Origin of the sequence: Siminovitchia fordii DSM 16014 = CIP 108821, from assembly GCF_000374565.1 — a bacterium.
Lineage (GTDB): Bacteria > Bacillota > Bacilli > Bacillales > Bacillaceae_C > Siminovitchia > Siminovitchia fordii.
This window is the reverse complement of the sequence record NZ_KB894685.1, coordinates 230,687-288,357: the sequence shown is the minus strand read 5'-3', so window position 1 is coordinate 288,357 and position 57,671 is coordinate 230,687. Positions and strand designations below refer to the sequence as shown.

At 40.0% G+C, this 57,671-nt stretch carries 50 protein-coding genes and 3 pseudogenes (2 of these 53 running past the window's edge); 42 read left to right on the top strand and 11 right to left on the bottom strand.

Annotation, left to right across the window (positions count from 1 at the left end):
- The 21 genes and pseudogenes from C509_RS0101420 to C509_RS23200 all read left to right on the top strand — a co-directional run.
- On the top strand, positions 1-180 hold the 3' portion of the coding sequence (locus tag C509_RS0101420) for a 1-deoxy-D-xylulose-5-phosphate reductoisomerase (protein WP_018705111.1). It extends 966 nt beyond the left edge of the window; only the last 180 of its 1,146 coding nucleotides appear in the window; its start codon lies off the left edge, out of view; it ends in the stop codon at positions 178-180.
- A gap of 15 nt (positions 181-195) precedes the next feature.
- Positions 196-1,461, top strand: coding sequence for an RIP metalloprotease RseP (gene rseP, locus C509_RS0101415; RefSeq protein WP_018705110.1), 1,266 nt, complete (start codon positions 196-198; stop codon positions 1,459-1,461).
- Between the two features lie 20 nt (positions 1,462-1,481).
- Entirely contained in the window at positions 1,482-3,188 is a 1,707-nt protein-coding gene (locus C509_RS0101410) for a proline--tRNA ligase (protein ID WP_026319624.1), read from the top strand.
- Between the two features lie 75 nt (positions 3,189-3,263).
- Positions 3,264-7,598, top strand: a complete 4,335-nt coding sequence (locus C509_RS0101405; protein WP_018705108.1) for a PolC-type DNA polymerase III — start codon at positions 3,264-3,266, stop codon at positions 7,596-7,598.
- Between the two features lie 188 nt (positions 7,599-7,786).
- Positions 7,787-8,254, top strand: coding sequence for a ribosome maturation factor RimP (rimP, locus tag C509_RS0101400; RefSeq protein ID WP_018705107.1), 468 nt, complete (start codon positions 7,787-7,789; stop codon positions 8,252-8,254).
- Between the two features lie 37 nt (positions 8,255-8,291).
- Positions 8,292-9,416 (top strand): transcription termination factor NusA, encoded by a 1,125-nt coding sequence (nusA, locus tag C509_RS0101395; RefSeq protein ID WP_018705106.1) that lies wholly within the window; start codon positions 8,292-8,294, stop codon positions 9,414-9,416.
- Positions 9,417-9,427: 11 nt separating this feature from the next.
- The gene (rnpM, locus tag C509_RS0101390) at positions 9,428-9,703 is read left to right on the top strand and encodes an RNase P modulator RnpM (RefSeq protein ID WP_018705105.1); all 276 of its coding nucleotides are present in this window, start codon (positions 9,428-9,430) and stop codon (positions 9,701-9,703) included.
- Positions 9,704-10,009, top strand: a complete 306-nt coding sequence (locus C509_RS0101385) for a YlxQ family RNA-binding protein (RefSeq protein ID WP_018705104.1) — start codon at positions 9,704-9,706, stop codon at positions 10,007-10,009.
- Positions 10,010-10,025: 16 nt separating this feature from the next.
- A complete protein-coding gene (gene infB, locus C509_RS0101380; protein WP_026319623.1) occupies positions 10,026-12,245 on the top strand; it encodes a translation initiation factor IF-2 in 2,220 nt (739 codons plus the stop codon).
- Positions 12,242-12,523, top strand: a complete 282-nt coding sequence (locus tag C509_RS0101375; RefSeq protein WP_018705102.1) for a DUF503 domain-containing protein — start codon at positions 12,242-12,244, stop codon at positions 12,521-12,523. Before infB ends, C509_RS0101375 begins: the two co-directional genes overlap by 4 nt.
- Positions 12,524-12,538: 15 nt before the next feature.
- Positions 12,539-12,880: a 30S ribosome-binding factor RbfA gene (rbfA, locus tag C509_RS0101370; RefSeq protein WP_018705101.1), complete on the top strand. Its 342-nt coding sequence runs from the start codon at positions 12,539-12,541 to the stop codon at positions 12,878-12,880.
- Positions 12,881-13,196: 316 nt separating this feature from the next.
- Positions 13,197-14,102 carry a tRNA pseudouridine(55) synthase TruB gene (gene truB, locus C509_RS0101365; protein ID WP_018705100.1) on the top strand — a complete coding sequence of 302 codons (906 nt, stop codon included), beginning with the start codon at positions 13,197-13,199 and terminating at the stop codon, positions 14,100-14,102.
- A gap of 15 nt (positions 14,103-14,117) precedes the next feature.
- Positions 14,118-15,068 carry a bifunctional riboflavin kinase/FAD synthetase gene (ribF, locus tag C509_RS0101360; RefSeq protein ID WP_018705099.1) on the top strand — a complete coding sequence of 317 codons (951 nt, stop codon included), beginning with the start codon at positions 14,118-14,120 and terminating at the stop codon, positions 15,066-15,068.
- Between the two features lie 118 nt (positions 15,069-15,186).
- Entirely contained in the window at positions 15,187-15,456 is a 270-nt protein-coding gene (gene rpsO / locus C509_RS0101355; RefSeq protein ID WP_018705098.1) for a 30S ribosomal protein S15, read from the top strand.
- A gap of 247 nt (positions 15,457-15,703) precedes the next feature.
- A complete protein-coding gene (gene pnp, locus C509_RS0101350) occupies positions 15,704-17,830 on the top strand; it encodes a polyribonucleotide nucleotidyltransferase (RefSeq protein WP_018705097.1) in 2,127 nt (708 codons plus the stop codon).
- A 263-nt stretch (positions 17,831-18,093) separates the two neighbouring features.
- Positions 18,094-19,074 (top strand): polysaccharide deacetylase family protein, encoded by a 981-nt coding sequence (locus tag C509_RS0101345; RefSeq protein ID WP_026319622.1) that lies wholly within the window; start codon positions 18,094-18,096, stop codon positions 19,072-19,074.
- Between the two features lie 259 nt (positions 19,075-19,333).
- Positions 19,334-20,572 (top strand): M16 family metallopeptidase, encoded by a 1,239-nt coding sequence (locus C509_RS0101340; protein ID WP_018705095.1) that lies wholly within the window; start codon positions 19,334-19,336, stop codon positions 20,570-20,572.
- 95 nt (positions 20,573-20,667) lie between these two features.
- Positions 20,668-20,901, top strand: a complete 234-nt coding sequence (locus C509_RS0101335) for a YlmC/YmxH family sporulation protein (protein WP_018705094.1) — start codon at positions 20,668-20,670, stop codon at positions 20,899-20,901.
- A gap of 65 nt (positions 20,902-20,966) precedes the next feature.
- The gene (locus tag C509_RS0101330) at positions 20,967-22,436 is read left to right on the top strand and encodes a hypothetical protein (RefSeq protein WP_245542409.1); all 1,470 of its coding nucleotides are present in this window, start codon (positions 20,967-20,969) and stop codon (positions 22,434-22,436) included.
- Positions 22,437-22,559: 123 nt separating this feature from the next.
- Positions 22,560-23,465, top strand: a complete 906-nt coding sequence (dpaA, locus tag C509_RS0101325; protein ID WP_026319621.1) for a dipicolinic acid synthetase subunit A — start codon at positions 22,560-22,562, stop codon at positions 23,463-23,465.
- Positions 23,462-23,791 (top strand): annotated as a pseudogene (locus C509_RS23200) (dipicolinate synthase subunit B); the annotation flags it as partial. The gene dpaA and the pseudogene C509_RS23200, both read left to right, overlap by 4 nt.
- A 45-nt stretch (positions 23,792-23,836) precedes the next feature.
- Here the strand turns inward: C509_RS23200 and C509_RS0101315 are convergent.
- Complete coding sequence (locus C509_RS0101315) at positions 23,837-25,462, bottom strand: recombinase family protein (RefSeq protein WP_026319620.1); 1,626 nt, start codon at positions 25,460-25,462, stop codon at positions 23,837-23,839.
- Between the two features lie 298 nt (positions 25,463-25,760).
- On the opposite strand from C509_RS0101315, the gene C509_RS0101310 reads away from it, so the two are divergent.
- The 6 genes from C509_RS0101310 to C509_RS0101280 all read left to right on the top strand — a co-directional run bounded on the left by C509_RS0101310 (position 25,761) and on the right by C509_RS0101280 (position 30,792).
- Positions 25,761-26,318 carry a hypothetical protein gene (locus C509_RS0101310; RefSeq protein WP_018705089.1) on the top strand — a complete coding sequence of 186 codons (558 nt, stop codon included), beginning with the start codon at positions 25,761-25,763 and terminating at the stop codon, positions 26,316-26,318.
- Positions 26,319-26,918: 600 nt separating this feature from the next.
- Positions 26,919-27,209 (top strand): hypothetical protein, encoded by a 291-nt coding sequence (locus C509_RS0101305; RefSeq protein WP_154654304.1) that lies wholly within the window; start codon positions 26,919-26,921, stop codon positions 27,207-27,209.
- Positions 27,210-27,450: 241 nt separating this feature from the next.
- Positions 27,451-28,155, top strand: a complete 705-nt coding sequence (locus C509_RS0101295; RefSeq protein WP_018705086.1) for a response regulator transcription factor — start codon at positions 27,451-27,453, stop codon at positions 28,153-28,155.
- Positions 28,152-29,078: a sensor histidine kinase gene (locus C509_RS0101290; RefSeq protein ID WP_018705085.1), complete on the top strand. Its 927-nt coding sequence runs from the start codon at positions 28,152-28,154 to the stop codon at positions 29,076-29,078. The genes C509_RS0101295 and C509_RS0101290 overlap by 4 nt, the downstream gene beginning before the upstream one ends.
- Before the next feature lie 87 nt (positions 29,079-29,165).
- Positions 29,166-30,080, top strand: a complete 915-nt coding sequence (locus C509_RS0101285; protein WP_018705084.1) for an ABC transporter ATP-binding protein — start codon at positions 29,166-29,168, stop codon at positions 30,078-30,080.
- Positions 30,081-30,105: 25 nt separating this feature from the next.
- A complete protein-coding gene (locus tag C509_RS0101280) occupies positions 30,106-30,792 on the top strand; it encodes an ABC transporter permease (RefSeq protein ID WP_033369669.1) in 687 nt (228 codons plus the stop codon).
- A gap of 576 nt (positions 30,793-31,368) precedes the next feature.
- Here the strand turns inward: C509_RS0101280 and C509_RS0101270 are convergent.
- Entirely contained in the window at positions 31,369-32,124 is a 756-nt protein-coding gene (locus tag C509_RS0101270) for a zinc ribbon domain-containing protein (RefSeq protein WP_018705081.1), read from the bottom strand.
- 73 nt (positions 32,125-32,197) lie between these two features.
- The gene (locus C509_RS0101265) at positions 32,198-33,112 is read right to left on the bottom strand and encodes a helix-turn-helix transcriptional regulator (protein ID WP_018705080.1); all 915 of its coding nucleotides are present in this window, start codon (positions 33,110-33,112) and stop codon (positions 32,198-32,200) included.
- Positions 33,113-33,480: 368 nt separating this feature from the next.
- Here C509_RS0101265 and C509_RS0101260 point away from each other — a divergent pair, with 368 nt between their 5' ends.
- The 4 genes from C509_RS0101260 (at position 33,481) to C509_RS0101245 (ending at position 36,656) form a co-directional block, all read left to right on the top strand.
- Positions 33,481-33,801, top strand: coding sequence for an antibiotic biosynthesis monooxygenase (locus C509_RS0101260; protein WP_018705079.1), 321 nt, complete (start codon positions 33,481-33,483; stop codon positions 33,799-33,801).
- Positions 33,802-34,275: 474 nt separating this feature from the next.
- Complete coding sequence (locus C509_RS0101255; RefSeq protein ID WP_018705078.1) at positions 34,276-34,716, top strand: NUDIX domain-containing protein; 441 nt, start codon at positions 34,276-34,278, stop codon at positions 34,714-34,716.
- A gap of 36 nt (positions 34,717-34,752) precedes the next feature.
- The gene (gene pdxR, locus C509_RS0101250; RefSeq protein ID WP_018705077.1) at positions 34,753-36,192 is read left to right on the top strand and encodes a MocR-like pyridoxine biosynthesis transcription factor PdxR; all 1,440 of its coding nucleotides are present in this window, start codon (positions 34,753-34,755) and stop codon (positions 36,190-36,192) included.
- A 203-nt stretch (positions 36,193-36,395) separates the two neighbouring features.
- Entirely contained in the window at positions 36,396-36,656 is a 261-nt protein-coding gene (locus C509_RS0101245) for a hypothetical protein (protein WP_018705076.1), read from the top strand.
- A gap of 654 nt (positions 36,657-37,310) precedes the next feature.
- On the opposite strand, the gene C509_RS0101235 is transcribed toward C509_RS0101245, so the two are convergent.
- Genes C509_RS0101235 through C509_RS0101215 form a run of 5 tightly spaced genes read right to left on the bottom strand, consistent with a single transcriptional unit; the run spans position 37,311 to position 41,742 of the window.
- A complete protein-coding gene (locus C509_RS0101235; RefSeq protein ID WP_018705074.1) occupies positions 37,311-38,756 on the bottom strand; it encodes a sensor histidine kinase in 1,446 nt (481 codons plus the stop codon).
- Positions 38,741-39,421: a response regulator transcription factor gene (locus tag C509_RS0101230; RefSeq protein WP_018705073.1), complete on the bottom strand. Its 681-nt coding sequence runs from the start codon at positions 39,419-39,421 to the stop codon at positions 38,741-38,743. Before C509_RS0101230 ends, C509_RS0101235 begins: the two co-directional genes overlap by 16 nt.
- 7 nt (positions 39,422-39,428) lie before the next feature.
- Positions 39,429-40,193 carry an ABC transporter permease gene (locus C509_RS0101225; RefSeq protein WP_018705072.1) on the bottom strand — a complete coding sequence of 255 codons (765 nt, stop codon included), beginning with the start codon at positions 40,191-40,193 and terminating at the stop codon, positions 39,429-39,431.
- Between the two features lie 11 nt (positions 40,194-40,204).
- On the bottom strand, positions 40,205-41,032 hold the full coding sequence (locus C509_RS0101220) for an ABC transporter permease (RefSeq protein ID WP_018705071.1): 828 nt from the start codon (positions 41,030-41,032) through the stop codon (positions 40,205-40,207).
- Complete coding sequence (locus C509_RS0101215; RefSeq protein ID WP_018705070.1) at positions 41,029-41,742, bottom strand: ABC transporter ATP-binding protein; 714 nt, start codon at positions 41,740-41,742, stop codon at positions 41,029-41,031. Before C509_RS0101215 ends, C509_RS0101220 begins: the two co-directional genes overlap by 4 nt.
- Positions 41,743-42,511: 769 nt before the next feature.
- Here C509_RS0101215 and C509_RS0101210 point away from each other — a divergent pair.
- The 3 genes from C509_RS0101210 to C509_RS0101200 are packed head-to-tail and all read left to right on the top strand — an operon-like array spanning position 42,512 to position 46,170.
- A complete protein-coding gene (locus C509_RS0101210) occupies positions 42,512-43,231 on the top strand; it encodes an ABC transporter ATP-binding protein (RefSeq protein WP_018705069.1) in 720 nt (239 codons plus the stop codon).
- Positions 43,200-45,662 (top strand): ABC transporter permease, encoded by a 2,463-nt coding sequence (locus C509_RS0101205; RefSeq protein ID WP_018705068.1) that lies wholly within the window; start codon positions 43,200-43,202, stop codon positions 45,660-45,662. The genes C509_RS0101210 and C509_RS0101205 overlap by 32 nt, the downstream gene beginning before the upstream one ends.
- 4 nt (positions 45,663-45,666) lie before the next feature.
- Positions 45,667-46,170: a PadR family transcriptional regulator gene (locus C509_RS0101200; RefSeq protein ID WP_026319619.1), complete on the top strand. Its 504-nt coding sequence runs from the start codon at positions 45,667-45,669 to the stop codon at positions 46,168-46,170.
- A gap of 446 nt (positions 46,171-46,616) precedes the next feature.
- On the opposite strand, the gene C509_RS0101195 is transcribed toward C509_RS0101200, so the two are convergent.
- Entirely contained in the window at positions 46,617-47,798 is a 1,182-nt protein-coding gene (locus C509_RS0101195; RefSeq protein WP_018705066.1) for an MFS transporter, read from the bottom strand.
- 490 nt (positions 47,799-48,288) lie between these two features.
- Here C509_RS0101195 and C509_RS23195 point away from each other — a divergent pair.
- From C509_RS23195 to dapA, 4 genes and pseudogenes are all read left to right on the top strand, one after another.
- Positions 48,289-48,576: pseudogene (locus C509_RS23195) on the top strand (flavoprotein); the annotation flags it as partial.
- A gap of 172 nt (positions 48,577-48,748) precedes the next feature.
- Positions 48,749-49,813 (top strand): aspartate-semialdehyde dehydrogenase, encoded by a 1,065-nt coding sequence (gene asd / locus C509_RS0101185; RefSeq protein WP_018705064.1) that lies wholly within the window; start codon positions 48,749-48,751, stop codon positions 49,811-49,813.
- 21 nt (positions 49,814-49,834) lie between these two features.
- Complete coding sequence (gene dapG, locus C509_RS0101180; protein WP_018705063.1) at positions 49,835-51,076, top strand: aspartate kinase; 1,242 nt, start codon at positions 49,835-49,837, stop codon at positions 51,074-51,076.
- Between the two features lie 11 nt (positions 51,077-51,087).
- The gene (gene dapA / locus C509_RS0101175) at positions 51,088-51,978 is read left to right on the top strand and encodes a 4-hydroxy-tetrahydrodipicolinate synthase (protein WP_018705062.1); all 891 of its coding nucleotides are present in this window, start codon (positions 51,088-51,090) and stop codon (positions 51,976-51,978) included.
- A gap of 43 nt (positions 51,979-52,021) precedes the next feature.
- Here the strand turns inward: dapA and C509_RS23190 are convergent, their stop codons facing one another.
- Positions 52,022-53,455 (bottom strand): PAS domain-containing sensor histidine kinase, encoded by a 1,434-nt coding sequence (locus tag C509_RS23190; protein ID WP_018705061.1) that lies wholly within the window; start codon positions 53,453-53,455, stop codon positions 52,022-52,024.
- A gap of 197 nt (positions 53,456-53,652) precedes the next feature.
- On the opposite strand from C509_RS23190, the gene C509_RS0101165 reads away from it, so the two are divergent.
- The 3 genes from C509_RS0101165 to C509_RS25305 all read left to right on the top strand — a co-directional run bounded on the left by C509_RS0101165 (position 53,653) and on the right by C509_RS25305 (position 56,429).
- Complete coding sequence (locus C509_RS0101165; protein ID WP_018705060.1) at positions 53,653-55,323, top strand: ribonuclease J; 1,671 nt, start codon at positions 53,653-53,655, stop codon at positions 55,321-55,323.
- Between the two features lie 114 nt (positions 55,324-55,437).
- The gene (locus C509_RS0101160) at positions 55,438-56,208 is read left to right on the top strand and encodes a ClpP family protease (protein ID WP_018705059.1); all 771 of its coding nucleotides are present in this window, start codon (positions 55,438-55,440) and stop codon (positions 56,206-56,208) included.
- A complete protein-coding gene (locus C509_RS25305) occupies positions 56,205-56,429 on the top strand; it encodes a YlzJ-like family protein (RefSeq protein WP_083934503.1) in 225 nt (74 codons plus the stop codon). The genes C509_RS0101160 and C509_RS25305 overlap by 4 nt, the downstream gene beginning before the upstream one ends.
- Positions 56,430-56,483: 54 nt before the next feature.
- Here C509_RS25305 and C509_RS23185 read toward each other — a convergent pair.
- Positions 56,484-57,296 (bottom strand): annotated as a pseudogene (locus C509_RS23185) (transporter substrate-binding domain-containing protein); the annotation flags it as partial.
- 208 nt (positions 57,297-57,504) lie between these two features.
- Here C509_RS23185 and C509_RS0101150 point away from each other — a divergent pair.
- Positions 57,505-57,671, top strand: partial view of an FtsK/SpoIIIE family DNA translocase gene (locus tag C509_RS0101150; RefSeq protein ID WP_018705057.1) — the start only. The gene runs 2,152 nt beyond the window's last position; 167 of the gene's 2,319 nt are visible here — the first part of the coding sequence; its start codon is at positions 57,505-57,507; the stop codon falls past the right edge of the window.

Genomic DNA, 57,671 nt, shown 5'->3' with positions numbered 1-57,671 from the left:
TTAAATGCTGCAAACGAAGCGGCTGTGAAAGCTTTTCTTGAGCAGAAAATACCTTTTACCCGGATAGAAGAACTGATTGAAAAAGCGTTGGAAAGGCATCATGTGATTGAGCACCCTGATCTTTCCGCCATACGGGAAGTTGACCAAGAGACAAGACAGTATGTTCATACACTCCTTTAAAAGGTGGTTATTTTTTTGAATACAGTCATCGCTTTTATAATTATTTTTGGCGCTTTGGTATTTTTTCATGAGCTCGGACACTTTGTCTTTGCGAAGCGTTCAGGAATACTTGTCAGAGAGTTTGCGATCGGAATGGGACCGAAAGTGTTTTCCCATAAAACGAAAGAAACATTGTACACCATTCGCCTTCTTCCCCTTGGCGGCTACGTAAGAATGGCCGGGGAGGATCCTGAAATGATGGAAATCAAGCCGGGGCATCGGGTCGCTCTCATTTTGAATGATGATGGACTGGTAGAGAAGGTTATATTGAAGGGTAAAGATCGTTTTTCCAACGCACGTGCATTGGAAGTAGAATCGGCCGACCTAGAGCATGACCTCATTATAAAAGGGTATGAAGATGGAGAAGATGAGATATTAAAAACATTTCATCTGTCTCATGAAGCCACAATTGTCGAGGATCAAACTGAAACGCAGATAGCTCCATGGGACCGCCAGTTTGGATCAAAGAAACTTAGCGCAAGGGCAATAACCATTTTTGCCGGGCCAATGATGAATTTTGTACTTGCCATAGTTATTTTCACGATATTGGGATTTATACAGGGAGTACAGGTGAATGATCCGCTTATTGGCAAAATACTTCCGAATGGAACGGCGAACGAGGCTGGTTTTAAAGAAGGCGACGTTGTTTTGAGTATTGACGGTGCTGAAATTTCAAACTTCGAAGATATTACCGAAGTTGTCCGCAAGCATCCTGGTGAAGAACTTGTTTTTACAGTGGAACGCGGTGACAGAACGCTGGATATTCCGGTTACCCCCAAAAGGGAAGTGGCGGAAGGTGAAGAGTTCGGTTTGATCGGGGTTCAGGCGCCGGTCGATAAATCATTCACTAGTGTTGCAGTCAACGGTTTTACCGAAACATACCATTGGACCGTAGAGATTTTCCGGTTACTCGGAAAGCTTGTTACAGGACAGTTCTCCATTGACATGCTTGCCGGGCCGGTCGGAATATATAAAACAACTGAAACTGTGGCTAAATCGGGAGTCCTCCTGTTGATGAAATGGGCTGCGCTCCTAAGCATCAATCTGGGAATCATGAATCTGCTTCCAGTACCTGCATTAGATGGAGGGCGCCTCTTATTCTTTGGTGTGGAAGCTTTGCGAGGAAAACCGATTGATCGTCAAAAAGAAGGTATGGTCCACTTTATTGGCTTCGCCCTTTTGATGGTCTTGATGATTGTTGTTACATGGAATGATATTCAACGATTTTTTATCATTAAATAATGTAGATTGAGGTGCAAGTGATGAGGCAAAGCATGACATTGATTCCAACTCTCCGTGAGCTGCCGTCTGATGCTGAAATCAAAAGCCATCAGCTGCTGCTCCGGGCTGGTTTTATAAAGCAAATCGCAAGTGGTGTGTATTCATACATGCCGCTAGCCAAAAGAGCTCTGGATCATATTGAGCAGATTATTAGGGAAGAAATGGAAAACGCAGGAGCAGCCGAACTGCTCCTGCCAGCCCTTCAGCCAGCCGAGTTATGGCAGGAATCCGGTCGGTGGTATACATACGGCGAAGAATTGATGAGAATAAATGACCGCCATGACCGGAGCTTTTCATTAGGGCCCACTCATGAGGAAGTGATTACAAGTATCGTGAGTGACAGTGTACCATCATACAAACGTCTTCCAATTACACTGTATCAAATCCAGACAAAATTCAGGGATGAGAAGCGTCCACGATTTGGTCTGTTGCGCGGGCGGGAATTCATCATGAAAGATGCGTATTCCTTCCATACATCAGAAGAAAGTCTTGATGAGGTTTATCAAAAGATGCATCAGGCCTATACAAATATTTTTACGAGGTGTGGTTTGGATTTTAGGGCAGTTTTGGCGGATTCCGGCTCTATAGGAGGAAAGGATACACAGGAGTTCATGGTTTTATCTGAAATCGGTGAGGATACGATCGCCTATTCAGATGCCTCTTCCTATGCTGCAAACATTGAGATGGCGGAAGTTCACCAAGTCTATGAAAGGTCGGATGAGCCGGAAAAAGAGCTGTCCAAAGTCGAAACGCCCGGCAAAAAAACGATTTCCGAAGTTTCTGGTTTTTTAAATGTACAACCATCCCATGTCATAAAATCGCTTGTTCTGATAGTGGATGAGGAGCCGATAATGGTACTTGTCAGGGGAGATCATGAAATTAATGACATTAAAGTGAAAAATGCTTTGGATGCCAGCTCTGTTGAATTTGCTGATGAAGAGCGGACGAAAGAGCTTCTGAACTGTTCATTCGGTTCCATTGGCCCGGTAAACCTTCCGGCAACATTAAAAATTGTTGCAGACAACGCTGTTGAAGCAATGGTGAATGCCGTGTGCGGTGCCAATGAAGATGATTTCCATTATATTAATGTCATACCGGGCAGGGACTTTCATGTTGACAAATATGCAGACCTTAGGTTCATTCAAGAAGGGGATCCATCACCAGATGGGAATGGAACAATCCGGTTTGCTCGGGGAATTGAAGTCGGACATATTTTCAAACTTGGGACCACTTACAGCAAAGCGATGTCGGCAACATTTTTGGATGAAAATGGAAAGGCCCACCCTTATATCATGGGGTGCTACGGTATAGGTGTATCCCGTACACTGGCTGCTGTTGCCGAACAGTTCAATGATGAGAACGGGTTGATCTGGCCAACCGCCATTGCACCGTATGATATTCATTTGATTCCAGTAAATATGAAGGACACGGAACAGAAAGATCTTGCCGAAAAATTGTATACTGAGCTGAAGGAACATAGATATAATGTATTGTTCGACGACCGTAATGAGCGGCCAGGAGTTAAATTCAAAGACTCTGATTTGATTGGAATGCCTGTCCGGGTGACAGTTGGAAAAAAAGCGGCCGAAGGCATTGTGGAAGTCAAGATACGGAAATCCGGAGAAATGCAGGAAGTGAAAGCAGGAGATCTGCTTGAAGTCCTTACAAATATTTTCAAAGAATTGTAATGTAGAGTGAAAGGTACCTTCTTGAAAAAGGTGCCTTCCTTTATCTTTAAAGAATGAATTGGGGGAGAAGAACGAATGACGTCCAAGACGCATAATCCCGCCGATAAGAAAGAACGCTTTCTACTGCTGCTTCAGCATATCGGTTTGACAGATGACCAGTATATGGAGTATTTCGGTTCCGGTCTGATCGAGAGACTAGTTGTAGATAAAACAAATAAAAGATGGCACTTTTATTTTTCATTGGAACGCCTGCTCCCATGCCGCATTTATTTAGCTTTTTCCCAAAAACTTCAACAAACCTTTCATCAGATTGCACATGTAGATTTCACATTGTCGTACAGTGATAAAACTTTCACAAAAGATTTGGTCATCGATTATTGGCGTGATTGCCTGAAAGAGATCGAGGGGATGTCACCAATGCTTCTTGCTCTTTTGGACGGACAACTTCCGGATGTCCAAGGCAATAAAGTCATTGTAAAAGTCAGAAATGACACCGAAGCTCGAGCGCTTCAGGAAAAATACGGGAAGGTTCTTTCCGATATATATATGAAATTCGGTTTTCCTTCTTTGATGTTGTCTGCTGAAATTGGTGATGAAGCACAATCCAATGAAGATTATGAGAAGTTTATGGAAGAAAAGCGCAAAGAGGACGAAGAACGTGCACGCCAGGCATTAGCAGAAATGAAGCGGATGGAAGCGGACAAAGAGAGCAGCAACGGTACTGAAGTAAGCGGGCCATTGGTGATCGGATACGCAATAAAAAATGATGAAGAGATCCGAAGGCTTGAGGAAATATATGATGAAGAACGGCGAATTACGGTCGAAGGATATGTTTTTGCAGCCGAAACAAGGGAGCTTCGCAGCGGCAGGACGCTTCTTACTTTCAAAATGACGGATTATACCGATTCCATTTCCGTGAAGAAATTTTCAAAAGATAATGAGGATGCAGCCCTTATGAATATGGTGAAAAAGGGCATGTGGGTAAGAGTTCGCGGCAGCGTACAAAATGATACTTTTGCTCGGGAACTTGTCATAATGGCTCAGGATATCAATGAAGTGAAAGCGAAGGAAAGAAAAGATCTTGCGGAAGGATTGAAGCGGGTCGAACTCCACCTGCATTCACCGATGAGCCAGATGGATGCGGTGACTTCCATAAGTAAGTATATTTCTCAGGCAAAAAAATGGGGACATACTGCCGTTGCACTTACAGACCATGCAGTTGTCCAATCGTTTCCTGAAGCATACGGGGCAGGAAAAAAGAATGATATAAAAATCCTTTATGGCCTGGAGGCCAACCTGGTAGATGACGGTGTCCCAATTGCCTACAACAGTACGCACAGGCTTTTGGAAGAAGAAACATATATTGTCTTTGACGTGGAAACAACAGGCCTTTCGGCAATCTATGATAAAATCATAGAATTGGCTGCTGTCAAAATCCGTGGAGGAGAAGAGGTCGATCGGTTCGAAAGGTTCGCAAACCCTCATCATCCGCTATCAGCCACAACAATCGAGTTGACAGGCATAACAGATGACATGGTTGAAAATGCTCCTGAAATAGAGGAAGTTCTCCATGATTTCCATAGATGGATTGAGGATGGCATACTCGTCGCCCATAATGCTTCATTCGATATAGGCTTTTTGAACGCCGGTAATCAGCGGATCGGTTTGCCGAAGGTGGAAAATCCTGTCATTGATACATTGGAGCTGGCCAGGTTTCTTTATCCCGAATTTAAAAATCACCGCTTGAATACATTGGCCAAAAGGTTCGATATCGAACTCGTCCAGCATCATAGGGCAATATATGATGCGGAGGCAACCGGAAAAGTATTTTGGAAACTGCTGCTTGACGCCAGGCAGAAGGATATTCTATACCACGATCAGTTGAATGATAATATGGGGCAGGGAGATTCATATAAACGTGCAAGACCCTCCCACTGTACATTGCTTGCACAGAATGATGCCGGGTTGAAAAATCTTTATAAACTTGTGTCTTATTCCCATATGAATTACTTTTACAGGGTTCCCCGCATCCCCCGGTCTTTATTGGAGAAACATAGGGAAGGAATTCTTGTCGGGTCAGGCTGTGACAAGGGTGAAGTTTTCGAAGCGATGATGCAAAAGGGAAGAGCAGAAGCTGAAAAGGCAGCCGGGTTTTATGATTACCTTGAAATTCATCCAAAACCTGTCTACGCACCTCTTATTGAAATGGAGCTGGTCAGGGACGAGAAGGATCTTGAGGACATCATCACCAATATCGTAAGCATGGGAGAGGACCTCAACCTGCCTGTTGTCGCTACTGGAAATGTCCACTATATGAACAAAGAGGACAAGATATACAGGGAAATCTTAATAAGATCCCAAGGCGGCGCAAACCCGATGAACAGATATAACCTTCCTGAAGTGCATTTCCGCACGACGGATGAAATGCTTGCCGAATTTTCTTTTCTTGGAGAAGAAAAAGCGTATGAAGTAGTCGTAACGAATTCGAATCTGATAGCTGATAAGATTGAAGATGTTAAACCGATCAAAGATGACCTATATACACCGAAAATTGAAGGCGCAGAAGAAGAAATCAGGTCGATGAGTTATGAAATGGCCAGGTCCATATATGGCGAAGAGCTTCCAGAGATTGTAGAGGCAAGACTTGAAAAGGAACTGGCAAGCATCATCGGCCATGGATTTGCCGTCATCTACCTCATATCTCATAAACTTGTAAAAAAATCATTGATAGACGGTTATTTGGTCGGCTCTAGGGGATCTGTCGGTTCATCCCTGGTTGCCACCATGACAGAAATCACGGAGGTCAACCCGCTGCCCCCACATTACGTATGCCCAGAATGTAAGCACTCCGAATTCTTCGATGACGGTTCGGTCGGTTCCGGATTTGACCTTCCGGATAAAAACTGCGAAAAATGTGGAGCACCCTATAAAAAAGATGGACATGATATCCCGTTTGAAACGTTCCTCGGATTTAAGGGGGACAAGGTGCCGGATATCGACTTAAACTTCTCTGGCGATTACCAGCCGCATGCCCATAACTATACGAAAGAACTGTTCGGGGAGGATTACGTATATCGGGCAGGTACCATCGGAACAGTGGCGGAAAAAACGGCTTACGGATATGTGAGAGGTTATGAGCAGGATAATAATTTAATGCTGCGAAATGCGGAAGTCGATAGGCTTGTTCAAGGGTGTACCGGTGTAAAAAGAACAACGGGGCAGCATCCAGGCGGAATCATCGTTGTACCGTCGGATATGGAAATATTTGATTTCTGCCCGATCCAGTACCCGGCTGATGATACCGGATCCGATTGGAGAACTACTCATTTTGATTTCCATTCCATCGACAGCAATCTGTTAAAATTGGATATTCTTGGGCATGACGATCCCACGGTAATTCGTATGCTTCAAGAGCTTAGCGGAATGGATCCAAAGACAGTACCAATTGACGATCCTGAAGTAATGAAGATTTTCAGCGGTACGGAGTCTCTGGGTGTGACCGAAGAGCAGATCATGTGTAAAACAGGAACGTTGGGAATCCCTGAATTTGGTACCCGCTTTGTCAGGCAAATGCTAGAAGATACGATGCCGACCACTTTTTCCGAGCTTGTCCAGATTTCAGGCCTTTCACATGGAACAGATGTCTGGCTTGGCAACGCACAGGAGCTCATCCGTTCTGGTACATGTACGCTTTCCGAAGTGATCGGGTGCCGGGATGATATTATGGTATACCTTATTTACCAAGGTCTAGAGCCGTCACTCTCTTTTAAAATCATGGAGTCGGTTAGAAAAGGGAGAGGGCTTACACCTGAGTGGGAAGAGGAAATGCTGAAAAACAATGTACCGGGATGGTATATTGAATCATGTAAAAAGATCAAGTATATGTTCCCGAAGGCACACGCGACTGCGTATGTGCTGATGGCTGTGAGAATAGCCTATTTTAAAGTCCATCATCCGCTACTTTATTATGCGGCATACTTTACTGTGAGAGCGGAGGACTTCGACCTTGAAGCAATGGTCCGCGGTTCACAGGCAATCAGATCCAAAATAGAAGAGATCAATGCAAAGGGGCTTGACGCCACAGCTAAAGAAAAGAACCTGTTGACGGTTCTGGAGATTGCTCTTGAAATGTGTGAGCGTAAATTTAAATTCCAACGGGTCGATCTTTATCGGTCAAGTGCCTCGGAATTCATCATTGATGGAGACACACTGATTCCGCCTTTTAATGCAATTCCCGGATTGGGTACAAATGCTGCAATAAATATCGTAAAAGCGCGCGAAGAAGGTGAATTCCTTTCGAAGGAAGATCTTCAGAAACGAGGAAAAGTGTCCAAGACAATCATAGAATATTTGGACCAGCAAGGCTGTTTGGAATCACTTCCTGAACAAAATCAGCTGTCTCTTTTTTAAGGATTCTAGGCATGAACCGCCTTGATTCCGGCAATTATTTGCAAACAACGCATGGTTATGGTATATTTTTATTGGAAATACTATGAATAGACTCTGCGCAAAAAGAGTGGGTGCCCCCCACTCTTTCGTAATTGTTGCAGATAAATATACGCAAAACCAAATAGAAACTCTATATAATGGAGGTTTTTATGAGTAAAGTGACAGACATGGTTGAGGAACTAGCGGCTCCGATTCTTAAAGAAATGCAGCTTGAATTAGTTGATATCGAATATGTCAAAGAAGGGAAGAATTGGTTTCTCCGACTCTTCATTGATAAGGATGACGGTGTGGACATAGAGGAATGCGGCATTGTCAGCGAAAAACTTGGTGAGAAGCTGGATGAATTGGATCCTATTCCGCACAATTACTTCTTGGAAGTATCATCTCCAGGGGCAGAAAGGCCTTTGAAAAAGGCAGAAGATTTTACGAAAGCCGTTGGAAAACTAGTGAATGTCAAAACATATGAACCAATTGATGGCGAGAAAGAATTTGAAGGCAAACTAGTAGAATTTAATGGCGAAGCTTTAAAGATCGACGTTACCATTAAAACCCGGACGAAAACATTCGAAATTCCATTTGAAAAAGTGGCAAAAGCCCGTTTAGCCGTCGTTTTTTAAACAGCCGAACAAAAAGAGAAAAGGGGAGAAAATGTTCATGAGCTCAGAACTAATGGATGCTCTAGTTGTTTTGGAAAAAGAAAAAGGAATTTCCCGGGAAGTCCTGATTGAGGCCATCGAAGCTGCCTTGGTTTCCGCCTATAAAAGAAACTTTAACCAGGCGCAGAATGTACGCGTCGATATGAACTTGGAAACAGGTACAATGAGGGTTTTTGCCAGAAAAGAAGTGGTCGATGAAGTATTTGATTCCAGGCTTGAAATATCTATGGATGAAGCGAGAAATATTAATCCATCCTATGAGCCAGGCGATATGGTGGAGCTTGAAGTGACACCAAAGGAATTTGGCAGAATTGCAGCCCAGACAGCCAAACAGGTTGTTACACAGCGTGTTAGGGAAGCCGAGCGGGGCATCATCTACTCCGAATTTGTGGATCGCGAGGATGATATCATGACAGGTATCGTGCAGCGGCAGGATCCCCGCTTTATATATGTAAGCCTAGGAAAAATCGAAGCGCTGCTTCCGCAAAGCGAGCAAATGTCCAATGAAACTTACAAGCCACACGACCGAATTAAAGTCTATTTGACAAAGGTCGAAAAGACGACGAAAGGTCCGCAAATCTTTGTTTCCAGGACTCACCCAGGGCTTCTTAAGCGTCTGTTTGAAGTAGAAGTCCCGGAAATATACGATGGAACTGTTGAAATAAAGTCGGTTGCAAGGGAAGCGGGGGACCGCTCGAAAATATCGGTCGCAACCGACTATGATGAGGTAGATCCTGTGGGCGCTTGCGTTGGCCCTAAAGGGGCAAGGGTCCAGGCTATTGTTGATGAATTGAAAGGTGAAAAAATAGATATCGTTGAATGGTCTTCGGATCCAGTTGAATTTGTGGGAAATGCATTGAGCCCCTCTAAGGTACTCGATGTCATAGTGAACGAAGAGGACAAAGCGACGACGGTGATTGTTCCGGATTATCAGCTTTCTTTAGCTATTGGAAAACGTGGACAAAATGCCCGTCTTGCTGCAAAGCTGACTGGATGGAAAATAGACATCAAAAGTGAAACGGATGCCCGTGAGGCTGGAATTTATCCAAGAGAAGATGTCTTTGATTTTGAGGAAGAAGAGATGGATGAATCATTCGATTTGGTGGACGAAGAAATCGAATAGGGGTGAGGAAGATGGCAAAGCAAAGAAAGATACCTATGAGAAAGTGTGTCGCAACTGGAGAGATGAAACCGAAAAAAGAAATGATCCGGATTGTCCGTTCCAAGGAAGGGGAAGTCTCCGTAGATTTGACCGGCAAAAAATCCGGACGCGGCGCCTATCTTTCCAAAGATAAAGATATCATCTTGACAGCAAAAAATAAAAAAGTGCTTGCCAGCCATCTGCAGGCAGAGATAAAAGATGAAATATATGATGAGCTGCTGTCCCTTGTCGATGGAGACAATAAATAAATGAAGAAAGAAAAATGGATGTCATTGCTAGGCCTGGCGAATAGAGCTCGTAAGGTGGTTTCCGGTGAGGAACCGGTCATCAAAGAAGTCAGAAGCGGCGGGGCGATGCTGGTCATATTGGCCAAAGATGCCTCCAAAAATACATCCAAAAAAGTTCAGGATAAATGTATGTATTATGATGTGCCTGTCGTTTTTGCAGAAACGAGGGAAATGCTCGGCCAGGCAATCGGTAAAGATGCAAGAGTTGTAGTTGCAATCGTGGAGGCCGGATTTGCAGAAAAGTTGGCAACATTGTTTTATGATTAAACCCGGGGGTGAACATATGAGTAAAATGCGAGTATATGAATATGCAAAAAAACATAATACTTCCAGCAAGGAAGTGATAGAAAAGCTGAAAAGCATGAATATAGAAGTTACTAACCATATGTCGGCCATTGACAGTCAGGCAATTGGAAAACTGGATTCCGCTTTTAACAGAAATAGCGGTGAAAAAGGAGGCTCTCAGAGGAGAGTGCAGCAAAGACAAGGACAACAGCAGGGCCGCCCACAGGCCAGATCAGGACAGAACGGAGAGCAGCGCGGAGACCAACGCAGAGGTGGATCGGAACAGCAACAAAACAGGCCGGGAAATCAAGGGCAAAAGAATGGCCGCAACCATAAGCCAAATCCAAGAGGAAATCAACGGGGTGGAAATAAAGGGCCAGGCCGAAACCGCAAGCAAAATCAAAGCCGTCAGCGCCAAAAGCAGCAGCAACATCATCCTGCACCTCCGAGACAAAAAGAATTGCCCGAAAAAATTACTTTTACAGAGTCTTTAACAGTTGCTGAACTTGCCAAAAAGATTCACAGAGAACCTTCAGAAATTATTAAAAAGCTCTTTATGCTTGGTGTTATTGCAACAATCAACCAGGAATTGGATAAAGACGCAATCGAACTAATCTGTGCGGAATATGGCGTGGAAGTAGAAGAAGAGATTCAAATTGACAAGACCGACCTCGAAGTGTATTTCGAAGAAGAAAATGATGGAAAGGACCTTACGGAAAGACCAGCGGTCGTTACAATCATGGGTCATGTTGACCACGGTAAAACGACTCTCCTCGATTCATTGAGAAATACAAAAGTCACTGCCGGGGAAGCTGGTGGGATTACCCAGCATATCGGTGCTTATCAAATTGAAACTAACGGTAAAAAAATCACATTCCTTGATACTCCGGGACACGCAGCGTTTACTACGATGCGCGCCAGGGGAGCAAAAGTAACGGATATTACAATTTTGGTTGTTGCTGCGGACGACGGTGTCATGCCGCAAACAGTTGAAGCGATCAACCATGCAAAAGCAGCAGAGGTTCCAATCATCGTTGCAGTCAACAAGATCGATAAACCGACAGCAAACCCTGACCGTGTAATGCAGGAATTGACCGAACACGGACTTGTTCCGGAAGATTGGGGCGGAGACACTATTTTTGTGCCGATATCCGCTCTTCAAGGAGAAGGTATAGAGAGCCTGCTGGAAATGGTCCTTCTTGTAAGTGAAGTTGAAGAACTGAAAGCAAATCCAAAGAGGACTGCTTTGGGAACTGTCATTGAGGCTCAGCTTGACAAAGGACGCGGTTCAGTCGCAACATTGCTTGTCCAGGATGGTACATTAAAAGTGGGAGATCCAATTGTAGCCGGTAACACCTACGGTCGTGTCCGTGCCATGGTGAATGATATCGGGCGGCGTGTCAAAGAAGCAGCGCCTTCAACCCCGGTTGAAATTACTGGCCTTAGTGATGTGCCTCAGGCAGGTGATCGCTTTGTCGTATTCCAAGATGAAAAGACAGCCCGACAAGTCGGTGAAGCTCGTGCCCAACAGGCTTTACAGGCCCAAAGAAGCGAAAGCTCACGTGTAAGCCTAGATACGCTTTTTGAACAGATGAAACAGGGTGAAATGAAAGAACTCAATGTGATTATTAAAGCGGATGTCCAAGGCTCCGCGGAGGCGCTTGCAGCATCATTAAGAAAAATCGATGTGGATGGTGTAAACATCAAGATTATCCATGGAGGCGTCGGGGCCATCAATGAATCGGATATCACGTTGGCGGCAGCTTCCAATGCCATTGTCATCGGATTCAATGTTCGTCCGGATGTTAATGCCAAACGCGCTGCAGATTCAGAGGGCGTAGATATTCGTCTTCACCGGATTATATATAAGGCAATTGAAGAGATTGAGGCAGCAATGAAAGGTATGCTGGATCCTGAATACGAAGAAAAAGTGATCGGTCAGGCTGAAGTAAGACAAACATTCAAGGTGTCCAGAATTGGAACGATTGCAGGTTCCTATGTAACGGATGGAAAAATCACCCGTGACAGCGGTGTCCGCCTGATCAGGGACGGAATTGTCATCTATGAAGGTGAAATCGATGATTTAAAACGATTCAAAGATGACGTCAAAGAGGTAAGCCAAGGTTACGAATGTGGCATCACGATAAAAAATTTCAATGACGTAAAAGAAGGGGACGTAATCGAAGCGTTCCTGATGGAAGAGATTGAGCGTGCTTGATTGGATTCGCTGAATGTGAATTCCGGATTTATAACGCCCAATCACTAAAAGATAAACGCTCAGTGGTAAAGCGGATTTTGACAAGAACGAAACAAAAATATAATGTCTCAATTGCTGAGGTTGGTCATCAGGACATATGGCAGCGAGCAGGAATCGCCATCGTCACTGTTGCATCAGCCCGAAGAAGAGCTGAGCGTGAACTTGAAGAGACTATTGATTTTCTAGATTCTTTCCCTGAGTGGGAAAGAATCGGGTCAACCCATTATGAGTGGCTGTAATGTGAGGTGTTATACATGAGTTTACGTGCCAATCGTGTCGGTGAACAAATGAAAAAAGAACTGGGTGAGATCATCTCCCGGAAGATCAAAGATCCAAGAGTCGGCTTTGTCACTGTTACCGATGTGGAAGTAACAGGGGATCTCCAGCAGGCAATAGTCTATATTTCGGTTCTTGGCAGTGATCAGGAGAAAGAAGATACACTGAAAGGCTTGACTAAGGCAACCGGGTTTATCCGCTCGGAGATCGGCCATAGAATCAGGCTGCGAAAAACACCTGAAATCAGCTTTGAATTTGATGAATCAATCGAATATGGAAACAAGATTGAGAAGCTATTGAAGGATATGAATGAAGATTAGGATAGACAAACTTGTCTATCCTTTTTTCAAGAGGAAAAGTCTGCCTTGCCCATCTTCGACGTACAGGAGGACCTAGGCAGCAGAATCCCTACAGGATTGGCGATTTGAGACGGCCGGCTATTACCTTCTGAGAATGTTGTGATGTTTCGGCACACTATTCATGTTTACCTTGTTGCCGAGTTCTAAGGAGTTATCCAAGTGAGTTCTTATGAAGTCAGCGAGTAGCAACTTGGCAGAAGAGTTGCCTCCTTGGGGATCGTCTTGCCTGATCGCACTTATTAAGGTGCTTAAGATTTCTGAAAAGGAGGAGAAGCCCATGGAAGGGATATTGCCGTTGTGGAAGCCCAAAGGATTGACATCCCATGATTGCGTTTATAAGGTCAGGAAGCTTTTGGGAATGAAAAAGGTTGGGCATACAGGGACTCTTGATCCCGATGTGACAGGGGTGTTGCCGATCTGCCTCGGCAGAGCCACTAAAATAGCCGAGTATATCACAGATGCAGGCAAAGAGTATGAGGGTGAAGTCACAATCGGTTTTTCAACAACTACAGAAGATGCTGCCGGTGAAATAGTGGAAGAAAAGCCAGTTCAGGAAAAAATTCCAATCGAGTCCATTAAGAGCGTTCTTCAATCCTTAACTGGTAATATACAGCAAACCCCTCCAATGTATTCTGCGGTTAAGGTCAAAGGGAAACGCTTGTATGAATATGCCCGTGCTGGTATTACGGTTGAACGTCCTGTCCGGACAGTCAAAATATACCATTTGCGGCTATTGGAGGATACACTATCTTTCCGTGACGGGCTTTTCTCTTTTCGTTTTTCCGTCCATTGCAGCAAGGGCACCTATATACGGACGCTAGCAGTGATGATAGGGGAAAAATTTGGTTATCCAGCCCACATGTCAGACCTTGTCCGGACAGCATCTGCCTCATTTAAGAAAGAGGATTGTGTAACATTTGATCAGCTCCATACAATCCTTGATCAAGGAAAAGTACAGGAAGCCATTTTTCCGCTTGAAAAGGGATTGTTACATTTGCCCTCCATGGAAATTAGTGATAAATTAGCGTTGAAAGTGCAAAATGGCGCTGTTTTGGAAAAACCTGAACATTGGACAGACGAAGAAACAGTACTCTTCTATAAAGGAAGGGCTTTGGCCATTTATCATACCCATCCGGAAAAAAACAGGCTGATCAAGCCTGTTAAAGTGTTAAGAAATGAATGAAACAGGTGACATATATTGAAAGTTATAATGATCCAGCATCCCCATTCTTTTCAAAAGGATGATTTTCCGCTCCTTTCCGTAGCCTTGGGCTTTTTTGACGGAGTACACGGTGGACATAAGAGAGTCATACAGACTGCTAAAAAAACTGCTGACAAGCACAGGATAAAGAGTGCAGTCATGACGTTCGATCCCCACCCTTCCGTTGTATTGTCTCAAGAGGGTGGAGCTGTCGAATATATCACTCCATTAGAGGATAAAATAGAAGTTATTTCAGGATTAGGAATAGATTATCTCTTGATTGTCAGATTCACATCTGCCTTTGCAAGCCTGCAGCCTTCTGAATTTGTTCAGCAATATCTTATAGACTTGAACGTGCGCTATGTTTCGGCAGGGTTTGATTTTACATACGGAAAATATGGAAAAGGCACGATGGAGACCCTTTTCGAAGATGGACAGGGAAAACTTCAGGTAATGACTGTACCCAAATTCGAGAATAATGATGAGAAAGTCAGTTCCACTAGGATCAGGAAACTGTTAAGGGAAGGCAGGACCGAAGAGATCCCCGGTCTGCTCGGAAGATTTTATACTACAAAGGGAACTGTCATCCATGGTGAGAAGCGGGGAAGACAGCTGGGGTTCCCCACGGCAAATATCCGGCTGAACAATGATTATCTCGTTCCAAAAGAAGGGGTTTATGCTGTTCGAATGCTTGTAAACAATCAATGGGAAAAAGGAGTTTGTAACGTAGGCTATAAGCCCACATTCCATGAACCAGGACAAATGGAACTATCGATAGAAATCCATTTGCTTCAATTCGACCGTTCGATCTATGGTGAGGAAGTGACCATAGAATGGAGGTTAAGAATCCGGGATGAACAAAAATTTGATCATTTGGAGCAGCTTAAAGGTCAAATTTTGAAGGATAAGCAGACCGCTGAGAGATTTTTTCAAGATGATGCAAAATAACTTGATTTTTGCAGATTAAAGTTGTATTCTAAAACAGTATCAAGAACCGTTGCTTGGCAGTGCGATTCACCAACGCCTGCTCGGTATCAGGGGATGAAAAACAGGAGGTGTCGGACTAATGTCCATTACGCAAGAACGTAAAAACGAAATTATCAACCAGTACAGAATTCATGAAAGCGACACGGGATCACCGGAAGTTCAAATTGCGGTTTTGACAGAGGAAATCAACAATTTGAACAACCATCTCCGCGTCCACAAAAAAGATCATCATTCAAGACGTGGATTAATGAAAATGGTTGGACGCCGCAGAAACTTATTGACTTACCTGCGTGAAAAAGATGTTCAACGTTATCGTGTATTGATCGATAAACTTGGCCTGCGTCGATAGGATGATAAAGATGTAACTGAAAGCGGGATTAATTCCCGCTTTTTTGTTAGGATGAAAAGGCAGACACCTGTACGTAAGTTCATATGAAAATGCGGCGATCAGCCTGCATATTCGAACTGAACATTGGACATGGATAGGACTAGCTCATATCCATGTCTAATGTTCAGTTGCGTACAAGGTGGGAGTTTTACTTTTCAATTCTGCCTATTATTTACATTTAGTTTTATGAAAGAGAGGCGTTGTAAAAATGGACCATGAGAAAAAAGTGTTTTCTATGGAATGGGCCGGACGGGATTTGACCGTTGAAATTGGCCAACTTGCAAAACAGGCCAATGGAGCGGTTCTTGTCCGTTATGGAGATACAGCTGTATTATCTACTGCTACTGCTTCAAAAGAGGCAAAATCAGTTGACTTTTTTCCGTTGACTGTAAATTATGAAGAAAGATTATACGCGGTAGGTAAAATACCTGGCGGCTTTATTAAGAGGGAAGGGAGGCCGAGTGAAAAGGCAATTTTGGCTAGCCGCCTGATCGACCGGCCGATCCGCCCGCTGTTTCCTGATGGTTTCAGGAATGAAGTACAGGTTGTAAGTGTTGTAATGAGTGTAGATCAGGATTGTTCTCCGGAAATGGCAGCCATGTTTGGTTCTTCCCTGGCATTATCCATTTCTGATATTCCGTTTGAAGGGCCTATCGCAGGAGTCGTTGTCGGACGAGTGGATGGAAAATTCATTATCAATCCTAACGTAGAGCAAATGGAGCAGAGTGATATTGACCTCACTGTTGCCGGAACAAAAGATGCAATCAATATGGTGGAAGCAGGCGCGGAAGAAGTGTCCGAAAAAACAATGTTAGAAGCAATCATGTTCGGCCATGAAGAAATCAAACGCCTGATCTCATTCCAGGAAGAGATTGCCGAAAAGGTTGGAAAAGAAAACAGGGAAATTGAATTGTATGAAATTGATTCCGAACTTGAACAGGAAGTCCGTTCCATATGCGAACAGGAGCTTATTGCTGCGATTCAAGTCGAGGAAAAACATGCACGTGAAGATGCCATCCAGGAAGTAAAGGATAAAGTTATCGAAAGCTTTTCTGAGCGGGAAGATGGCGATAATGAAGATTTGATCAAACAAGTGAAACAAGTTTTGGATAAACTTGTCAAAGAAGAAGTACGCCGTTTGATCACTGTTGAAAAGATCCGTCCGGATGGACGGAAGCCTGAGGAAATCAGACCTATCCATACAGAAGTACATCTGTTGGCAAGAACTCACGGATCCGGATTATTTACAAGAGGTCAAACTCAGGCGTTCAGTGTATGTACACTTGGAGCCCTTGGAGATGTTCAAATTTTGGATGGCCTTGGAATTGAAGAATCAAAAAGGTTCATGCACCACTATAATTTCCCTCACTTCAGTGTTGGTGAAACAGGCCCAATCAGAGGTCCCGGCCGCAGGGAAATCGGACACGGTGCACTTGGGGAACGGGCATTGGAGCCTGTCATTCCGAGCGAAGCAGATTTTCCATATACGATTCGCTTAGTATCTGAGGTCTTGGAGTCGAATGGTTCATCATCACAGGCAAGTATTTGCGCAAGTTCACTGGCCATGATGGATGCAGGAGTTCCCATTAAGGCGCCGGTTGCTGGGATTGCGATGGGGTTAGTGAAATCCGGAGAACATTATACCATTTTAACCGATATCCAGGGGATGGAAGACCATCTGGGCGATATGGACTTCAAAGTGGCCGGTACGGCGGAAGGAATCACCGCCCTGCAAATGGATATAAAAATTGAAGGCTTGTCACGTGAAATTTTAGAAGAGGCGCTACACCAGGCAAAAGAAGGCCGGATGTTCATTCTTGAGAAAATGAATTCCGCGATTTCTGAGCCAAGGGAGCATCTATCACCGTATGCACCGAAAATTCTTACTCTCCATATCAACCCTGATAAAATCCGGGATGTCATTGGACCGAGCGGCAAGCAGATCAATAAAATTATTGAAGAAACAGGCGTAAAAATAGATATTGAACAAGATGGTACAGTGTTTATTGCATCGGCCGATGAGAAAATGAACGAAAAGGCCAAGAAGATTATCGAAGACCTCGTTCGTGAAGTAGAGGTTGGACAAATGTATCTTGGAAAAGTGAAGCGCATTGAGAAGTTTGGCGCTTTCGTTGAAATTTTCCCTGGAAAAGACGGTCTTGTTCATATTTCACAACTGGCTGAGGAAAGAGTCAATAAAGTTGAGGACGTTGTTTCCATTGGAGACGAATTCCTTGTGAAGGTAGTGGAGATTGATAATCAGGGAAGGGTAAACCTGTCCCGGAAAGCTGTTCTTAAAGAGCAGAAAGAAAAACAGAATCAAGACAAGCAGTAGTACCCAAAAAGCCAGGTCTTCCTGGCTTTTTTTATAAACCTTAGAGTATAAAAAAGTTGATAGCATGACCAAATACACAGACATCTTCGGCTTATGGGCTTATTTCAAGTATTTATGAATCTAGGCCACCGCATATGCAAAAAAATGTACCATATATTATTTGCTTTTTTCAGTTCCGGTGTACAGCAGGCTATGCCACACAAGTACCCGGATACTGTGTTCTACCTTGTCCATTATCCTCATAAGATTGGTTGAAGGAGGAAATGGACGTGATTAATACAAAACACTTGCCAGGATTGGGCCTTATTGCTATCCTAGCAATATTGATTGTCAATAATCCCTATACGACGCTTTATTTAAATGGGTTAGTAAACGATTCTTATCCGGTGGACTCCCCTTCAGATGCATTATATCAGCAGATAGTACGTGCTGCTGAAAAATATGATGCTCAGCCTCAGGATGCCAAAATAGACAGGGTTTGGAAAGCGATGCCGGGGTATAATGGAGTTAAAGTGGATATCAAAGCTTCCTACAAAAAAATGAAAGGAGGAATCTTTGATACCCGTAAGCTTGTTTTTAAGCAAATTCCTCCTAAAGTCCATTTAGATGATTTGCCTCCGGCTCCCATTTACCGGGCACATCCGGATAAACCTATGGTCGGATTCTTGATCAATGTAGCCTGGGGAAATGAATATTTGCCTCAAATGCTGTCAACTTTAAAAAAGCATAACGTGAAGGCAACTTTTTTTTTGGAAGGCCGTTGGGTGAAGGAAAATCCTGATCTGGCGAAGATGATTGCCGCTGATGGACATGAAGTGGGCAACCATTCATACAGTCATCCAAAAATGGAAATGCTCGGGGAAGGAAAAGTCCGGGAGGAGTTATTGAAAACTAATGAAATTATAGAAGCTACAACTGGGGAGAAGCCTGTTTGGTTCGGACCGCCCAGTGGTGGTTTCCGTGATAAAACAGTTCAAATTGCAAGCGAACTTGATATGAAGACAGTCATGTGGACAGTTGACACGATTGATTGGCAAAAGCCATCACCGGAAACGATTATTGACCGTGTAATGACCAAAGTCCACCCCGGCGCAATGATTTTAATGCATCCGACCGATTCTACAGCGAAAGCACTTGACCCGCTGATAAAGCAGATTAGAGAGAAGAACTTAAGGATTGGTACAGTCACGAAACTGATGGATGAAGAACACATCCTTAAAATAGACCAGCAAATTGAGAAATAGCGCGTGCCCATTTTCCGGGCACAAGACTTCCCCTTGGCGGCCTGAGAACTGCTTCCTCGGGGATCATCTCATGCTTGTCGGGGCTGGACAAGGCTTTTGCTATTCTATAGGGCCAGCTTCAAACGGCTAGGGATCGAGGCCGCTTCTGTTTGGCCAATGAAATCACAGAACGGTTTCATTGACCAGACCTTCAGCGCATCTCGCCCCTAAACGGCCGTCTTCCGCTATTCTTTTTACATCATGAACAGGAGGAACTTCAGTGATAAAAAAATATACTTGCCAAAACGGGGTCAGAGTCGTACTAGAAAATATCCCTTCTGTCCGGTCCGTTGCCATCGGCATATGGGTGGGGACCGGCTCACGTGATGAATTGCCGGATAACAACGGAATTTCCCATTTTCTTGAACATATGTTTTTTAAAGGAACAGCTACAAAAAATGCAAAAGAGCTTGCCGAAGCATTCGATTCAATCGGCGGGCAGGTTAATGCCTTTACCTCAAAAGAATATACTTGCTATTATGCCAAGGTGCTCGACAACCATTCGCAGTATGCACTTGAAACCCTAGCTGACATGTTTTTTAATTCCACCTTTGAGGAGGAAGAGCTGAATAAAGAGAAGAATGTAGTCAGCGAAGAGATCAAAATGTATGAAGATACTCCGGATGACATTGTGCATGACCTGCTTAATAAAGCAGCATTCGATAATCACCCCTTAGGGTATCCGATACTAGGAACAGAACAGACGCTGTCTACGTTCACAGGGGATAAATTAAGAGCCTATGTGGAAGAGACCTATACACCTGAAAAGATCGTAATCTCCATTGCTGGAAATATTGACGAATCTTTCATAAAAGAAGTTGAGCGGCTTTTTGGCTCCTTCGAAAGAAAAGGGCGGCGGCAAACCAAATCAGAGCCCGTCTTTAAGGCAAATCATGTCTCAAGGCAGAAGGATACAGAACAGGCCCACTTATGTATCGGATTTGAAGGTCTAGCTATCGGTGATCCTGATATATACAGTTTAATTGTTATGAATAATATTTTTGGGGGAAGTATGTCATCCCGTCTTTTTCAAGAAGTACGAGAAGAAAGAGGACTCGCCTATTCGGTATTTTCCTACCATTCTTCGTATAAAGACAGCGGAATTGTCACCATATACGGAGGAACAGGGGCCAACCAGATTGATGATCTTTTCGAGACAATCACCAATACGTTTGGCGAGTTGAAAAGGGACGGAATAACCGAAAAGGAGTTGAGGAATAGCAAGGAGCAGTTGAAAGGAAACTTAATGCTCGGACTTGAGAGTACAAACAGCCGCATGAGCAGAAATGGAAAAAATGAATTGCTGTTGAAACGCCATAGAACTTTGGATGAAATCGTGGATGAAATTGATCGTGTCAGTATTCAAAGTGTGAACGACATGGCAAATAGGATATTTGCGGATCAATTTACGCTTGCACTGATCAGTCCGGATGAAAAGTTATTATTGCAGCCTAGTTAAAGGAACCCCTTTTTAAAAAGGGGTTTTTCCCATTCTAAAAACCGTAAACAGGCTATATATTTTACAAAGGGAGTGGATTAATAAGGAGGCGCACTATGCGATTAAGCGAGCTAGGCGGAAAAGAAATTGTCGATTTTAAAAGGGCAGAAAGAATGGGAGTCTTGGGGCAGACCGATCTTGAGATTAACAGCAGTACAGGCGAAATTGATCACTTGATCATCCCGACCGGGAAGTGGATCAGGAAAAATGGCGGTGAAATCCGGGTACCATGGAGAAATATCAGAACGATCGGCACGGATATGATTATCCTGGAAGTACCTGATCATTAGAATTGAAAAATGACCGGCGCTCCGTCAAATCGGAGGTCGGTTTTTTTGTATGCAAATAGTTTTATTTGACGGCAAAGAGTCACTACTCTATCATCAATTATTGTAATCTCTTAACTGTATTGGACTATAAAGAATTGGGGGATGTCATGCTTCGGATCTTATTTCTAACCATTATTTCGTTATATTTGATTTCCACGCTGTTTCCAGCGCTTCCAACTGGAAATTTTATTTCTTTTTTATGCTTTTTCATTGTTTGTATTACTTTTCCTCAGGTTAAAACATTTGTAAAATTACTTGGGGGAATCTTCTTAATACTTGGAGCAGGCTTGCTATGGTATGACGGTGCGGAATGGCAGCAATACATTCTATCTTTTGGCCCCATGCTTGATCTGATCACGATGTTTGTTATTTTGCCAATTTTGGCGATACCTATTAAATTAGGCAATTATGGAAATGATATTCAATATCTTATTCAGAAAAATATCAAATCGGCAAAGCAATTGTATAAAATGACATCCGGAATTTCCTATTTTTTCAGCATTTTTATGAACCTTGCCACATTGCCGATGACCTATTATCCAATTAGACCGGCTCTGGAATCCTTTCATGTTCAAAATAAGGAGAGGTTCATGAGCAACTCAATAACGCGGGGGTTTGCCATGCCGCTCATTTGGGCGCCAGTAACCCCGATAGTCGGTGTTGTCATTGTGTTGACGGGGGTCAGTTGGGTTTCAATCCTTCCGTTATTAATTCCACTCAGTATTTTCGGACTATTACTGGACTGGGTTATGGAAGGCAGAAAAATGAAAAGTATCCCGGATTTGAATCTGTCTGTCTCCACCAAAAGCCCTGTTGCTGCAGCAACTGAAGAACCTGGCCATGGGCGTCCAGGAAGGGTGTTACATATTCTCACCGCGATTCTTGTTTTTAATATCTTCATATCAATGGCGGAGGCACGATTCCCTTACTCATTTTTGATTCTAGTATCTATATTGGTGGTCCCTTTTTCCTTAATCTGGTCATCCATGCTGAATAAAGGAAAAGAGTTCATGTCCAGTCTGAGGGAGCATATTAACATTTTCCCGGATAGGATGAAAGAACAGTTCTTTATTTACTTATCTGCCGGATTTTTGATTTCGTCAATCAAAATTTCCGGTGCCAATGAAACGCTGAATCATATTATCGTCAATTTAATAAGTGTAATCAGTGCAGAGTTTTTTATCATATTGTTACCGCTGTTCCCACTGGCATTTGCTTTTGTCGGGCTTCACCCCGCTGTTACCTTATCATTGATGGCCGGCGCGCTGGATCCTGCGGTGATTGGTATTTCACCCATTGTTCTTGCAGTGGCGATGCTTTCGGGTGCCATCTCCGCCTTTTTAATCGGCCCTTATAATGCCACCCTTGGACTCATGGCTAGTATTATAAAAGAGAGCTCTTTAAAAGTATCCAATTGGAATTTGAAGTTTACGATTATTTTTATTTGCTGGATCATGCTTTATTTATTTGTATTACAACTTATAATTCATTCGTAAAAAATCAAAGAGGATCCATTAATTAGAGTGCTGGAAACCGTCCAAGCACTCTATTTTTTGTGCAATCATACAATAAGGTTGCAGAGGGATACAGCACGAGCGAAAGAAGGTGATGGAACTTTGATGTTGACGGATATGCAGATTGTTATCATGGGCGGAGATGCAAGGCAATTGGAAATAATAAGAAAATTGACGGAGCTTGACGCAAAATTATACCTTGCCGGTTTTGAACAACTGGAACAGCCTTTTTCCGGAGCTGTGAAAGAGAAGCTCCATGACCTAAATTTTTCCCATATAGATGCGATTATCTTACCAGTACCTGGAACGAGTTTGGAAGGGGAAGTGGAAACGATATTCTCGAGTGAAAAAATTATTTTAACAGAAAAAATCCTTCAACAGACGCCATCTCATTGTACTGTATATTCAGGGATCAGCAACAAGTACCTGGATAATATCATAAAAAAGTCGAATCGGAAGCTGGTCAATCTGTTTGAAAGAGATGATGTAGCTATATATAACTCGATCCCTACAGTTGAAGGAACGATTATGATGGCCATACAAAATACAGACATAACAATCCACCAGTCTTCCATAGCCGTACTCGGTTTGGGGAGAGTCGGAATGACTGTGGCCCGGATTTTTTCATTGCTTGGAGCAAAAGTGAAAGTGGGGGCAAGAAAGAGCGAACATATTGCAAGGATCACCGAAATGGGATTGCAGCCATTTTATTTAAACGATCTGAGGAATGAAGTCAAAGATATAGATATTTGCATTAATACAGTACCATATCCTATAGTCGACGCAGCAGTCATTGCTCAAATGCCTTCCCATACGTTAATTATTGATTTGGCTTCCAAGCCTGGCGGGACAGACTTCCGTTATGCGGAGAAACGCGGGATCAAAGCTCTCTTGGCCCCCGGACTACCGGGAATCGTTGCACCGAAAACAGCGGGACAAATCTTGGCGAATGTTCTATCGCAATTGCTGGAAGAAGAGCTTGAAAACCGAAAGGGGAAAGAAAAAAGATGAGCTTAAAAGGGAAACGTATCGGTTTCGGTTTAACTGGATCGCACTGTACGTATGATGCTGTGATACCGGAGATTGGCAAGCTGGCTGATGCTGGAGCTGAGGTTGTTCCTGTTGTGACTTATACCGTCAAAAGCACAGATACTAAATTTGGAGAGAGTGATGACTGGATTACCAGAATAGAACAGGCTGCAGGCAGGAAAGTCATCGATTCGATTGTCGCTGCAGAACCGTTGGGACCGAAAGAGCCGCTAGACTGCATGGTTATTGCTCCATTGACGGGAAACTCTATGAGTAAATTTGCCAACGCTTTGACTGACTCACCCGTATGATACTCATGGCACTAAAGAACGCCCATGACAGAACGTCCATGCTCATACGCTCTCCGGAGTAAAGAAACTGCTTCTTAAATAAGGTTCAATCATATGGACAGCGGCCTTTCTTCCCCTTCCTTTTTCAAGGATTTCTATATTTACTTGACTGAAGACCAAGTGGAGCAACTGGTTTTTGACTGATTTGCTATCTGCCTTTTTGTATGCTTCTAAAATATTCGTAAGGTTGCTTTTCACTAATTTGATATCGATTCGCTTTCTTTCTTCCTGAATGTCATCATCCACTTTAACTTTTTTTAAGTTATCTAATTCCTTATCTAGCTCATCTTTCCTTTCTAGAAACATCTCATCCGTGTAAATTCCTGTTTCGTATTTATCATAAATAAAATTCATTCTTCGTTTAATTTCTTCTTCCCGTATTTTTATATACTCTTTCATATCGTCTTTTGCACGACTGGGCTTTTCTTCTATGCGTATACGATTTAACTGGGCTTCTAAAGCGATGGGGTCAAGTCCTTTCAAAAATCTGAGTGTTTCTAACAGATCCTCTTCTATGCTAGTAAATTTTACATAAGTACAACCGGTTGTTCCGCAAAAAAGAAAATCTTTTATATAAACACTATAAGAGCCATCCTTTTTTTTATACTTTCGTTTAGAATGTCTTCGAATGAATTTTCGTCCGCACATTTTGCATACACACAATCCAGCCAATTCGTTCGGTTCAAAGTCTAACTTTGTTTTTGTGGTTCCTTCACGATTTTCTATTCTATATTGAACCCTGTTCCAAGTATCCATGTCGATGATAGGGGGATGTGCATCGCGTACAATTATATGCTCATCTTGGGGCCTGGGGACTTTTTTTCCGTCTGTTGTTGTTTGGGTGGTGTTATACCGCAAAACTCCTATATAAAGATCGTTTTCGAGCAAGTAACGCAGGCTTGCGACACCCCAATTTTTCTTACCTTTTGGTGTTTTTATACCTATTCGTGTCAAGTATGTTGCCAGCGCCCGGAATTGGACCAGTTTCCGTCTGCCGTTATTCAAGATAATACCATTTGCGTAAAAATCAAATATCAATCTTACGGTTTCGGCTTCAGTTTCATTCATTATCAGTTTTTTGGTTTCATGATTATAATCATATCCAAATGGGGCAGGACCGCTTACCCATTTCCCCTCCATAGCAGCGTTGTATCTGCCGCCGGTTAATCGCTCTCTGGTCGTTTCAAACTCTTCTCTTGACATAAACAATTCAAAGCGAATTTGACGCAAATCTGAAGGGTTCGTGGGGTCATAAATCTTCCATGGAGTAATGATGAATATTCTCTTTTCAATAATAAGGTCATAAATAGTTCCCATATCCGTGTATGATCCCCTGCCCATCCGAGAAATTTCCTTGACAGCAATAGCGTCGAACTTGCCTCTATCTAAGTCTATTATTACTTGCTTAAAGACTGGCCGGGTTGCAATCTTGTCACCGGAACCAATTTCAGGACGCTGTTCATATGGGAGCCCAAATTCGGATAACACGCGGTCCATTAATTTTTTTTGCTCATGAAGAGTATCTTCTCCCGTTTTCTTTTCACGTTCTTCATCTTGCCGGGATTTTCTGAGGTAATTAATTATAGAAGTAATCCCGAATGTTTCAATTGTCTTCTTTGCTACTGACAATGAAAATGCCCCTTTCATTTGGTATCATACTCTTGTGACATATATATCCAACATCGAATCAGACAATTATTAAAAAAGTTAAAAGATATTCGGTTTATTCTTATGTTGTTAATGATGTGGATTTGTCATCAATTTCGATTCGTTTAAACGCGATAATATAAAGATTTTAATCATGTGTGAATGGAAGGGGATATTGATTAGCCAGGTGACTTTAAATGTATGAAAGTAAGGTCTGAAAACTTTTAGTATCAGAATTGAGGACAATAAAACGATGTGAATATAAAAAGGGGATATAGAAATGAGCAAACCTGAATTTTATATTAGCTTAGCAGTAGGTCATGATTGTGATATGGAATCATATGCATTACGATCAACACTTGAATACTTTGGGGCACGGGTCACTATGCATTGGATAGGAAGACCAAATGATTTAGTAGAGGTATTATCTGGTGAAGATCGAGAAGATAAAATTGATTATCTAATATTAAACTTCCATGGTGATGAAGGAAGGTTTTGTATGAATGAATTAGGTGAAGATATCTATGAACTTGATGAGCCAAGGGGGGAGTTTTTTAATGCTCAAGATGTACTGCGATTTTCTAAATTGAAAGGTGTAAAAGTTATTGCAGCAGGTTGTACGTTAGGGAGAGAATCTTTAGCAAAGGCATTTCTTAAAAGCGGTTGCCATTCTTATATAGGTCCAGATGATTATATAGATGGTAATTCTAATTTAATGTTTCTTATAAGGTTTATGTACGAAATAATAAACAATAATAAAAGCCAGCAAGAAGCATTTGAAATCGCAAGGTCTATCGACGAAGAAACTTCTATATATAAAATCTATTTATCCCAATAAAATCAATAATGAATGCAGGTTCCAATTCACAGGTTTGAAAGAAAAAGGAGCGTCATAACTTCCCCTCATAAAACAGGCAAGATGGAAAAAAAGTGGCTAGAAAGTTCTCTTTATGGAAAAGTCTGAGACAAAAAAGAAGACGAAAGGCCAGTTCTCTGAAATGAATATTCCTTTGAGATCACGGTGTCTATATAAAGTTGAAAAGCGGTATAAGTTTTAAGGCAAAGCCCGTCTACATAAGTAGATGGGCTTTTTTAGACGAAGAATTCCGATTCAGATGAAACCTAGCCTCTTGAAGAAAGCTTGTAAGATGGCAGAAGTGATAGCAGGAACACATTTGCTATAGACCGTGAATTCCAAAAGATAGGGTGGTCAATTCCGAGTCTTTTTTCATTATAGGAAAGACCTATTATAGGGAAAAATATAAGAGGAAAAGCAATAAGAATTGATGAAGATTTGACTGTCTAAAAGAGAAAAGCCGAAGATCAAAAAAGAAATGATCAAGAGGCGTAATGTGGACTGCCTGTATGCTCATATAATCATATTGCCCTTGGCTGAACATCAAGAGAAGGAAGTGACCTGTTCATGAGAGCCAATGCATTGGCAGTAGAGAAAAATAGACAGTCAGTTTGCTCAAGCAAACTATCAGAGGGAAAAAATTTACTCATTAAAGATAGGAGCTCCGCTACAGAAGTTGGAAAAAAACGGCATAAGAAGAATGTGGAGGAATATGACATTATTGAGATTCAGGGTAAGCACGGACTGATAAAACTTCATGTTCCAAAAAGGGAGCCGACCCAGGATGAGATTGAAAAACTTCACAGGAGTTTTGCTGAGATAGCAATTGACATCAGTAAAAATGTTAAGAAAAAAGCCGCTGAAAAAAGATAGCGGCTTTTTATCATTGTGCACCCATCATTGGTTCAGGCTTTAGGGGAATGTCCTGTGTATGACGATGTTAATCTTGTTGATTACCAGTATAATCATGGGGTGGAAAGTATTCTCGGTTTTCGAAATGGTAATATGATAGTTGTGAAAAGTATATTTAATTGAAGTAAAATCACTTTTTTCACTGATTCGTAAAAAATCTTGCTATCATTATGGAAAGTTCATCACGAAAAAAGGAGAAAAAATGGAGAAGCGAAAAATTTTATTAGTGGAAGATGATATAGAAATTAGCGAAATGCTCAATATTCACTTAACAAATGAACATTATCAGGTAGAGTGTGCCTATGATGGAGAAGAAGCGATGGAGAAGTTCATGAATAACTCTTATGATTTAATTTTGCTGGATTTGATGCTGCCAAAGTTAAACGGAATGGATTTTTTACAGCTTGTACGGACAAAAAGTTTTACGCCCGTTATGATTTTATCAGCAAAAGATAGTGATGTAGATAAGGCACTGGGATTAGGATTTGGTGCTGACGATTACGTAACTAAGCCTTTTTCAATGGTAGAGTTATCTGCACGAGTGAAAGCTTTAATTCGGCGTTCGACACAATATGCAGAAGACAAAATGCCAGTCGCATCATCTATTATTCAAGTGCACGACATTCAGTTGGATCGAGAAAATCATCAAGTAACTAAAAATGGAGAGATACTGAATTTGACAGCGACAGAATGGGCGATTTTATGTTTGTTCATTGAGTATCCGAAAAAAGTCTTTACAAAAGAGCAAATCTATCGTTCTGTTTGGAATGAAAAATATTACGGCGATGAAAATATTATTAATGTGCATATCCGACGACTTCGAGAAAAAATTGAAGACAATCCTTCGAAGCCTCAATACATTAAGACGCTTTGGGGAATTGGCTATAAATTAGGTGAATTCGAATGATTGTTTTATTGAGCATTATGGTTATGTTTTTATGTATTATTTTGTTTTTACAGTATCGTGCAAAGCAAGAAAAAGATCAACATTTACGTTATATGGCAGAAAAGTTAGAAGGAATTATGATGGATTCTACAAGAGAGCAGATTCAAATTGTAACAGACGATAAGCAGGTCGTTCATTTAATGATGCAAATCAATCAACTGCTTGATCGAAGTAGAGAACATGAAAGAAATTTTATACATACAGAGGCATCAATGAAACGGATGCTTGCGAATATCTCACATGATTTGAAAACACCTTTGACCGTTATTGTTGGTTATTTGGAAATGCTGGAGAATCAATCAAACTTGCCTGCATCGGAACAAGCGCAGTTACTAAGAAAAGTACGAAGAAAAGCTAATGAGCTAATACATTTAATGAATACCTTTTTTGACTTGGCAAAATTGGAATCCGGTGACCAGGTGATTGAATTAGAGCGTGTAAATTTAACGGAGATTGCTAAACAAAATTTGCTTGCTTTTTACGAATTGATTGAAACGAAAGGCTTTGAAGTGGATATTCAGTTGCCGGATAGACCGATTTGGATGAGAGGGAATGAAGAGGCGTTAAATCGAATTTTTAATAATTTAATTTCGAATGCATTGAAATACGGAGCTGATGGTAACTGGTTTGGACTTCATTTATGTGAAGATAAGCAATTTATTACTATTCAAATCATAGATCGTGGAAAAGGTTTGGATGAAATTCAGCAGGAGCGTGTATTTGAACGAATGTATACGTTAGAAGAATCACGCAATAAAGCATTTCAAGGAAGTGGATTAGGTCTGACAATTACAAAACGATTAGTGGAGGCAATGGATGGTGTAATTCAAGTAGCGTCCAAGCCTTATAAAGAAACAAACTTTACGATTCAATGGAAGCGCTGAGCGAAACGTAAGATTTTTGTAAGAAATAAGACAGAAATAAGAAAAGATCGGTGCTTAGAATGAATTTGTGAGGGGGAGGCAGGAGATATGGAATTTGTTGTGCAGCTGAAAAATATAACAAAAGTTTTTCAAGACCATGAAGCATTAATTAATGTAAACTTACATATTCGTAAAGGTGAAATTTACGGATTTTTAGGTGCAAATGGAGCGGGAAAATCAACGATAATGAAAATTTTGATGAATATGATCAATCCAACATCAGGCGAACGCTGGCTGTTCGGTGAAAAGGTTAAAGAAGAATCCTTTGGCTATTTGAAACGAGTTGGGAGCATGATAGAATATCCCATCTTTTATGAAAATCTAACTGTACGCAAAAATTTAGAATTGCATTGTGCTTATATGGGCTACCATCATCCCACGGCGATTGAAGATGCCTTAGAAAAGGTTGGCCTTGAAGGTGTTGGAGAAAAGCTACCTAAAAACTTATCGCTTGGTATGCGTCAACGACTTTGTGTGGCGCGAGCAATTTTGACAAAGCCTGAACTATTAATTTTGGATGAACCGATTAATGGGCTGGATTCTGAAGGGATTCAATCAATGCGAAATTTATTTCAGACATTGAATAAAGAATATGGTATGACGATTTTGATTTCGAGTCATATTATCGGTGAAATTGAACAAATTGCTGATACGATTGGGATCATTAAAAAAGGTCGTGTCATTGAAGAAATATCAATGGAAGATATCCGAAAGCAAAATACTGAGTATATTGAAATGATTGTGGAGCAGCCTCAAAAAGCAGCGGTGCTGCTTCATGAACGATTCGGTATTCAGAATTTTAAAGTATTAAAAGATGGAATGATACGAATTTATGATTCACCAATTCCAAGTACAATGATTTCAAGGGTATTGATATTAGAGCATATACAAATTCAATCGATCGAACAAAAACGAGTAACATTAGAAGAGTATTTTTTGAAGAAGATGAAAAGCGATTTGTAGGAGATGACATGTTTTGTACCATTTGATGAAATTAGAACTACAAAAATACCGAGTCAATAATTTTTTTAAAGCAAGTATCATTGTGATTTTTTGTATAACGGTCTTAGCCTGTGGAATTCCAATAATAGAAAGTCACGAGAACGGGCTTGAATTTCAAACAGCGGCTCATTTTTTTACAATAAGCAGCGCTATTGCAAGAGGAAGTTTTACTGTCTTTGCGGGTGTCCTGATTGCAAAAATGGTGATTTCAGAGTTTAAAAACCGGACAGTTTTAGTGATGTTTTCTTATCCGGTAAATCGTAAGAAATTAATCATTACGAAGTTGCTTCTTATTTTTCTTTTTACCTTTGTATCAATGATTGTAGCTAACCTTTTTGTAAATGGTATTTTCATATTATTGAACTCTTTTTTTCCGCTTGTAGTTGGTTTAGAGGTTACCATGAATGATTTCTTCAACGAATTGCCGAGAGCTATGTTATTTTGCTTTGCAAGTGCAGGTGCTTCTCTTGTTCCTCTATATTTTGGAATGAAAAAGTATTCAGTCCCTGCGACAATTGTTGCGTCTATTTTGGTCGTTTGTATTTCATGCCAGTCCTTTGGTCCAGACTTTTCACTTGCAAGTATCTGGTATATTCCTGTCATTTTAGCATTCGTGGCATTTGGTCTCGTAGTATGGACAATTCGTCATATTAATCAAATTGATTTGGAGTGAGAAAATGGGGATGATGATAGGAGTGATGACAGTGTGCATTTTCGGTGTGGTTTTACTATTAATCGGCATTATTTTAATGTGGAATAAATGTGCAATAGCAGCAGAAAAGAGAAGGTGAATCACTACGTAATAATGGGATCAAAACGGCAGGTGTTGCTTCGCTAATTACGAGTGGCAGAGTTTTATTATGATAACAGGGTGTTAAGCTTGCAGCATAAGCGTGGCTCGGCTCTTATCCATGGCGTTGGAGAAGACGTAGAATATCTGGTTGATTTAATGCAGAATTATGGGAGTAGTACAGTAATATGACCTTAATAAAAAGGGCAAGCCCTTACCAACCTTTAGACAGTAAGGGCTTAGTTCTATTGTTAATATTCCAGCTTCTTATGATGATGCTTGTGTCCTGAAGAAGATCATTTCATCTCGATCGAAAGCAGGATATTGCCGAAAAATAATCATCACTCTTGAGGCTGATAGGTTTATATATCCAACAGCAAAAGGGTCTCACTATTAAACTGAAATACTATCTAACATTTGAAAATACGATCGTATTTACACAAATAATCATCCTTTTTCTTATCGAATGGCAACAAAAATATCTATCTGGGCTTCATTCGGATCGATACTTCTTTCATCATATATCTCAAAATCACCAGTATAAGTACGCTCATAATTATTTTCTTCAAACCATCGCCAGATGGCAGACCAGGCCTTTGGAACAATTTCTAAAACAGGACCAACCTCTGTCGTAAAAACAGCATATTTCGCTTGTGGGACGTGAAAAACCTGGAAACCTTCTATAACAGTTTGTTTATTGGAAATTTCCTTTCCGACCGCAAAAGTATATGCACCGAAAACATCGCTCTCATAGTTTGAATACAAGCCAATTATCGGAGTTTCATTTCCCTGTTTAGAGAATTGTCCTTGAATTTCTTTACTGAAAAACCTGTCCCATATTTTGGGGATTTCTCCATCCCCAGTTATTTCTGCAGCATTCGAAGTTCTCGAGCTTATTCCTAAAACGGTGAACGCCTCTTTTTTAATGATTTTGGGTGTGATGGTTGGCTCCTTCTTTTTCCACCTTTTCAAAAAAGGAATCGTGTTTTTTAACATCGTCTTTGCTTTTTCCTCTTCCATTCCATCCTCTTTTAACACTGAAATGCAAAAGTCAATCATTTCTTCCATCGTCAAATTCGGTTGTGAAAAATCTCCCTGGTCATAACAATAGCGGCAATATTCATCATTCTTTTCACCAGAAACTTCAGTTCCGAATAATTCGGAATCTGTCATTGGCATGCCGCAGCTTTGACAAAAGGTTTGAATTTCTGTCAATGGTATCTCCTCCTTTTCTGAAAATCATTATACGAACTGTAATATGACAACTGTTTGTCATATTGCAAAATATTTATTTATACTTCCTGTAAATATTTTGGGATAATTGCTTTAATCGATTGCGAACACGCATTGGTTCCACAACCTCTACATTGTCCAAAAAACTAAGTAAAAAGCCATACATCCAATCATTCTCCGGCATTTCAATGATGATTTGACACTTTCCCGTTTTATGATCGATGGTCATTTGCTCATCCTCAAACATTTCATCCATTGATCTACGTATGGATTCGTCAAATATGATTTTCAGGGAAACGATATTTTTCGGATCATACCAGTCAAGATCCCAGGGTGATTCCGCCAATTGGATCTCTCGTCTAACGAATTTTTTTTCATTCATGCATACATTTTTCATTCTTGTTAACTTAAATAACCGAAAGTCATTCCGGTTTAGACAATAACCATATAAATACCAAGATCGTCCCTTTAAAACTAGCGTATGTGGTTCAACTTCCCGATCCATCTTTTCACCATTTGGTTTTAAATAACAGAAATTTACACAATTTGTTGCTGTAATGGCCTCTTTTAATAATGAGATTTTCTTTTTAAGTAAAGGGTTACCCCCCCACGGACTAAAATCAATAAAAATAGATTCTTGATTCTGTTCGGTTAAACTGGTTATTTTTTCCAGTACCGATTTAGTGTTTGTATCATCATAGGATGTTGAAACGCTTTTTAACGCAATGGCAATTGCCTGAAGTTCCTCATCTGTCAGTATATTTTTATCAAGCCGATAACCTTCCATCAGGCCAATCCCGCCATTCGTACCTTGAAACGTTATAACCGGAATCCCTGCCTGACAAAGCGTATCAATATCTCTGTAAATAGTTCGGACGGAAACATTAAATGTCTCTGCAAGCTCTTGTGCCCGCACACGTTCCCTATTAATTAAAATCATTGTCATCGCTAAAAGCCGGTCAAGTTTCATGATTATTTCCTTTCACACGATATTTTTACTAAAGCACAGGGGGCAATGCTGAATCTATCGTAACAATATAATAAATGCCGTCGCTGTTTTTTAGAAGCAGAGCTCATCCGTTTTCTGGCTGGAAAATGGATAGAAATGAAAAAACACCTTTATTGTTAGCAAAGTAAGAATCCCTTAAATTACTATAACAGAAGAGGTGTCCCATTCTATGGTAGATCGAAATAGCCATATTAATCAACATATTTTTAGTAGTGTACTAGGGATTGTTATGCTTTTAATTAGCTTGACACATAAGTCTTATTCTATCATATAATTGATAATGATAAACGTTATCAATTAGGTGAATCTTGGAAAGAGGGGGAGATCTCTTGTATATAATGATAAGAAAAATGGTTGTCACCGAGGGAAATGCACATAAAGTTATTGAGCAATTTAGCAAGGAAGGTATTATTGAAAAACAGGACGGGTTTATTGATGTTACTGTTATGAAAGAGAAGGCTCGACGTGGTGAGGAAACTGTTGTGGCTATGATACGATGGGAATCAGAGGATCATTGGAAAAATTGGGAGAAAAGTGATGCCCACTTAGCAGGTCATAGAGCAAAAAAGGAACAACCAAAGCCAGATTATCTTCTAAGAACTGAAGTAAGCATGTATACAGTTCAAACCATAAAAAAAGCTGCCAACTAGGAATGTCCCGATGGAGCGGTCGAAGAATCTAAAATACTTTCATCAAATGGCAGGTAAAGCTTAATTAACAATACTTGCCATTTATTTTATAATTGTGCAAGGCAAATCATTATTGTGCAATGGGTGTTTTTATTGAAAAAACTCTCTTTAGATAAACTTCTTTTTAGAAAACTATACTAGGTGAGAGTGAATTTTTCCTCGAAAGAGAAGACAAAAAATGATACCGTATCATTAGCGGTAGTTTAATAAAACGGAACGAGATATATCTGTATCTTGAACAAGAAGACCTGGATGCAGCCGTGCAATTTAATAGCGTACATATAGAATAGAGTCAAAATGTTTATAAGTAGAACACTTTCAGCTTTTTCAATTAAAGAGATTTTGAGGTCCAGAGGCTGGTTGTACTGGTCTGTGTTCAAGAAAAATCTATGTCTGTTCTTACTTTAAAACTTTCCTTTTAAGGAGCATTAATAAATGAGAAATATTGATGAAATAAAAGCGGGTATTGCAGTTATTGTTTTTAATGAAAAGAATCAGGTCTTGTTACAGAAAAGAATTGATGTAGGGCTGTGGGGTATTCCATCAGGACATATAGAAATAGGGGAAACAGTTTCTGATGCTGCTATCAGAGAAATGAAAGAGGAAACGAATTTAGATATTAAGATTAAAAAATTAATTGGTGTTTATTCTGACCCTCTTTCACAGGTGTTTGCTTACCCAAATGGAAAAGTCGTACATTTTATAACAACTTGTTTTCTTGCAGAAATTACTGGTGGAGAACTTATATGTAATTCAAATGAATCACTTGACATTAAATTTTTTGACCTGCAAAACCTGCCTGAAAACTTGTTGAACATGCATCCTAAGTGGTTAGAGGATGCTCTTGCTGAAAAAGAAATGGCATTTATTCGTTAACCTAATAAAGTTATCAGGATACTGGGGACGATACTAATGGAATTCACACCGGACCGTTCGGCTAAAAAACCTATTTATAAACAAATTGCAGAATACATAGAAAAGGAAATTTCATCAGGAGAATTTTCTCCTGATACCCGCTTGCCATCTGAACGTGCATTAGCCAAAAAGCTGAATGTAAATCGTAGTACTGTTGTAGCTGCTTATAATGAATTGGAATCTATTGGACTAGTGGAAAGAAAAATAGGAAGTGGAACGCACATAAATACAGATATATGGGGGATATCCCACAAACGAATACCGAACTGGGGAAGATATGTGGAAGACGGTTCTTTTTTACCCAATCTCCCGTTAGTACAGAAAATTCGTACAGAAACTCAGAAAAATGCGTTAATTAATTTGGCAAGTGGCGAATTAGCACCTGACCTGTTCCCTGTTGATCAATTCCGTTCGATTTTAATAAAGCAGCCTTTCAGTGGTCATTTAGGATATGATCATCCGCATGGAAATGAGATGCTGCGTGAGACCATTTCTAATCACTTATACAATTATAAAAATATATGCGTCCGTCCAGAATCAATATTAATTACTTCCGGGGCACAACAAGCCCTTCATCTTATTGTACAATGTTTGCTAAAACCAGGAGATACTATAGCGATTGAAAACCCCTCGTATGCCTATTCTTTGCCTCTCTTTCAATCTGCTGGACTTAGAATTTTATCATTACCAATTGATCGATATGGTGTGAATCCTTATTCTATTATAGAACTTCAAAGAAAACACCGGATTCGAATGCTTTTTTTGAATCCGGATCATCAAAACCCAACAGGTACGAAGTTGTCCATAAACAGGCGTAAACGAATTCTGGAATTATCTTCAGAATACGGAATTCCGATTATAGAGGATGATCCATATAGCTTAACTTCGTTTAACGGGGATATAGGCCCTTGTTTAAAATCGATGGATGAGAACGGAAATGTTGTGTATATTAGTTCGCTCTCTAAGATTGTTGCATCTGGATTAAGAATAGGATGGATAATCGGACCACAGAAGGTGATTGAGAAGTTGGCAGATGCCAAACAACAAGTGGATTTTGGGCACAGCGTTTTTCCTCAATGGATAGCAAATGAATTTTTAGGATCACCACATTTTGACTTACATATCTCCTTGCTCAGAAAACATCTTAAAGAGCGTAGAGATTTAATCATATCAGCCCTACTGAATTTGTCGGAAGTTGAAACGGATTTTATTGTACCAGAAGGCGGAATTCATTTATGGTGTAAGTTAAATGAACAGATTGATGAATATAAGTTGCTGGATGCATCTATGAAAAAAGGAGTAGCTTTTGTTCCAGGAAGTATTTTTGGCTCTGAAAAAGGGAGTATACGTTTTTCGTTTGGGCGAGGAGAAAAGCACTTAATTGAAGAAGGGATCTATAGGTTTGCCAGCGCACTAAAAAGCTCCGGCTCCGGATAAGAAATACTCCATCATTAGCAAGTCTGGTTAAGATTGACCCATGGATTAATCCATGGGTCATATTTTATTCAGTCAAAAAAGTGGATGAGGAAAAAGGTAGTGGATTGGATGGTCTAATGTCTCATTAAATTTATTATGATTAATGAGAGATCGGTATGAAAAAATTCATCTGAGATAAAAATAGCATGGTAGGAGTGAATTCTATGACATTATACATGATTATTGCTGGTGTTATAACAAGCATAGCTGCTCTTGTGGGAACGTTTCTTGTAGGAAGAGACGTTACAAGACAATTGAAGAAATATGAAGAAGAGGGGGATACTCCCGAAGATCAATTGGCAAGATCAATTGATTACGAGAAAACCTCTTTAAAATATAATATAAAAAGATTGTCATGGATATATGTAGTATTGGGACTTGTTGTTCTATTTGTTTCTATCAGCATAGCCTATTTTGGTAATTAATCACCAGAAATCCATTAAATCAAGAAGAAAACCGTTTACGTGACGCTGAAAGGAGAAACACTTTGCCAAGAAGTAGACGGTACTCTTTTAGGTTTGTCCTGAAAAGACGGAAAAATGGATGAGCAATGATTAGAAATCGGTAAAAATTGAGGGGTACAACAATATAGAAACCGTTATAAATAGAAGCCGTTATAACCTTTTTGCCCCTTTCAAAGGGGGCGTTTCTATATGTACTAGAAATATAGTTTCCAACGTGATGTACGTACATCTCTTGGCCTTGAAAGCCTGTATAAATGATCTCATGAAATGTGTACCTCTTTGTTCAAGAGTTTCCCACTATTAACTAACATTAAATAATTGTGTATCGTGGGATCTTCTTACTCATATTCTTCAGTTTACTTCATGGATAACGGTGTTGCCACAACTAAATCTAAAGGTTGGAGTTGAAATAAAGTTAAACATGAACAAATAAGAGGACTCATTTTGATCGCTGTTTATCCAAAATGAGCTCTTTTATTTTTTCTAAAATCAGTAAGTTAAACTTCAAAGGAAAGTCCTTTCGTTCCACTTTGGAAATATTAGATACTATATCCAACTGCAAAGGACTTATAATTTGAACCAATATGTGCCTGCAAGATAGAGTTCCATGAATTTTTACTGCCTGGGGTTTGGGATGGTCACCTTTATACAAGCTCCACCTTCGGGATGATTTTGGGCCGAAATGGTGCCATGATGTTTTTTAACGATTATATATGCAATATAAAGGCCCAAACCAAAATGGGCTCCTGTTCCTGTTCTCGATTGATCTTCCCGATGAAACTTGGTAAATACTCTTTCCGTGATTTCGTTTTGAAAACCAGGACCGTTATCTGTTATATCAAAAGTAACGGTATCTCCATTGGTTGTTGTTTTCCATTCTATTGTTCCATTTTTCGGTGTATGACGTATGCTGTTCATTATAATATTATCTAATACTTGCGATATTCGCTGCGGATCCATGTTGACATTGAAATGTGATGACTCAATGTTAATTGAAGTGATAAAGAAAATATTTTTTTCCGTACAAAGAATATCATATTCATTGGATTTATTCTTAATAAACTCCTCCACATTAACTGATCGATATTCGATTGAAAATTGAGGGTGATCAATAATGGATACAGTGTTTAACTGATTCATTAATTGAACCGCTCTTTCCGTGCTTGTAAAAATGGCTTGTAAATAACGTTCTAGTCTTTCTTTATCTCTTACTCCGCCATCAAGCAACCCTTCCACATGACCATGGATAATCGTCAGTGGAGTCCGAAGATCATGAGCAATCGCTGCCACCATTTCCTTACGCTCTTCTTCTATTTGCCACTGGCGTTCTAAGGAGTCCTTCAAAGCAACCCTCATTTCCTCAAATGCCGCCACTAGTTGCTGTAATTCCTTCACTGTTTTAAATTCAACCAATTTGAAATTTAAATCATGGTTTTGAACTTTCTTTACACCCTCCATTAAAGAGTGAAACGGTTTTTCCATTTGTTTACTAAACTTCTTCCCTATTAAAAGGGAAAATAACGAAAAATACATGAATGGGCAAATAAAAACTACAAATCCAAGTAAGATAATGATGAGTCCTAATTGCGGATTAGAAGCTGCGAGCGTCAATTTATAACGAAAACCTATTGCTCCTAAGAAATCACCATTTTGACTAAATACAGGGTAAAATCGAATTATATTATGACCCATATATAAGTTTTGGTTAAGACTATCGAACAAATCTTTTTCATTTTGAATATATGATTTCGATGTAGAACCATATAAAAGTCCCCCGTGTTTATCCAGTACCTGATAATCCATTCCCTCTAACGGAATCTGCTCTTCCAATTCTTGTTTCGTTTCTTTTAATAACAATTTTCCCTGCAATTGTTCCACATACTCAAGGATGGCGGGAATTTGATTTTCGTAATAATTAGCGGGTTGTAACTTATTGTCGTAATACATAAAAACGAAAAAGATCATCCCCCATGTCAAAATCGTCGCACCCATACTAAAAAATAATATTTTATAAAAAGATGTTACGATTTGCCTGCGAATAGGTCTCACTGCTTTTCCCATTTATATCCTACTCCCCAGACTGTGGCAATATAAGGTGAATCTTTGCTAACACTTGATAACTTTGCACGGATCTTTTTTATATGTTCGGTTACCGTAGATGAATCTCCCTCTGCATCATACCCCCAAATCTTTTCGTAAATTTGCTCACGTGAAAAGACTTGCCCAGCATGAAGAGCCAGTAGTTTGATTAATTCAAATTCCTTTATTGTAAAAGCAACTTCTTGATGTTGATAAAAGACAGCATAACCATCCAAATCAATCATGAGATTTCCAAAGTACAAATGTTTCATATTCTTTCTGGCTTTCCTTTGTTCATGGCGTAAGTGAGCGATGATTCGAGCATGCAGTTCTCTCATACTGAAAGGCTTAACTAAATAATCATCGCCACCTACTAGTAATCCTTTAATTCGATCTTCCTCATTACTTTTTGCGCTCAAAAAGATAATGGGGCAGTCGATATTTTTTCGAATTCGATCACAAAGTTCGAGCCCACTCATTCCGGGCATCATCACATCAAGAATGATGATATCCGGCTTGCTCACAAGTGAAGCTAGTGCCTCTTCACTATTGTAAGCTGTTATGACTTCATAGCCCTGATCCTGAAGGGAATCTGTAATGAAGGCAACAATGTCCTGTTCATCATCCACAATTAAAACTTTAGTCATGGTTTGCTCATCCCATCCACTGTTTCATTTTCCAAATTCCTATATTTATCATACTACTGATCGAGATGATTAAAAATAAGCTTATAAAAAATGCAGCTTGAGGTTCACCAAGCACTTTGAATATTGAATCCGTTGTTAAGAAGTAATCAAAAACATCATGAATATACAGGCTCCCGACAAGTGTCACTACTGTTCCAGCATAAGCCAAAATTGGATTTGGCATTAACACACTGATCAAACTGCACAGGCCAATGACCGCAATGATGATGACGAAGGCAATGCCATAGAAGACTACCGTATAAAGCAGTCCAGCAAATGGATTCATTGCGTCTGTTTGATAAAAGGTCGTTTCCTCAACATGCGGCATAAACAAAATACCAAACACCGTAGCAACTATCCAAGTAAAGATCATAATCCCTAAAAATATACTTACTTGAACAAACCATTTTGCTAACAGTACTTTTATTCTATTTTGGGGACGAATTAATACAAGCCGTAAAGCCCCGGAAGAATACTCCCCATTAAAGCTGTCTACAACAAACATCGGAATTAAGACAAAGTACAGAAATATCCCTAATTCACGTAAAAAGAATGGTGCGGTATTAATCGAATTTAACTTTACAGCATGTTCCGCATCATAAAAACTAACCCCATCCATTGCATATAGAAAGACACATTCAAACGCTAAAACAAAACAGACTATAAGTAAGCCAATCATCGTCTTTTTTCTTTTAAATGTCCGCTCATATTCACTTAATATAAGATTTTTCATAAAATCATCCTTTATATAAACATATCTTTTTTCCTTGTTACAAAAAGGAGTAATAACTGAAACAGTATAAAATAACTTATAAGTATCAGTAACATCCAACCAAGAAGATAAGGTGTCTCTGCCAACATCATCGTGATCCCTTCCCATTGGATCATCGGAATAGACGTGAAAAATATATTTATCATTTTTTCGTTCCCTGCAATTGATGAGAACAACTGTATAAAGTTTGGATAAGCGAAACAAATAAGCAAATAACCAACACTTACACCAAGCGCTGTTGTCATCGTTTGTGAGATGGCGGTAAAAAAGAGGATGACACTGCTAATAGCAATTAATGTTAGAAAAGCTAAAGCGTAAAATTTCAAATTATACAAAAATCCATCTGACCATGTGACAGGATCTTGATGATAAAACTGCGGATATGTGTCAGGACATGAAAACATCGCTAACCCAATCCCATAACAAACAAGGAAATAGACAAGTAAATATACAAAAAGATAACTGATTAACACCAAATATTTGGCAAAAACAAGTTGCTGAAATGATTTTATTCGCATCAACACCATTCGTAAAGATCCGGATCGATATTCTTCCGTTACGATTAGTGCGGCAATGATGGTAGCGACAAGATTAAAAACAGTCATTAACATTTCTGAAAGTCCAAGTATAGGAAAGTTTCCTGCTACCGTATATTGCGGTAGATCTGGGGTTAATGCTCGATTTTGTTGTTGGCAAAATTTTGCGGCTGCATAAACCATGACAGGGATCACTGCTAATAAGAGCCATGGTATTTTTCTTTTCCACAATTTTTGCCATTCTGTTGCTATTATTGTTTTCATTGGGACACCAGCTCAATAAATAGTTCTTCTAAATCTTTCTCCTGATCAAGCTTCCCTTTCCAGACTAATTCTCCCTCACGGATAATGAGAATTTGATCACATATTTTCTGTAATTCATCGAGAAGGTGACTAGAGATAAGGATCGTTTTTCCATATCGATTTTTTAAAGTAAGGATTAATTCTCTCAATTCCCGCATACCCATTGGATCAAGGCCATTCGCTGGTTCATCTAAAATGAGCAATTCGGGATTGCCCAGCAGTGATTGCGCAATTCCAAGTCTTTGTTTCATCCCTAGAGAATAGGTACGAACTTTTTCGTCCGCTCGAGTTTCGAGTCCAACAATCTCCAATACCTCTTTCACCTTTTTGCTTATCTCTGATTTTGATAACCCATGAAACCGAGCTAAGTTTCTTAAATTATCTCTACCTGTCATGTATGGAAAAAAGATCGGCGATTCCACAATGGCCCCTACATTTTTCAACGCCAATTCCCGCATTGTGCCCACGCTTTGATTTTGAATGAATACATCGCCTTTCGTTGGGCGAATAAGCCCCGTTAACATGCGAATCAATGTCGTTTTCCCCGCCCCATTAGGTCCAAGCAAGCCACAGATAACCCCTTTTTCTACATGAAAAGTAACATCTTTAATTAAATATTTACCCCGTATTCTTTTGGAAACATTCCTGCATTCTAAAACAGTCTTTTTCAATTTTAACCCTCCTTAGAGAGAGTGTATTAAACAAATATAAAGAATTTATAAAGTTTTCCATGTTTATTTTGAAAGGAGTGTTAGTGAGACAACAAAAACGTAAAAAATGATCCCCATTTCTACTGGTACATTCGAGTATAAAATCAAGAAGATGGAGGAATCCAAACTACTGTTGTCCAGCAACGGCTGAAGAAGGAAGTGATTCTCACATCGGAATACGGGTTTCAAGTGGCCCATTACCAGAAAGCCCCGAACAAAGGAAAGTGGAGAATTCAGTCAAATATGTGAGGTATAATTCTTTACTACAGGAAGCATGAACCTTCTTAGATGCCTGGAATCGGAGGACGCCCTCAACTGCAGGAAAGCGCGACGTACGCTTTGCGAATCAAACAACCGGGGTGGCATCCGACAAACGATTTAAGTGTGAACAGAAAGTGCTTCCAAGCGGAGAAATACATAATGGCTGTATTTCTATTAAATCCAAAAATACTCTAAATGATAAAGTTTTAAGTTGGATTCTTTTGGTTAAGACGATATCTATAAACAATTGATTTCCAGTGGGGAAACAGTATGACATCTATCTAGTGTGTACTTCCCGGTATATTTAACTTGTTTCTTTTTATTTCTATACCCCTAAAATATACATACTAAGTATGTATATTTTAGGGGTATTTATTAACAAGAATAGAAATTTATTTATAATTATACTTTTATTATATATATACTTAGTATATAATTTGAAAGGCAAACAATAGGAGGAATTAATCATATGATTAAAGTTAGCAATCTAACAAAAGAATTTTTACAGGGACAAGAGAAAACAAAAGTGTTAAAAGGTGTTGATTTAAGCATTGAAGAAGGTGAATTCGTGGCTATTATGGGTCCAAGTGGCTCTGGAAAAAGCACTTTACTGCAATTACTAGGGGGGCTAGATGTACCCACCAATGGGGAAATACAAATTGATCATCATTCAATAAACGAAATGAAGGAAAAGGAAAGAACGAGATTTCGGAGAAAAAAACTTGGTTTTGTTTTTCAAAATTATCAATTGTTGCCAAATTTAACTGTTGAAGAAAATATCGCTTTTCCTCTTCATGCAGATGGAAAATTGACAAATGAAAAAAGTAAATGGATCCATGAATTGATCGATTCTGTAGGATTAACGGGTTTAAATCGAAAACGAGCCAATTTGCTTAGTGGAGGTCAGCAGCAACGAGTGGCTATTGCTCGAGCACTTGCTAATAACCCGACTGTATTGTTAGCAGATGAACCTACAGGGAATTTGGACAGAGCAAGGGCAGAAGAAATTCTTGGTTTATTGTCAATGTTCCATCGTAATCATAAACAAACCATTGTGATGGTTACACATGATATTTTCGCAGCTGGTTTTGCAGATCGCATCATACTTTTTAGAGATGGTATTGTCGATCAAGTTATATCTAGGAAGGATAGTGACTATGCTAAATATTTGGCGAATTTCATGGCGTAATGTAACACAAAACAAAAAAAGGTTTTTCTTTACATTACTTGCGATAATACTAGGGACGTCCTTTTTAACATCTATGTTGATAGCCGACAAAACAACCAATGACGTTTTTGACTACTATGAGCAAATGTATGTCGCTAATGCAGATTATTGGGTGTTAAGTGATGAACATACCTATCCAGAAAAGATGGTCTCATCTATTCAAAAGGATCCCGCTGTTACTCATACACTGCTTGCCCTTGATAAGCAGGCTTTCTTTGAGCTTGAAGGCGATCACTCTTTGAATGAAAGATCTGTACGAATTACAGGAGTAAATGATCAAAACAGCCCTTTGCTGGAGCTACCAGTTATTGAAGGCAGCTTAGATAATGAGGGAATAGTTATACCAAAGGCTGTTGCCAATTTATTAGGGGTAGGGGTTGGAGATTGGATTGGGTTTACCGATATGGGAGAAGCAAAGGTATCGGCCATTGTTGAGTACACGCAATTACTTGCAAGTCCTAGTAATTGGGAACGTGCTGAATCAACAAGTTTTCGCATTATGGCACCGCTTGAAATGTTAAGAGAGTGGAATGGGAAGAATGATGAGATTTCCTATATGCGTTTTCAAGTCAAAGGTGATGGCACGAAGCTCTTTCACTCTTTTCAACAGAAGTTTAGTGGGTCTAGTGTGTACATAGAGCCCGTTGTAGCAGATGATCTCCAAAGCAACGATATAGGTGGCCTTTATACCTTTTTCTACTTAATAGCTGGGTTGTCAATGTTTATCAGTGGGTTTATTGTTTTTAATATGATTTATACAAGTGTAATAGAAAGAAAAAAAGAATTTGCTATAATGAAAAGCCTGGGTTATACACAAAGTTCTGTTTCTAAGCTCGTTCTTATTGAAATGATACTCTTGGCATTGATTGGCACAACTGTTGGAGTACCGATTGGTATATGGCTTGGAGACCTGTTCATGCAAGCTCTGTTAAGTGTATTTGAATTTGATATGGTCTACACATTAAATTGGAAGCTGCCAACGATGATGGCGATCATCATAGGTTTGTTATTCCCTGTAGTTTTTTCATTATTTCCTATCTATAGTGCGGGTAAAACATCCATTTTATTGTCATTAAAAATGTCGAATAAAACGGACACATCATCCAGGTGGTATTTTCTTAGAGCCATTGTTGGTGTGATCCTTTTATGCTTTGTGTTTATAGATCATCCAGTTTCATATGTTGCTATATTAATAGGGGTTATTTTATTATTCCCTTTACTATTATCGGGTTTAAGTAAAATGATAAAGCCTATTTTTAAATCACTGTTTAATTACCCCGGCACTATGGCTACAAAAAATCTCTTGCAGCAATTAAACCGTAATGCTAATACTGCTGCTATTCTAGCTGTTGGAATATCGGTTATATTGTTACTGGGGGCGGCTGTAGAATCAGCTCCCCAAGAATATGAAAAAGAGATTAGAAATACGTATGGGGGAGATATGAGAGTTACTTCTGAGGTACCTTGGTCTTCAGAAGACATAGAAAAAATACTTTCTTATAGTGCTGTTACAAGTGTTGAAATGTTAACTGAAGCAACCCCGATTACTTGGGAAACAAGTAATGGAAGAAGTAGACAATTTTCTGTTATTTCTGTAAGCGAAAATGGCCCCTCATTATTTACAGATCACCGGGAAAAGGATTTGTACCAAAAGTTAAAACAGAAACCTTCTGTGTTGCTTGGAGAACGTGCATTTAAAGAATGGGGTGGGGATGTTGGCCAAAGTATTCTAATGAATACTCCAAATGGTGAACAGCGATTTGAAGTTATTGGCGTTGTTAAAACATCACATTATTCTGGTTATGTCGCATTTATGGACAAGCTATACTTGAATGACGATTTTGGATGGAAAAATAGCTTTGATTTGCTACTGACTGTAGACAATAAAGCGGATGGTTCAATCCGTGACCAGTTATGGTCTGATTTCGGTAAACATATTTCAAAGGTTCAAACGGTCGAAGACGAAATTGAATCCACTACATCGGCCATTTCAGGTATGAATAAACTTATCTTCATTTTATTGTTTATGATTATCGGGTTAGCTAGTATTGGTACAGCCAATACGCTATTGATGAATACTTTTGAACGCATCTCGGAGATTGGGACTATGCGAGCACTCGGTTTTACGAAACAACAGGTTACAAATATGATATTAGCAGAGGGGGTGCTCATTGGCTTTTCAGGGGTAATCGGAGGCATTGTAACAGGTACCATTTTAATCTATGCAACAAGTAAATCTCATTTAATGGAAGGGTTTATGTCTTTCCAATTACCTTTCGGTAATATGATATCAGCAATAATTGCAGGTGTGTTGCTAAGTCTTTGTGCAGCCTGGATTTCCAGTAAAAGTGCGAGTAGAATAGATATTCAATCATCGCTCAAAGAAGGTTGATATGTTGTCAGTAAAATATGGAATCTTAACGTTATTATTCCGTCAAAAGCATCATGGATACGAGTTGAAATTAGAATTGGATTCCCTTCTTGGAATTAAAGGTAAAATCAATCCTGGTCAGATTTATACCACTCTCGATCGCTTGATCCGTGACCAGCTTGTCTCATCCCCAGGATTGGATGAGCAGGAAAGAAAATTGTTTGAGTTAGAACCAAAAGGTAAAAATGAGTTGGAAAAATGGTTATTGGAACCTGTTCCTTATTACATGACAAGAGAGGACTTTTTCTTTAAATGGAGCTGTGCCCGTAAAATTCACTTTGCCCATGAAAAGCAAATGCTTGAACAACAGAAAGCAATGATTATTAAAGAAGTGATGGAATTAACTAAATTAAAAACTGAATTATTACTGCAGGGTGATGAAAATAAATATTTATTAATCACTGGGATGTTATTACATTTAGAAGCAGATTTAAACTGGATAAATCAAGTGGAAAATCGAAACTTTTAATAAAAGTGTCAATCTATATACGCTCGACAGAGGAGTTTCTATTCTTAAAAAACTTCTGCCACTTCCTAGGTGGTTTATAAAAAGGGTAGAGCAGGATATTAGAACGGTTTATCACAGTAGCGGTGTTATTATTATAATCTTGGGGGTCTTTCAAAACACAGATGAAAAGATTACTCTAACGTTGCATTAATAAGTGATATGCTCATAAGATTGATACAGAAAAATCCCACTTAATGCAATATCCGAAGAAATTCGTAACCAAGCAACCTAAGCAGTCAGTCGCCTGTATAATGTCGGCAGCTGGCTGCTTAAAGGTGTTTTGCCTCCTGTCTCAATAACAGGGAGCAGTTACCTTGAACTGCCTTTGTCCCATGTTTGAAAGAATTGAAAGGTTAAGAAATATATGAATACAATGTAGAAAAAAATAGTGATATATTGAAAAATTATCACCTTATTGATCTATCCTGTTGAACTGGGGACGTATCGTATGCCTGTGTCCGAGATGTAGAATAAAGTGCACATAGAATTGATAGAACAACAACTAAACTACCAACCCAAGCATTGTAATCAATCGAACTCCACATAATCACCAGTCCTCCCAGTCCGGAACCGATAGCCACACCTATATGCATTGCAGACGTGTTTACTCCGATAGCCACATCCCCATTTTTAGGGTCATTATGAATCAAATAGTTTTGTACAGCAGGTGAAATCATCCAACTTATACAGCTCCAAATCATCATAAACGGCAAAAACCAAAACAGTGATGTTGTCATAAATGGCAAAATTACCAAAAATATAAAAAAAAGAGAGGGAATCAAAACAACTGCTCGTGATCTTCCTAATTGGTCAGACAACAAACCACCGATATATCCTCCGAATACCGCAGAAATTCCGAAAAGCAACAATACAACACTCATCATAGTATCAGTCACATGCAACTGTTTTTGTACATAAGGTAATAAATACGCATACAGAGTGAAGTGTCCTCCAATCATTAGAATGGAAATCAATTGACCACTTGCCATTTTACGGTTTTTTAAATGCAACCAATACTTAGAAAATGGAATCGCTGGTTTTGGCTCAATCGTCGGAAAAACAAATCTAATAGATAGTCCAAGTAAAAGAGCAATGATAGCGATAAATATAAAGGGGGCACGCCAGCCGAATCCGCTACTTAAGAGTATTCCGAAGGGAACACCTAATACTAATGAGCCACTAATCCCCATGAAGACAAAGCCGATTGCTCTTCCCTTATGAGAATCGGGGACAATGCAGGATGCTATAGTCGTGGCCAAAACAATGATAAGGGAACAACTAGCTGCAGAAATAATACGTACACATAATAGCATTTCATAATTAATGCTCATTGCGGCAATCAAATTACTTAGGGCAAAGATCAAAACTGTTATTTGAAGCAAATTTCTTCTCTCATAAGAAGCGGTGCATGTGAGTAATAAGGGAGCACAGATAGCGAATACTATGGAAAAAATACTGGTTAATTGTCCTGCAGTGCTTACAGTAACATTTAAATCGCTTGCTACTAGAGATATGATCCCAACAATGATATTCTCATCTATCCCTGCCGCAAAAGCGATAAAGGCTAATAAGTAGACACGGTAGTTCATAAAAGACCCCTCTTTCCCAACGGCATATAATTCAGCAATTATTATTGATTGACTGATTATTCAGTTATTTTTATACAGTCTAAAATCAAAATAAAATTGTTCTATCATTTCATGATTTCATCATTTAGTAAAAATAACGAATTATAACTCTACAGACTTTAAAGAGCGTTGATTTTTCCGGCTATTTTAGTGAACAGTTAAATGGATAGTATCAAAAAGAATGACCAGAGAAGTAGAAAATGAATGCTTCATTCTTTCAAGTGTATCAACAGCTTATTTGTTTAATAAAAATCACTGCTTATCTTGCTCATAATCATTACACAGCATTTTCTCACCTCGTTTTTTCAAATTAGCGCGGGATTATATGTATTTTGAATGGTCATTTTTTCTAATTCCTTATTTCCCTAAAAGTCACGCTCTCATGAATGTACATACTATAATACTAATAATCAGGTGACATTGAAACGAACTTTTTTAGTGATATGTGTGCCTAACGTATTCTCCTGTTCTTATGGCTGCCAAAGCCACTTTGAGGAACAGAAAGCCTGTTGTTTTAGGAATCTCCACAAATGACGCTCTTGGATTGAATGGCGTAAATTTGATGAAGCTCATGGCTGCCAAGAATATATACTTTATTCCATACGGACAGGATGACCCGGAAAGAAAGCCGACTTCCATGGTTGCCCGGATGGAAATGCTTCCTGCTGCCGTGGAAGCCGCCATTAATGGCTACCAGATACAACCGGTGATTATTGAGAGGTTCAGGTACTTTTCATGAGATGGATATTGGGAAAAGAAGGATGCCAATGATCTTTCTTTTCCCGTCAATTCAATATTTTAAAGAAAAAGGATTTCGACAGCTGAGTAAAATGTGTTAAAATGATTATTATTGAAATAATCCTTATAAACCTTAATTCAGGTATGCCGGGATTAGGAGGAGAGTCTTTCAAATGGAAAAAACTACAGGTTATCATGTCGCCGTCATGGGTGCGACTGGAGCAGTGGGACAACAAATATTGAATACTTTGGAGAGAAGGGACTTTCCAATTCGAAAGTTGACGCCGCTGTCATCAGCACGTTCAGCGGGTAAAAAAATCCAGTTTAAAGGGGAAACTCTCACGGTTGAAGAAGCCGTTCCCGAATCATTCGAAGGAGTAGACATTGCCCTATTCAGTGCAGGAGGGGGCGTATCAAAAAAGTTCGCACCCGAAGCAGTGAAACGAGGGGCAATCGTAATAGATAATACAAGTGCATTCCGTATGGATCCAGAAGTACCGCTTGTTGTGCCGGAAGTGAACGAGACAGCTTTAAAAGGGCATAAGGGGCTTATTGCCAATCCGAACTGTTCGACTATTCAAATGGTTGCAGCCCTTGAGCCGATCAGAAAAGCCTTCGGCTTGAACAAAGTAATCGTTTCTACTTATCAAGCAGTGTCCGGTGCGGGCGCTCAAGCGATTGCAGAGTTGAACAATCAAACAAAGTCTATTCTTGATAAAGAAGAGATCAATCCTGAAATTTTACCGGTGGGCGGGGCGGAAAAACACTATCAAATCGCTTTTAATGCTATTCCGCAAATCGACCAATTCTCTGACAACGGCTATACTTTGGAAGAGATGAAAATGATCAATGAAACGAAAAAAATCATGAATCTTCCAACCTTGAAGGTCGCAGCCACTTGCGTACGGCTTCCGGTCGAAACGGGACATTCTGAATCGGTCTATGTGGAAATTGGACAAAATGATGTGACTGTTGAGAATATTAGACAGGTACTTTCGGAAGCGCCTGGTGTAACTCTTCAGGATGAACCGAATGAGCAGATTTATCCTATGCCGGCAATGGCGTCAGGAAAAGATGATGTATTCGTAGGAAGAATCCGTGAAGATTTGGATGAAAAAAATGGATTCCATTTGTGGATTGTATCCGACAATCTCCTTAAAGGAGCTGCTCTGAATACGGTTCAAATTGCAGAGAGCTTGGTCAAATTGGGCATGGTATCGACGCCGCAACACAGTTAAATTTTAAATCGGGGTGTTAGAATGAAAGTTGTAGTTCAGAAGTTTGGCGGAACATCTGTAAAAAATAGTGAAACACGTGCACATGCAAAAAAACATATACAAAAAGCTCTTGAAAGCGGAAATAAGGTAGTTGTGGTCGTATCGGCGATGGGGCGAAAAGGAGATCCATATGCAACTGATACTTTATTAGGGCTGATTGGAGATAAAAAAACAACCCTCACCGGCAGAGAAAAAGATATGTTGGTATCCTGCGGCGAGACAATCTCAAGTGTCGTTTTTACGCATATGTTGAATGAGAAAGGTATTAAAGCGACTGCAATGTCAGGTGCCCAGGCTGGATTTCTCACTAATGATGATTTCACAAACGCCAAGATTTTAAAAATGAACTGTGAGCGGCTTAAAGAGGAATTGAAGACATATGACGTAGTTGTAGTTGCAGGCTTCCAGGGAGCTGCAGAAAACGGTGATATCACAACAATCGGCCGTGGAGGAAGCGATACTTCGGCGGCAGCACTTGGAGCAGCCTTAAATGCGGAATTTATAGACATTTTTACTGATGTTGAAGGTATGATGACTGCTGATCCGCGTATTGTAAAAAAAGCACGTCCGCTTTCAGTTGTCACATACGATGAAGTGTGCAATATGGCTTATCAAGGAGCCAAGGTCATTCATCCTCGTGCAGTCGAAATCGCTATGCAAGCCAAAATACCACTTAGAATCAGATCAACCTATTCTGATTCACCGGGTACATTAGTTACTACACTGGACCGAAAAAGAGAGCAGCCCGAAGTACGTGACCAATTAGTGACAGGGATTGCTTTCTTAGAGAATATTTCTCAGATAAAGGTTTCTGCAAAAAAAGGACAGTATCATTTCCAGTCTGAAGTTTTCAAAGCGATGGCCAATGCAAATATCAGCGTGGACTTTATCAATATTTCGCCTACAGGAGTAGTTTATACGATCCCCGAAGACGCCGTTGAGCGTGCTATTGCCGAATTGAATGCAGCCGGTTATGATCCAATTGTGGAGCCTAGGTGCGCTAAGGTATCTATAGTCGGCGCAGGAATAACAGGGGTCCCTGGGGTTACAGCTAAAATTGTAACCGCCTTGGCAGAAAAAGAAATTCGTATCCTTCAATCGGCAGACAGTCATACAACCATCTGGGTCCTTGTTGAAGGAAATGAATTGGAAAATGCAGTGAATGCATTGCATGATGTGTTTGAATTGCAAAACGAAAAAATTGAATATGAATTATATGATTGAGGTGTGAGTGTATGGCTCATTTTGGCAGGGTATCAACGGCAATGGTGACACCCTTTGACAATAGGGGAAACATTGATTTCCAAAAAACTTCTAAACTTGTAAATCATTTGATCAGTAACGGGACAGATTCCCTCGTAGTGGCCGGGACAACTGGAGAATCTCCAACTTTGACGACAGAGGAAAAGCTTGCTCTTTTCGAGCATGTTGTCAAAGAGGCAGCAGGAAGGGTTCCTGTTATTGCAGGTACAGGAAGCAATAATACGTATGCATCGATCGAATTGACAAAAAAAGCCGAAGAGCTTGGGGTAGATGCAATCATGCTGGTTGCACCTTATTACAACAAACCCAACCAGGCCGGTTTGTTTAGACATTTTGAGGCAATTGCGTCTGCAACTAAATTGCCTGTAATGCTTTACAATATTCCGGGAAGGTCAGCGGTCAACTTATTGCCTGATACTGTTATTGAACTGTCAAAAATTGATAATATTGTTGCTGTCAAAGAGGCGGGCGGCGATCTGGACGCTATGGCTAAAATCATTGCTAATACTGAAGATGATTTTATGCTGTACAGTGGCGATGATGCTTATACATTGCCGGTGCTTTCAATAGGTGGAGTGGGAGTTGTTTCTGTTGCCAGCCATGTTATCGGGAATGAGATGCAGGACATGGTTCAATCGTTTTTAAGAGGTGACCATGCGAGGGCAGCAGTCTTACACCAACAACTGCTTCCGTTTATGAGAGGAATCTTTAAAGCTCCAAGCCCTGGTCCTATTAAAACGGCCCTTCAGCTTACAGGATTTGACGTAGGCTCTGTACGCCTGCCCCTTGTTCCTTTGTCTGAAGAAGAAAGATTGGATTTGCAAAGTGTATTGAATACTGTAAAGAAGATATCCAATAACTGACAACAACTTTTAAAAAAATCCCCTGGATAAAGAGGCAGGCTCTTTAACCAGGGGATTTTTTCATATTTTCCGGAGGGCTGAAAGCCGGAAAAAATACGCTGATTGTGGTTCCTTTATTAATTTCACTTTCGATATTCATTGTTCCGCCATGATTTTTAATAATCCGATTGCATATCATCAAGCCCAGACCGGTCCCTTTTTCTTTCGTGCTGTAAAAGGGTTCTCCAAGGTTAGGCATTCGCTCTTCCGGAATACCGATGCCTTCATCCATGATTTTCACCACGATTTGTTCATTGTTTGTCCTAATGGCGCTAACGGTAATTTTACCACCATCCGGCATGGCTTCAATGGCATTTTTCAATAAATTGATAAAAACCTGTTTTAATTTATTGGATTCACCCTTTATAAAAGGTGTGGTCAATTCTATTTCGGAAAAGATCTCTACATTATGAAGAATAGCCTCCGAACGGAAGAGATCAACAGTTTCATCCAGCAACAGCCCAATATCAACTTGTTCCTTTTTGGAAGGCTGAGGTTTTGCCAAAATTAATAAATCACTTACAATGTCTTCGATACGCTCCAATTCACTCAACATAACTTCAAGATAGTCATTATTATCCTCTTTTTTTAACAATTGAGTAAAGCCTTTTATGGCTGTCAGAGGATTCCGGATTTCGTGAGCGATTCCTGCAGCAAGCTGTCCTACAACGGACAGTTTCTCTGTCCTGTGCATGATTTCTTCAGCCTTCTTTTGATTGGTCAAATCCCTGATCAAGATTTGAAAGGTTTCCCTTTCTTTATAAATCGTCGGAATCAGCTTGACCTGTACATACTTTTTGAGTCCGTCATGTCTTGAAACAGTAAGTTCAAAGGCTCCATTTATCCCATTCTGCGCTAACTGACGCTCTATTTCTTCATGAGATGCAGCATATATGAAGTCAAAGATCGACTTGCCGATCACTTCTTCTTTTCTTGTAACGCCGAACAATTTCTTGGCTGTATCGTTAATGTAAATCCAGTGTCCGCTTTTAGTGATGATACCGACAGTATCTTGAAAATTTTCAACGAGAAGGCGGTACATTTCTTTATTTTCCTCTAACTGCGCTTCAGTTGCAATCTGATTCGTCACATCCCTTGAAATACAGGAGAATCCTCTTTGCTCATCGATTCCGGAATACGGTATCAATGTGGTTTCCAACCATATATAATCGCCTTCTTTACGGCAGAAACGATATTTGATCCTTTCATAGGTTTGAGCGAAACAAATATCTTTTAACTTTTTTCTGTCACCCGGATGAGAAAAATCGTAGAGGCAGGAATTGAGCAGTTCCTCTGGTTTATATCCAAGTAAGGGATATGAAGTCGGTGACACATATGTAAAGTCTCCATCAACTGAATGAAACGAGAAAAGGATATCAGAGTATTGAAGGAATGAGCGGTAAATCTCAAGCTCCTGAAGCAAATTTCCCTTGTTCATGCAATATCTCCTTTATTTCAATTTCATATAATTATAAAAATTGTATCATATTTTTCAAGAGATTTAATATTAAGCTTTAGACTTTATTACCTGAGCCCGCTAATTTCCGTAATTGTTGAACATGGAAATCACAATCAAGTATAATGGAATGTAACTGATGAAGATCGGGAATACACATCATGGGAGGAAGAAGTATTTTGACTAAAATAAAAAATGACAACATAAAAATAATCCCGCTTGGAGGAGTGGGAGAGATTGGAAAAAATATGTATGTCATCGAAATTGATACGGATATTTTCATTATCGATGCCGGATTGAAATTTCCTGAAAATGAAATGCTCGGCATCGATATTGTTATACCGGACACAACGTGGCTTGAGGAACAAAAAGATCGAATCAAAGGGATATTTTTGACGCACGGGCATGAAGATGCAATTGGTGGGCTTCCTTACGTTTTACAAAAAATAAATGCTCCGGTATACGGTACAAAATTAACTATCGCACTTGCCAAAGAAAAATTAAAGGAATTCGGATTAAAAACGTCTAATCGATTTCATACCGTGAAGTCCAATTCTAGAATAAAATTCGAACGTACTGTCATCACGTTTTTCCATACAACACACAGCATTCCTGATTCTGTAGGGATCTGCATACAAACATCAGAAGGAAAAATAGTTCATACCGGTGATTTTAAATTCGATCAGGCAGCCACCGAATTATACAGGGCAGAGATTGGAAAGATGGCAAGTATCGGCGATTCCGGTGTCCTTTGCCTTCTCTCGGACAGCACCGAAGCGGAAAACCCCGGCTTTACCACTTCGGAAGCGGTCACGGAAAGGGAATTATCCAACACATTCCACACAGCACAAGGTAGGATCATTGTTGCCTGTTTTGCATCCAATTTCATCAGGATCCAACAGGCATTGGATGCTGCGCATGAGAACGGGAGAAAAGTGGCGGTTGTTGGAAAAAGCATAGAACGGAGCTTTGAAATCGCACTTAAGTTGAACTACCTTTCCCTGGCATCAGATGAGCTTATGGTGCCAATCAGCGATATACCAAAATATAAAGATAATGAAATTGTCATTATTTCAACCGGAACAATGGGCGAGCCATTTGAAGCCTTACAAAAAATGGCAAGGCAAAATCACAAACAGATCAATATTAAAAAAGGAGATACTGTGCTGATCACAGCCACTCCTTCCCCTGGATTGGAAACATTTATGTATAAAACGATTGATCTTTTATACCGGGCAGGCGCGGTCGTCAGTACACCATATTTTAAAATCCATGTGTCGGGGCACGGAAGCCAGGAAGATCTCAAATTAATGCTCAATCTGATGAAACCTAAATTTTTCATACCAATCCAGGGAGAGTACCGGATGCTTTTCGAACATGCAAAGCTGGCGGAACAAACAGGTTTAAACAAGAATCAGATATTTATTCCAAGCAATGGAGAAGTCGTCGAATACAAAGATGGCAAAATGTCTGTTGGCGGAAAAGTGCCTGCCGGAAATGTATTGATTGACGGAATCGGCATCGGGGATGTCGGAAACATCGTCCTTCGGGACCGAAAGCTGCTTTCACAGGATGGAATTTTCACTGTCGTCGTTACACTTGATAAGAAGAACAAAAAAATAGCATCCGGCCCAGAAATCATTTCCCGCGGTTTTGTATACGTAAGGGAATCAGAGAAGCTGATAGATGAATCAACAAATATCGTTCGGTCGATTGTTGAACAAGCCATTTCTGAAGGCTCATTTGACTGGTCAGGTATCAAACAGGATATTCGGGACAGGCTGAATCAGTTTTTATTTGACCAGACTAAAAGGAGACCGATGATTCTGCCGATTATCATGGAAGTATGATATCAAACGAAAAGCGCCAGCAGCACCAATGCGGGTGCTTTTCTTTCTTTCTGCATGAAACAAACAAAGTAGTTAAATACTAATTTTAATTATCTTTTGTTTTGGGGGTATTTGATGCAGAACGAACATTCATCCAAATATCGGCTCGAAGAAGGGCCTAATGAACCAGATAAGACACCGGACCTGAAGCCGTCCGGAATTGTGGAAAAAATACAACAGTTGGGGCAGACGAATGTTCCCGATGCCGGACAGGATACAAATACAAATATTCATTGTTTGACGATTATTGGACAAATTGAAGGACATATGCAGTTGCCCCCTCAAAATAAGACGACGAAATATGAGCATATCATCCCGCAACTCGTGGCAATTGAACAAAATCCAAAAATCGAAGGATTGCTTGTCATTTTGAACACGGTTGGCGGAGATGTAGAAGCGGGACTTGCCATATCCGAAATGATTTCGACTTTATCAAAACCATCCGTATCCATTGTTTTAGGGGGTGGTCATTCCATCGGGGTGCCGATTGCTGTGTCTTGCTCCTATTCCTTTATTGCCGAGACGGCTACCATGACCATTCACCCTATTCGATTGACCGGTCTTGTCATAGGCGTCCCTCAATCATTTGAATATATGGATAAGATGCAGGAACGTGTTGTCAGATTTGTTAAGAAGCATTCCGGTATTTCCGAGGAGACATTCAAAGACCTTATGTTTGCCAAGGGGAATTTGACGCGTGACATCGGTACAAATGTGATCGGGGCTGACGCGGTAAAATATGGGTTGATTGATGAAGTAGGCGGTGTTGGCTCGGCGATGAAAAAGTTGAATGAAATGATAGCTGCCAATAAAGAAAGTGATGAGGACGGAGGGCTGCTGCAATGATTATCCATTCCATTGTTCCTCATGAACATATTTTCCCGTCTAATCAAGAGGATTTTTCAAATCAAACCGAATGTATGTGGAATGATATTCCATTGTTGGTGGAGCAAGTCGGGCATAAATGCAGGGTGATCCGAATCATGAGCAGCGACCCTGCAGATTATTTGAGAAGCGAGATTCAGCCGGGCTCCCAAATTTATATAAATGAAGTACATTTCTCTTAAGAAAAAAGCTATCCCCGTTTGGGGAAAGCTTTTTTCCCAATCTATCCACTTTTTCCTCAGCTTTTCAAATTCTCCATTCAGGTTCATTTCATCAATCCATAAATTGACCCAGTCATGGAAGCTTTCTTCACCCTGATTCATTAAGTATCCCATTTGACTGTGTGTTAATGTATCTTTTTCAAAGGCTGAAAATAGCCGCTTATCCTCTTTTGCATATATGATGGCTTCTATGTTATCAGTGATCATGACATCAAACTCTCCTTCTGCCACCTTTGGAGGAATTTCTAGGTTTTTTTCCACAACAGTTACATTTGCATCCTTTAAATAGGTTACAACAAATTGCTCATTTGTTCCGCCGGGATTTACCCCAATCCTGACATCGGGCTTGTTGATGTCTTCCATGGTTTTGTACTTATCTTTATCTTCCAGCCTGATAAGTGCCCCTTTTCCAAAATCCAGATAAGGGTTGGATAGGAAGCCTGTCTTTTGCCGTTCAAGCGTTCTTGTAATGCCACCCATCCCAATATCAAATTTGTCTGCGAGCAGATCATCCATCAAGTCGGGCCATGTAGTCTCAACAAACTCGACTTCCACTCCCAGATCCTCAGCTAATTTCTTGGCTGCATCTATATCGTAGCCTTCAAATTCATCCGTCTCAGGGTTCAAATATGTAAAAGGTTTATAATCACCGGTTGTTCCAACCCGGATGACCCCATCCCTTAGAATACGGTCAAGCTGCGCTGTTTTATCATGCTCAATCTGATTTTCTTTTGAAGCAGTTTCGTTTGCAACTTCTTCCGCAGGATTGCATCCAGCCAGAATGAATGCGATAAAAATGATGAAGAATAAATGATTTTTATTAAACATTCTAAATCCTCCTTTTTATTTAAACTTCTTTTCTGCAATATGCCGATCGATTCCTGCTTCTGACTCCCCATATTTAGAAAAACAGGAAAAACATCCTAAAGAGAACAGTGATATGTGATATAATTGAATGACCATACAGCTCATATGTTCTAGTTTCTTTATAAGCATTTTTCAAGTTCAAGATGATAGATTAGGCAAGGTGATTAAAATGGCAAAAAAGAAAAGAAGAAGTCGTAAAACAAGTAATAAACTAAAAAAAATCCTTCAATTTGAACTGTCAGGAATCGCTTTGATTGCTTTGACGTTGATATCCATTATTGAACTTGGTGCTGTGGGCAGGGGAATCTCCCATTTTTTCTATTTTTTGCTCGGTGA

Coding starts and splice junctions, on each gene's coding strand:
- C509_RS0101410 (WP_026319624.1), top strand. CDS start 1,482: ATGAGGCAAAGCATGACATTGATTCCAACTCTCCGTGAGCTGCCGTCT.
- C509_RS0101405 (WP_018705108.1), top strand. CDS start 3,264: ATGACGTCCAAGACGCATAATCCCGCCGATAAGAAAGAACGCTTTCTA.
- rimP (WP_018705107.1), top strand. CDS start 7,787: ATGAGTAAAGTGACAGACATGGTTGAGGAACTAGCGGCTCCGATTCTT.
- nusA (WP_018705106.1), top strand. CDS start 8,292: ATGAGCTCAGAACTAATGGATGCTCTAGTTGTTTTGGAAAAAGAAAAA.
- rnpM (WP_018705105.1), top strand. CDS start 9,428: ATGGCAAAGCAAAGAAAGATACCTATGAGAAAGTGTGTCGCAACTGGA.
- C509_RS0101385 (WP_018705104.1), top strand. CDS start 9,704: ATGAAGAAAGAAAAATGGATGTCATTGCTAGGCCTGGCGAATAGAGCT.
- infB (WP_026319623.1), top strand. CDS start 10,026: ATGAGTAAAATGCGAGTATATGAATATGCAAAAAAACATAATACTTCC.
- rbfA (WP_018705101.1), top strand. CDS start 12,539: ATGAGTTTACGTGCCAATCGTGTCGGTGAACAAATGAAAAAAGAACTG.
- truB (WP_018705100.1), top strand. CDS start 13,197: ATGGAAGGGATATTGCCGTTGTGGAAGCCCAAAGGATTGACATCCCAT.
- rpsO (WP_018705098.1), top strand. CDS start 15,187: ATGTCCATTACGCAAGAACGTAAAAACGAAATTATCAACCAGTACAGA.
- pnp (WP_018705097.1), top strand. CDS start 15,704: ATGGACCATGAGAAAAAAGTGTTTTCTATGGAATGGGCCGGACGGGAT.
- C509_RS0101345 (WP_026319622.1), top strand. CDS start 18,094: ATGGACGTGATTAATACAAAACACTTGCCAGGATTGGGCCTTATTGCT.
- C509_RS0101335 (WP_018705094.1), top strand. CDS start 20,668: ATGCGATTAAGCGAGCTAGGCGGAAAAGAAATTGTCGATTTTAAAAGG.
- dpaA (WP_026319621.1), top strand. CDS start 22,560: ATGTTGACGGATATGCAGATTGTTATCATGGGCGGAGATGCAAGGCAA.
- C509_RS0101310 (WP_018705089.1), top strand. CDS start 25,761: ATGAGCAAACCTGAATTTTATATTAGCTTAGCAGTAGGTCATGATTGT.
- C509_RS0101295 (WP_018705086.1), top strand. CDS start 27,451: ATGGAGAAGCGAAAAATTTTATTAGTGGAAGATGATATAGAAATTAGC.
- C509_RS0101290 (WP_018705085.1), top strand. CDS start 28,152: ATGATTGTTTTATTGAGCATTATGGTTATGTTTTTATGTATTATTTTG.
- C509_RS0101285 (WP_018705084.1), top strand. CDS start 29,166: ATGGAATTTGTTGTGCAGCTGAAAAATATAACAAAAGTTTTTCAAGAC.
- C509_RS0101280 (WP_033369669.1), top strand. CDS start 30,106: ATGAAATTAGAACTACAAAAATACCGAGTCAATAATTTTTTTAAAGCA.
- C509_RS0101265 (WP_018705080.1), bottom strand. CDS start 33,112: ATGAAACTTGACCGGCTTTTAGCGATGACAATGATTTTAATTAATAGG.
- C509_RS0101255 (WP_018705078.1), top strand. CDS start 34,276: ATGAGAAATATTGATGAAATAAAAGCGGGTATTGCAGTTATTGTTTTT.
- pdxR (WP_018705077.1), top strand. CDS start 34,753: ATGGAATTCACACCGGACCGTTCGGCTAAAAAACCTATTTATAAACAA.
- C509_RS0101245 (WP_018705076.1), top strand. CDS start 36,396: ATGACATTATACATGATTATTGCTGGTGTTATAACAAGCATAGCTGCT.
- C509_RS0101235 (WP_018705074.1), bottom strand. CDS start 38,756: ATGGGAAAAGCAGTGAGACCTATTCGCAGGCAAATCGTAACATCTTTT.
- C509_RS0101230 (WP_018705073.1), bottom strand. CDS start 39,421: ATGACTAAAGTTTTAATTGTGGATGATGAACAGGACATTGTTGCCTTC.
- C509_RS0101225 (WP_018705072.1), bottom strand. CDS start 40,193: ATGAAAAATCTTATATTAAGTGAATATGAGCGGACATTTAAAAGAAAA.
- C509_RS0101220 (WP_018705071.1), bottom strand. CDS start 41,032: ATGAAAACAATAATAGCAACAGAATGGCAAAAATTGTGGAAAAGAAAA.
- C509_RS0101210 (WP_018705069.1), top strand. CDS start 42,512: ATGATTAAAGTTAGCAATCTAACAAAAGAATTTTTACAGGGACAAGAG.
- C509_RS0101205 (WP_018705068.1), top strand. CDS start 43,200: ATGCTAAATATTTGGCGAATTTCATGGCGTAATGTAACACAAAACAAA.
- C509_RS0101195 (WP_018705066.1), bottom strand. CDS start 47,798: ATGAACTACCGTGTCTACTTATTAGCCTTTATCGCTTTTGCGGCAGGG.
- asd (WP_018705064.1), top strand. CDS start 48,749: ATGGAAAAAACTACAGGTTATCATGTCGCCGTCATGGGTGCGACTGGA.
- dapG (WP_018705063.1), top strand. CDS start 49,835: ATGAAAGTTGTAGTTCAGAAGTTTGGCGGAACATCTGTAAAAAATAGT.
- dapA (WP_018705062.1), top strand. CDS start 51,088: ATGGCTCATTTTGGCAGGGTATCAACGGCAATGGTGACACCCTTTGAC.
- C509_RS23190 (WP_018705061.1), bottom strand. CDS start 53,455: ATGAACAAGGGAAATTTGCTTCAGGAGCTTGAGATTTACCGCTCATTC.
- C509_RS0101160 (WP_018705059.1), top strand. CDS start 55,438: ATGCAGAACGAACATTCATCCAAATATCGGCTCGAAGAAGGGCCTAAT.
- C509_RS25305 (WP_083934503.1), top strand. CDS start 56,205: ATGATTATCCATTCCATTGTTCCTCATGAACATATTTTCCCGTCTAAT.